Below are 57,671 nucleotides of genomic sequence, written 5' to 3' on the forward strand. Positions count from 1 at the left end.
CCTACTGCCCTACCAAAAATACCGCCGGCTGCTTGTGGATATCCGGTTTGGGGCGCTTGCGCCAGCCAGCTACTGTGTCGGTGACGATGAATTCGTTGGGGGCGGTGAGACTGGCCGCTACGCAGAGCCGGGTGCCGGAGTGCAGGCCGGCAAGCAAATCATCGAGCAGGGGCAGGTTGCGGTAGGGCGTTTCGATGAACAGCTGGGTCTGGTGCAGCTGTAGCGCCTGTTGCTCCAGTTTCTTGATGGCCGCCAGCCGCGGGCCCCGCTCAATGGGCAGGTAGCCGTGAAACGTGAAGCTCTGCCCGTTCATACCCGAAGCCATCAGGGCCAATAGCAGGCTGCTGGGCCCCACCAGGGGCACCACCGTAATGCCCAACTGATGAGCGCGGCGGGCCAGCTCGGCCCCCGGGTCAGCAATGCCGGGGCAGCCGGCCTCCGAAATTACGCCCGCATCCTGGCCCTGCAGCACGGGCTGCAACGCTGCCTGCACCTGGGCTTCGGTGCTGTCTTTGTCAATCACGCTGATGCGCAGCTGCTCGATAACGTGCTCCGGCGCCACACGCTTGATAAAGCGGCGGGCCGTACGGGCGTTTTCCACCAGAAAGCACGACAGCGCCGCTACCTGCGCCGGCACCTGTGGCGGCAGTACCTGCGCCTCCGTGTCGTCGGCCAGAATGGTTGGAATCAGGTAAAGCGTGCCGGGCATCTTGGGAGTGGATGAATGAGTAACTCGGTGAATAAGTGGGCAAAGGCTCTTGTCATCCTGAGCTTGCGAAGGACCTACGCAGAAGCTGACTCAATCAATAAAAAGCCTCTGTGCAAGTGCTTCGTTGCACTCAGGATGATAGTTATGCTCAGCTACATCCCCACAAAATCCTGCACCAGCCCGAACACTTCGTCGGGCTTTTCGGAGTGTACCCAGTGGCCGGCGTCGAGCACGGTGGCTACCTGCGAGTTAGGAAACAGGGCCGGGATGCCGTGCAGCTTGTCTTCGGCGTCGATATAATCGGACGTGCCGCCGTTGATGAACAGTGCGGGCTTGAGGAAGGGCTGATTACCCGTTATTTCGACCCCGATGCTGGTCATCTGCTCCGTGAGCACGGGCAAGTTCACGCGCCAGGCAAACGAGTTATCGTCCTGGCGGTAGAGGTTTTTGAGTAGGAACTGCCGTACGCCGAAGCTAGAAATATGGCGGGCCAGTGCGTCGTCGGCGGCTTGGCGGCCGGTGCACTGCGTAAAGTCGACCGAGTTCAGTCCGTCCAAAATGGCATCTTGGTGGCGCATATCGGAGGCGCGGGGGGCAATATCAACCACAATGAGCTTGCCCAGGCGGTCGGGGTAATCGAGGGCGAAGCGCATGGCCGCTTTACCGCCCATACTGTGGCCGAGCAGCGTCGTATCAGGGCTCAGGCCCAGCTGGTCGAACAAGCCCAGCACATCGGCAGCCATGGCGTTGTAGGTGTGCTCGGGCGAATGGGGCGAGCGGCCGTGGTTGCGCAAATCAACCGAAATGACGCGGTGGCCGGCCTCAGCCCAGCGCCGGGCCAGCGTCTGCCAGTTGTCGAGGGTGCCAAACAGGCCGTGCAGAATGACCAGCGGGGTGCCCTGCCCCGTTTCTCGGTAGTGAAGTTGCAGCATATCCGCAAAAATAGCGAAATGGGTTGGGCAGCGGCGACTTCCTTCTGTTAGCGCTCCACTTAACTCTCTTGGGCCGGTGCCTCGGGCAGGGCTGCGGGTAGGGTAACATATACCGTGGTGCCCTGGCCAGGCGTGCTTTCGATGCGCAATGAGCCGGCCTGCCGGCTGGAGAAAGCCCGGCACAACAGTAACCCCAGCCCTGTGCCCGAGCGCGGGCCCTGCAGGGGCGGAGCCAGGGCTTCGGAGCGGTGCAGCGCGGCCACCTGCTCGGTCGGCATCCCTGAACCTGTGTCCTCTACCCGCAGCGTTATCCGTCCGGGGCTGCTCTCCTGGGCTTCCAGCCTAATGTGCCCGCCCGAAGGTGTAAACTTTAGGGCATTGCCTACCAGGTTGCGCAGGATGGTCTGGGTCATGTGGGAATCGGCCCAGAGCAACAGGTCCGGTCCGGCATCGAGGTGCATAGTAAGCTGTTTGGCCACCAATGCGTTGGCATACAGACGGTGGATGTCTCCGAATAGATCGGCCACGCCCAATAACTGCGGCCGGAAGGCCAGTTCGCCCGTCTGACTAACGGCCCAGTTGAGCAGGTTATCGAGCAGGTGATTGAGTTGGTGGGCCGATTGGCGCACCAGCTCGGGCAGGCGGCGCAGGCCGGCCTCGTCGCCCTGACGCAGGTAAAAATCAATCAGTTCGGTAACGCTGGCAAACGACGTGACGGGGCCGCGCAGGTCGTGAGCCACAATGGCGTAAAGTCGGTCCTTGGAAGCCGCTACCTGGCGCAACTCGGCCGAAGTGCGCTCCAGTGCCTGATTATTGGCGGCCACTGCGGCGCGGCTACGGCGGAGCTTGGTATAGAGCAGCCCGGCCCCGCCCAGACCCAGCAGCAGCGTCACGATGGCAACAATCTGGGCCCGGTTGCGCTGTTGCATCACGTTTTCGCGGTCGGTGAGCTGCTGAATAATTCGCTCTTTATCGGCCGTTTCGTAGCGGGTTTGCAGGGCCAGCAGCGTTTGTAGGCGCGAGCGGCTGTTAAGGCTGTCGTTGAGGCTGCGAAACCGCAGCTGCCACTCGTAGGCTTGGTCGTACTCGCGGCGGGCAGCATTGATGTCGGCCAGCAGGCTGTAGGCATCGAGCACCCGCTCCTGATAGTCGAGGTTGCGGGCCAGCGTCAGGGCCCGGCGGGTGAGTTCCTCAGCCTCCTCCAACTCATTGTTGAGCAGTAACACCGTGGCCAGTAGCTCCAGGTGGCCGGCCTCGAAGCGCTGGCCGGGCAACGGCTCCAGCAGGCTCACGGCTTTGCGCAGCAGGCCTTCGGCCGTGCCCATCCGCTTCATCTGCAGGTAGTATGTGCCCAAGTTGGCCAAGTACAGCGACTCGCCGGCCTGGTCGCCGTGGCGGCGGGCCAGCTCCAGCGCCCGACGGGTAAACAGCATACCCCGCGAGCGGTAACGCATCGTGAAATACAGGTTGCCCAGGTTGCCAAACAGCATGAGCTGCGAGCTTACCTTCACTTCGGGCTCATAGGCAAAGCGCAGGGCCCGGCGGTAGTTGAGCAAGGCGGCAGCTGTGTCATTGCGCTCGTGGTACACGCTGCCCATGCCCGTAAAGCTGCGCACCAACCCATCGTTGGAGCGCAACTGCCGGGCCAGCAGCAGGGCTTCCTGCTGCAGCTCCAACGCGTGCGGGCCATCAGCCAGGTTGGCGTAGCAGCTGGCCAGCGCCAGCAGCCCGCGCATCAGGCCGGGGCGGTCGGCTAACTTGCGGGCCAGTACCACGGATTGTTCGCCGTAGCGCAGAGCCTGGGTCGGGCGGTTGTCGTGCAGTATATAGCACAACTCGTTCAGCAGTCGTACGCGGCCCGTATCGGCCGGCTGGGTCTGCAGTTGCTGCCGCAGCTCGGGTACAGAGGCTGCCTGTCCCCACAGGCTGCTGAGCAGCAAGGCAACGAGCAGCAAGGCAACGAGCAGAAGGCACCGCATTAGAAGCAGATAAGGGGAGAGTTTATATACTCTGGCGCAACGGGGCCCAAGTGCGGCACTGATGGCTAAATGTACTATTATTCTGCAGCTGCGAATCAACGCTTAATCTTGGTGTCTATTCTGATTACGGCTGATAACGCAGCCACCCGGGAGTGTGTTGGGGGCCTGATAACTGAAAAGCTACGCACAAAGCGCGAAGAAACCAGCATAAGTGGCCTGTATGTAATAACCGATATGCGGGCCTCTACAGCCAGCAAATCCAGGCCTGGCGCCGTTCCAGCGGTGTGTTGCGCAGGAACTCCGTCAGGGACTGCAGGTCAGTCAGCGCCGAAGTCAGGGTGATGCTTTGTCCGTTGCGCAGGTGCAGGCGCAGGTAGTCGTAGGGGCTCCAGAAGGGGCGGCGCGAGCGGCAAGTAACCCGCTCAACGCGCAACAGGTCGTGCTTCTCAAACGGAATCCGGGTAGCATCCTCGTACACTTCCAGCCGGTTCTGCTTGGGCTCGAAAACCAGCGTAGTGTGCAGGTTACTGATGCCGTACTGCCCATGTAGTAACAGCGCCGGCCCCGCAAAGCCCAGCACGACCACCGTCATCAGCAGCAGCAGAATCCATTCGTGCGGAGCCAGCGTGTCGGCGTAAAAAAACGCCCCCAGAAACGGCAGTCCCACGCCCAAACACAGCAGCGGCCAAAATAACAGCCGCAACTGCCGGGCATAGTTGAGCCGGTAGGTGTGGCTTTTGCGGCTGAACAGGCCACTGAACAGCCGCAGCCCCAGCACCAGCGCAGCCCCCAGCGCGGCCACCTCCAGCAACGGCCGCAGGAAAGAGAGGAGCTTCATCCGGTAGGCTTAGCTCACCAGAATCCAGGGTTCGTCGGCCTGGTGGGCGCGCAACGTACCAAACGGCTCCAGCGCCAAGCCGTGCTGTTCGAATACGGTCCGCACCGCCTCGCGGCCGGCGGGGTCAACGCACACAAGCAGGCCACCCGACGTCTGGGGGTCGCAGAGCCAAGCGCGCTGCTCGTCGGTTACGTCGCCCACCTTGTGGCCATACGAATCCCAGTTGCGCACTGTACCACCCGGAATCGACTTCTGGGCGTAGTAGGCGGCGGCCTCCGGAATCAGCGGCACTTTATCGAACTCGATTTCAGCGGTCAGGTTGCTGCCCTCGCACACCTCGGCCAGGTGGCCCAGCAGCCCAAAACCCGTTACGTCGGTCATGGCCCGCACGGCTTCCAGCGGCCCCAGCTCGGCCCCGATTTTATTCAGCATCATCATGCTCCTGGGTGCCAGCTGCTCGTCTTCGGGACGCAGAATGCCTTTTTTCTGGGCCGTAGTCAGCATACCTACACCCAGCGGCTTGGTTAGGTACAGCTCGCACCCAGCGGTGGCCGTGTCGTTTTGCTTGAGGTTTTTGATGTCGAGCAACCCCGTTACGGCCAAGCCGAAAATGGGCTCCGGCGAGTCGATGCTGTGGCCGCCGGCCAGCGGGATACCTGCCTCGGCGCAGATGCTGCGGCTGCCTTCAATCACGCGGCGGGCCACTTCGGGCGGCAGCTTGTCAATGGGCCAGCCCAAAACGGCAATGGCCATAATGGGCCGCCCGCCCATGGCGTACACATCCGAAATAGCGTTGGCCGAAGCAATTCGTCCGAAATCGTAGGCGTCATCCACAATCGGCATGAAGAAGTCGGTGGTGCTGATAACAGCCTGTCCGCCGCCGATGTCGTACACGGCCGCATCGTCGCGCGAGGCGTTGCCTACCAGTAGCTTGTCGTGGGTGGGCTGGGGCAGGCTGGTGTGCAGAATCTGGTCGAGCACCTTGGGCGCGATTTTGCAGCCGCAGCCCGCGCCGTGGCTGTATTGGGTCAGGCGGATTTTATCGGTTTCAGTCATGTCGATTGTTTCAGGTTAGGTTCCTACAGAGAGGCGCAGCGGGATGCGGGGATATTGGCAGAACTATTCAGCTTGCTTTCGTAGGGAAGGCCGCTTGCGCCGCCGCCAACACCAGCCCGGCGTTTATCACCGGGTCGCAGGTGTCGGAGGGCACGGTGATAAAAGGGCGGCCGTCGAGGCCGTGCGAGTAGGTTTTATCGTAGTAGTCGAGCACGAGGCTCACCATTTTAGGCATGTCGTTTTCGCCGATGGCCGATAGGGCTTCCTTGGTAGCCAGCCCGCCCAGGCGCTTACGGATGCGCAGTATCGAGGCAGCCAGCGCGGCCGGGTCCTGGCGGCCATACTCGTCGGCCAGCTTGGCCACGCGCACCTCGCGCGGAATCTCCAGCACCACCAGCGGAGCCATGCGCAACTGCTCGAACAGCCCGCCGGGCACTGCCACGCGCCCGATGCCGCGGCTTTCATCTTCCACCCAAAATGGGGCCTCGGCGGACAGCGCGGCCAGTTGGGAGGCTAAGTCATTTTCAAATTGCTCCTGGGTGGGCTGCTCGGGCTGGCCGATGCTACCGAACGCCGACCCCTTGTGAGATGCCAATCCTTCGAGGTCGAGCATGGGTTGGCCCTGGGCCGCCAGCGCGTGCAGCACATCGGTTTTACCCGAGCCCGTAAGGCCACCCAGCACCCACATAGTGCGAGGCTGCTCAAACTCGGCCAGCGCCCAGTGGCGGTAGTCCTTGTAGCCTTTATCCAGCAGCTGCACCTTAAAACCGGCCAGCTCCAGCAGCCACTGCACGGCTCCCGAGCGCATGCCGCCGCGCCAGCAATGCACCCGCACCTGCTTGTTCGAGGCCAGCTTGCCGGCCAACTTCACCATCTGGCTCATGCGGGGGCCGAACAAATCGAGCCCCAGCAGCACGGCTTTGTCTTGGCTTTGCTGCTTATAGGTAGTGCCAATGCGCGCCCGCTCCTCATCCGTAAACAGCGGGAAGCTCACGGCCCCCGGAATGTGCCCCTGCGTGTACTCGACCGGCGCCCGCACATCCAGAATAGGTCCGTTGGCTTCGGTTTGCAGAAAATCAGGCAGGGTAAGACGGGGCATTGATTGAATTAAAATGACTTTGCTGAATGAAACGGAGCTTGAAATCTACACTTTCGTTCTAATTCTTAACCGCTGAAAGACACCGCTTGTACAGCTGCACCGTGTTTTCTAGCCCCAGGTACAGCGCGTCGCATACCAGGGCGTGGCCGATACTGACTTCGGCCAGGCCGGTCAGATTCTGGGCCATGTAGGCGAGGTTGTCGAGGTCGAGGTCGTGGCCGGCATTGAGGCCCAGGCCGAGCTGCTGGGCCAACTGGGCGGCTTCACGGTAGGGCAGGAGAGCGGCTTCGCGGTCGGCGTGGTAGTGGCGGGCGTAGTCTTCGGTATAGAGCTCGATGCGGTCGGTGCCGGTGGCGGCGGCGGCGCGCACCAGTTCAGGCACGGGGTCGAGGAAGATGCTCACGCGGCAGCCCAGGCCTTTCAGTTCGGCCACAATGCCGTGCAGATAGTCTTGGTGCTCAATGGTATTCCAGCCGGCGTTGGAGGTGATGGCATCGGGTGCGTCGGGCACCAGCGTTACCTGCTCAGGCCGTACTTCGCGCACTAAATCCAGGAAATCGGGCGTCGGGTTGCCCTCTACGTTCAACTCGGTTTTTACCACGGCCTTTAGGTCGCGCACATCCTGGTAGCGGACGTGGCGCTCATCGGGGCGGGGGTGCACCGTAATACCTTCGGCGCCAAACCGCTCAATGTCGCGGGCGGCCTGCAGCAAATCGGGACGGTTGTGACCGCGCGCGTTCCGCAGGGTGGCTATTTTATTTATGTTTACGCTAAGCTTCGTCATACCGGGGGCGGGCTGAAAGAAAAGTACGGGGCCGTAAAGATACGTAGCCCCAACAGCCCGGGGTCTTTTAAAGTTGAAGTTCATGACTGCCGCGCCGTTTGCCCGTTACCGCTTTGCCGCCGGGTTTGCCCTGTTGCTGCTGGCCGTAGTCGGGGTTGAATTTCTCATCATCCAGCGGTCAGACTTTGCGTTTAGGCCCGCATTGCCTGCTGCCGTCAGCTTCGATTTGGTGGTGTTGCTGCCAACGCTGTTCTATCTGCTGGTGGTGCGGCCCTACCGCCTGCCGGTCGGTACGGTGGCTACCGCCTTCGCCGGCGCGGTGGCGCTGGCGTTCTGGCTGCTGCCGCCTGCCCAGCAAACCTATTTGGCCTGGACCAAATACGGCCTGGTGGCTGCCGAGGGGCTGGTGCTGATGCTGGGGCTACTGAATCTGCACCGTCTGCGCCAGGCTTTTCGCTTGGCTCATGTCCAAACCCCCGACGTGGTAGCCAGCCTGCAAGCCGCCTTTCAGAGTGTTTTCGAAAGGCCGCTTACGTTCGTGGTTACCGAAATCAGCCTGGTGTATTACGCTTTGCTGAGCTGGCGGGCCCGCGCCGAAGTCCGGCCTGCCGACCATGTTTTCACTGCCTACCGCAATTCGGCATTTACGGCTTCCTTGGCCACGGTGGGGCTGTTGTCGGTGGTGGAAATGGGGGTGGCGCATGTGCTATTGTTGCGCTGGAGTCCCACGGCGGCGCTGTGGGGAGGGCTGTTGCACGGTTATGGTTTGCTGCTGCTGCTGGCCCATCTGCGGGCTGTGCGCTTACGGCCGGTGCGCCTGACGGACAGCGGCGAGCTGGTGCTGCGGGTGGGCTTTCTGTGGGAATTACGCCTGCCCGCTACGCTCATTACCGCCTGCATTCCAATCAACGATGTGCCGTCTGCCACGCCGGGCCTCGTTAATGCGGCTCGCTTGCTGCTCACCCCGCCTAACCTGCTACTCACTCTGAACGAGCCTCACTATGCCAGTGGACCCTACGGCCGGCCGCAAAAAGTCAGCCAGCTGGCCCTTTACCTCGACGACCCGGCCAGCTTCCGCACGGCCCTGCTGTCATTGGTCGGGCCGGGGTGCTAACTGCGCTGCATCCGGGATTAAGCCGTAATTTTGCCTCTTCCTTATCCCCTGAACCATGTCCCTGAAAGAAACCATCGACGCCGACATCAAAAAAGCCATGCTGGCCAAAGACAAGCTGCGCCTGACCACGCTGCGCAGCATCAAGTCGCAGATACTGCTGGCCGAAACGGCCGAGGGTCAGCACGGCGCGGCCCTCACTTCTGATGCCGAAATGAAGCTGCTCACCAAGCAGGCCAAGCAGCGCCGCGAGGCCGCGCAAACCTACAACGAGCAGTTTCGCTCCGACCTCGAAGAAGTGGAGCTCAACGAGCTGGCCATCATCGAAGAGTATCTGCCCAAGCAGCTTTCCGAAGCCGAATTGGTGGAGAAACTTGTCCACATTATCCAGCGCGTAGGCGCCACCGGCCCCTCCGACCTGGGTAAAGTAATGGGCGTGGCCGCCCGCGAGCTGGCTGGCCTAGCCGACGGCCGCCTCATCTCCCAAACCGTCAGCAACCTGCTCAACAACACGAATTTCTAGCGAATATCTGCGCACGGTGTAGGGTGCGGGGCTTGTTCCCGCCCGCCGTTGAACGGCTCGGATTTGAATCGTCTAACAGCGGGCGGGGGCAAGCCTCGCACCCTACACCGTGCCATTAGCAGTGCCCTCAGTCCTCTAGGCTTTCCCGTTACATGTCCACCTTCGATATTTTCCTGCTGATTCCGCTGGGGATCGGGGCCGTGCAGGGCTACCGGCGCGGACTGGTGCTGGAGGTTGCCACGCTGCTGGCGCTGGTGCTGGGGCTGGTGGGCGGGTTGGCTCTGCTCAACGATGCCATTCCGCTGGTGCGGCACTATGTGGGCGAAGCCTTCGGGCTGCTGCCGCTGGTATCGTTCGTGCTGGTGTTTGCCGCCATTGGCTGGGGGGTACACCTACTCAGCGGCCTGCTTAAAACGGCCGTGCACCTCACGCCGCTAGGATTTCTCGACAACCTGGGCGGGGCCGTGGGCGGCATACTGAAATGGGTACTGGGCCTGAGTTTATTGCTCTACGGTGTCGAATCGGCCGGTGTGCCGCTTATTTCGCCCCAGCTGGCCGCCGATTCGCAGGTGCTGCCCTATGTGCGCGAGGCCACGCCTGCGGCCCTGCAAGTCGTTGGTTTCGCCATGCCTTTCGCCAGCACTCTGCTCACCCGCCTGCGGGAAGTATTCTAGGTTTAAGCTTGATGTTTGGGGGATAATACTTAAGCCGTTCAAGCGGAATTCAGCCTTTTTGGAGCGGCCAAATCTCTACTTGTCAAGCACTAAGCACTGATCAAAAAGATGCGCCTGTTGCTACTCGACAACTTCGACTCTTTCACCTACAACCTGCTCGACTATTTGCGGCAGCTGGGGTGCGAGGTACTGGTGCGCCGCAACGATGTGCCGCTGGCCGAGTTGGTGGCCCTAGCCCCCGAGGCCGTGGTGTTGTCGCCGGGGCCGGGTACACCGGCGGGGGCGGGCAATCTGCTGGCCGTTATCGAGGAGTTTCATCAGCGGCTGCCGATGCTGGGCGTATGCCTGGGTCATCAGGCGCTGGGCCAGTTTTTCGGGGCCGAAGTGGTGCGTGGTGCGCGGCCCATGCACGGCAAGGTGTCAGACGTTATTTGGACCGTGCCCGACATGCTCTGGGCAGGCTTGCCGGCCCGCATGGCCGTTACGCGCTACCACTCGCTGGCCGTGCGCGGGCTGCCGCCGGTGTTAGAGGCGTTGGCCGTTACCACTGATGCCAGTGCCGAAATCATGGCCCTGCGCCATCGTAGCTTACCTTTGCACGGCGTACAGTTCCATCCCGAGGCCCTGCTTACCACCCACGGGTTGGAAATGCTCGGCAATTGGGTGCAGAGTTGTATCATTGCAACTACCGCCCCGGCCCCGCCGGCCGGTTTATTAGGCTAGTGAAAGATGACGTTGCGGATTCAGGAGAAAAGCGAGTTTCGGTACGTAGATGAAGGCACCGGCGAGGTGCTGTTGCTGCTGCATGGCCTGTTTGGGGCGCTCAGCAACTGGGAAGATGTTATTACCGAGTTCAGGACCCGCTACCGTGTCGTTATTCCGCTACTGCCCATCTACGATATGCCCCTGCTGAAGGCCGGTGTGCCGGGACTGGTGAGCTTCGTAGAGGAGTTTCTGGCCGAAATTGGTTTGCAGGAACCCTGCACGGTGTTGGGCAACTCGCTGGGCGGCCACATTGCGCTGGTGTACGCGCTGCAGAACCCGACCCGCGTGGCCCGGCTGGTGCTCACCGGCAGCAGTGGCCTTTTCGAGGACGGCATGGGCGGCTCGTTCCCAAAGCGCGGTAATTATGCCTACGTGGAGGAAAAAGTGGCCTACACCTTCTACGACCCCACCGTGGCTACCCGCGAGTTGGTCGATGAGGTGTTCAGTGTCACCAACTCCAACGCAAAATGCCTGCGCATCATCAGCATTGCCCGCTCGGCTCAGCGGCATAATCTGTCCAAGGAGCTGAGCCGCATAAAAGCGCCCACACTGCTCGTTTGGGGCCTCAACGATACTATTACGCCTCCCGTAGTGGGGCACGAGTTCCACCGGCTATTGCCCAACTCCGAGCTGCGCTTTCTCGACCATTGCGGCCACGCCCCCATGATGGAGCGTCCCGCCGAGTTCAACAGGCTACTCATGGGCTTTTTGCAAACCACTGGCCGCCAAGCTTCGTAGCTTCTTAACTGGCCGCCAGGGTTTATGCAACCACTGGCCGGTTGGGTGGCTCTTTGTTTTTGATAAGAAGTGTCTTATCTAGCGTACATAGCGTAGGCCCCGGCGAGGCCGCGCAAACCTTCGGCCGGGCACCGGGCTTATACGGCCGGCGCCTGCCCTGCTTTACTGCTCTGCTCATGAACTCCATCCTCGCCGAAGAACTACTGAACCCGCTGGTGCCGCCGCTCAAGGTGACGGACACTACGGAGAAGGCCGCCCGCTGGCTGGAGGAATTCCACGTGGGCCAACTGCCGGTACTCGACGAACGTCTCTACCGGGGACTCGTCACCGAGTCGGATCTGCTAGACCAGGAAAGCGAGGGTGGTGAGGAACGCCTGCTCGGTAGCCTGCAGTTGCAGTACGCCGATGTGCACGTGCAGCACGACCAGCACTTCTACAACATCATCGAGCTGGCGGTGCAGAACAACATCCAGCTCGTGCCCGTGCTCGACGACCAGCGCGAATACTTGGGCGTGGTAACGGTGAGCGATACGCTGGCCGCTTTTGGTAAGGTGCCGGCTTCCAGCGGGCAGCTGGGTATTCTGGTGCTTTCGATGGAGGAGCGCGACTATTCGCTCACGCAAATCAGCCGCTACGTAGAGGAAAACGACGCTAAAATCCTCAGCGCCCATGTGGCCCAGGACGAGCACGACCCCTACCGCATCCGCCTCACACTCAAGATAAACACGCCTAACCTAGCCCGTATTATAGCTACGCTGGAGCGGTTCAACTACTCCATCACGGCCCAGTTCAGCGGGGCCGGGGAGCCCGATGAGGACGAACAGCAGCGCTACGATGCCCTGTTGCGCTACCTGAACGTCTGAGCCGGCTGATACGGGTGCTGATTACGCTGCTGTTGCTATGGTTGAGCGGGCTGCCCGGCTCGGCTGCCCCGCGCATTCCGGCGGGCCCTGCTCCGGCCGCTTCGCTGCTGGCCGCCCCGCTCTCCGACACGCTCCGCCGCGCAGGTCCCGATAGCCTTGTGCAGGCCCAATGCCCTGGCTACGACCGGCTGCGGGTGGGTCGGGTGCTGTTTGCCGGTAATCAGGTAACTAAAGAAGTGGTGCTGCGGGCCGAGCTCGACTTCACCGAGGGCGACACGCTGAGTGCTGCTACCCTGGCCCGCAGCCTCGAACTCAACCGTCGCCGCCTGTTCAATCTGCAGTTGTTTCACCAAGTATTGGTGAAGGCCGTGTGCCGCGAGGGCGAGCTAACCGTGCTCTACAGCTTTCAGGAGCGCTGGTACCTTTTCCCTGTTCCCATCTTCTCGCTGGCCGACCGCAACTTCGCATCGTGGCGCGAACGCCCCGACCGTTGGCAGCGGGTTGATTATGGTCTGCACGTAGTGCGCCGCAACTTTCGGGGGCGCAACGAGCAGCTGTTAACTAATCTGCAGCTGGGTTTCAACCGCAAGTATGAGCTGTTCTATGAGGCTCCTGGCTACGGACGCCGCCGCCGGGTGGGCTTCGGGGCCGGCTATTCCTACTACCGTGCCCGCGCCCTCGACTACGCTACCCTCAACGACCGCCTCCGCAACCTGCGCCAGGAGGAAGGGTTTCCCATCGAGCGCCAATATGCCACCGTGGGCCTGCGCTGGCGCCGCACTGTGCAGTTGCTGGCCGCCCTCGACGGCTCCTACCACCGCGAGCAGGTTTCCGATTCAGTCCTCTACTACAACCCGCGCTACTTTCTCAACGGCCCACGGCGCGAGTACTTCGAACTCAACCTGACCACCACAATCAACCGCCGCAACACCTTTGCCTATCCACTCACCGGCCAGTATGCCCAATTGCAGGTTGGCTACCGCTCCTTCCTAGATAGTTATACACCCGGCAGCCTCACACTACGGGGCCGCTACGCCCGCTATGTAGCTTTGGGCGGGCCGTTCTACTATTCTGTGGGTGCCACCGGGCAGCTGCGGGTGGCCCGCGCCCTGGCCTACCCCGACAACCGCGCTTTGGGCTATGACTTACTCGTGCGCGGCTATGATGCCTACGCCGTGGAAGGCCGCCGGCTCGGCTTACTGCAGCAGGGCCTTTCGCTCCGCCTGTTGGATTTGGGAAAGATCCGGCTCAATGGCGTACCCAGCAGCCGCTTCAATAGCATTCCGCTGGTGTTTTATTTAAATACCTTTGCCGATGTGGGCTACGTCGGGCAAAAGGCTGCGCCAGCTACCAACCAGTTACCCAACCGCCTGCTGGCATCGGCCGGTGTCGGCCTGCACCTAGTCACGTACTATGATTGGGTGTTTACGCTCGAGTACGCCCGTACCCGCGAGCAGCAGGGCGGCGTTTTCTTCCGCACCCAGTTTCCTATCTGATGCAACCGGTTAAAGCCGCTCACGCTATCTTGTCAACATGAAAATAGCTATTCTGGGCAAGCCGTTCGCCGAGCAGCAGGCTCCTGTACTGCAAGCGTTGCTCGACGATTTGCTGCGTCGACAGGCTGAGGTTTGCATCGAGCACAGCTTCCACGAGTACCTCAGTCAGTACGTAACCATCCCCGAAGGCATGAGTTGTTTCGGCCGTACCGACTCGCTCGCCGGCTGCCGCTTTGTGCTCAGCATCGGCGGCGACGGTACGCTGCTTGACACCGTTACTTATGTAGGGGCGCTGCAAATTCCGATTCTGGGCATCAACACCGGCCGGCTGGGTTTTTTGGCCACCATTTCGCCCGAAACTATTCTGCCAGCCATTGATGCTCTGTACAAGGGCCACTTCGTGCTCGAAGAGCGCAGCCTCATCCGGGTTGATACTGACCCCGACACGTTCGGTGACATCAATTTCGGCCTCAACGAGTTCAGCATTCTCAAGCGCGACAGCTCGTCGATGATTGTCGTGCACACCTATATTGATGGCGAATATTTGAACTCCTACTGGGCCGATGGCCTGATTGTGGCCACGCCTACCGGATCAACGGGCTACTCGCTTAGTTGCGGCGGCCCGGTAATGCTACCCCAAACGAACAATTTTGTTATCGCTCCCGTATGCCCTCACAATCTGAATGTACGACCTCTAATTGTGCCCGACCGGAGCGTAATTTCCTTCGAGATTGAAGGAAGAAGCAACAATTTCTTATTGTCGCTCGATTCCCGTTCCCGCACCGTCGAAGCTGGTATTCAGGTCGCTGTTCGTCGGGAAAACTTCAACGCTCAGCTAGTCAAACTCAATCAGGTCAACTTCCTTAGTACCTTGCGCAGCAAATTGAACTGGGGACTAGATCGGAGAAATCCTGCTGACGTGTCGATTTAATCCTTTTTTTGGACATTTCTTTTTTTAGTTCCTACGAAGCATTACTTTTGTCTTCGGCTGAAACTGTGGTTTTTACACTTTCAGCTCCCTCCCCGGAAACGATATTTTTAAATAACGCCAGAGTATGAAACAGTTTTTCGCCCTTACCGCCGCCCCGCTGTTGGCCCTCACGATGCTGGCATCGGAGGCCGATGCGCAGCAATTCAGCAAGCGCAAGCAGTATAACACGGTTGGTGTGTCGCTGAATGCCATGAACTACTTCGGCGACATTACGCCGAAGCCAAGCATTCCCAGCTTCCGTGCCGGTGCTACCCGCCCTAACATAGGGCTGAACCTTACCCACCGCTTTACGCCCCGGATATCGGCCCGCGCCTCGCTCTCGTATGGCCGTATTACAGGAGACGACGCCAAAGCCGCTGATCAGAACGATGGGGACGCCAAGTACCGTTACAATCGGAACATGAACTTCCGTAACGACATCTTTGAATTGGCCGGCGTAGGTATATTCGACTTAGTCGAAAACCGGAATAACTATATCAAGCGTCCTGACTTTGTTCCTTATCTGTTTGGTGGTGTAGGTGTTATCCGCCATAACCCCAAAGGTGAGAATCAGACAGGCAATATAGTCGCTCTGCAACCGTTGAGGACGGAAGGACAATCGAGTGGGTATAGCCTCACGCAGTTTGTCATTCCTTTCGGTGCTGGTGCCCGCTACAAGCTCAATAAGAGTTTTGATATCGGCTTAGAGTTGGGCTTCCGCAAGACATTCACTGATTACCTGGATGACGTAAGCACCAACTACGTTGCCGACCGTTCTTTGCTCGGTTCAGATGATGCTAAATATTTTGGCTGGGATGTCACCCGTGAACTAGCTGGCACTTATACCGAGGCTCAGCAGGCAAATGGTCAGCGAGGTAAGAGCAACGAAAAAGATTGGTACACCACGTTGGGTGTCTCGGTAAATTATATACTTGCACCGCGGGTTCGTAACCCTAAATTCCGGTAGCCATTCTTACTGGCTGTCGTATTACTCAACTGCCAGTCAGTCTAATGATGAAAGTAACTTCTCTTGAAACGCTCCTTATCGGCCTTGGGTCGGTAGGGAGTGTTTTTTTTGGCGGTATCGTAAAAGCGCAGGTTCCCGGAGCCCAGACGACCAGTGAAATTGGGCTGGGTGCAGGTGGGCTTGTGTATAAAGGTGAGCTTGCCCCACACTACCAGTTCCGTAACAACCGCCCTGCTATAACGGCCTTTTACCGTCGCGACCTTTCGGGTGCGGTAACTGCCCGGGCTGCAATAATGGGTGGTATGCTACGTGCCGATGACCGCAATGTGCGTGGGCTCAACGGAAATCAGCTGCCACTATCGGCCTACCGCGACGCCCACCTGAAGGGTAATTTGCTGGAACTCTCGGGTGGCATCGAATATAATTTCTTCGATTTCCATGACCGGCTTGATAAGGTCCACTTTACGCCCTATGTATTTATAGGTTTGGCGGGCTTCTACGCTAATACGGAGGTAGAGAGCAACGCTTTTCCAGAATTGGATAAGAAAGGAAGCACGCTCAGTCTGGCCGTGCCGGTGGGGGTTGGGTTCAAGTATGCGCTTTCGAGGCACTGGAACTTAGGATTGGAAGTGGGTGCCCGCAAGACCTTTACCGATAACTTGGACCATATCGACGGCAAAAGTCGTGGGCAGACCGATAGGATAGGCAACCCGAATGACCAGGACTGGTATTTCTACAATGGGTTGAGTATTTCGTATACTTTCTATAAAATCCACTGCCCTGACAAACGTGACGACAAGGTGAAGATGAAGTAGCCCTGAAGGGCTATTAAGCCTATCGGTCTGCTCGGCCTCCGCTACATATCGTGGTGGGGGCCGTTGGTTGTTGGGGGGAAGGGGTGACAGTCAGTATTCCGGGACAAGTAATGCAACCATTTACGTAACTTGCGACCTCTTTACGCAAAAAGCGCCAATGGCCGTCCGGTCCGAAATTGATTCTCAAAATATTCCCGCGCACGTTGCCATAATTATGGATGGCAACGGCCGTTGGGCTAAGCAGAAGGGTGGCTTACGCATCTTCGGCCACCAGAGTGCCATTACGGCAGTTCGGGAAACGGTGGAAGGTGCGGCCGAAGCCGGCGTGCGCTACCTGACGCTTTATGCTTTTTCGACCGAAAATTGGGCGCGCCCGGCCATCGAAGTGACGGCCCTGATGCAACTGCTGGTACATACCATCCGCAAGGAAACGCCTACACTGCTTAAAAATAGCATCCGGTTGCAAGCCATTGGTCAGATTGACAACCTGCCGGCTTCGTGCCAGAAAGAACTGGCTGAGGCGATGGAGTTGACCAAGGACGGTAACCGCATGACGTTGGTGCTAGCCCTCAGCTACAGCGGCCGCTGGGACCTGGCTCAGGCCAGCCGCCGTATTGCTACGGAGGTAGCGGCCGGGCGGCTCCAACCTGAGCAGGTAACCGAGTCAACCGTAGCTGGTTATCTTTCCACGGCTGGCATTCCCGACCCCGAACTGCTCATCCGCACCAGTGGCGAGCAGCGCATAAGTAATTTCCTGTTGTGGCAACTGGCCTATACGGAACTGTTCATTACCGATTTGCTCTGGCCCGATTTCCGGCGCCAGCACCTTTATGATGCCCTGCGGGCCTACCAACAGCGGGAGCGTCGGTTCGGTAAAACCAGTGAGCAGCTAACCGTTTCGTAATCGAAGATGAGTTCTCCCTACCACAAAATCCTTCCGGTAGCCGCCCTGGCCTTTACGCTGGGCACGGCACCGCTTACTACCGCCCTCGGCCAGGTAGCCGCTCCAGCCGCTGCCGCCAGCACGGCCGATGAGCCCCAGCGCTACACGTTGGGCGGCATCACCATCAGCGGCGCCCGCTACCTCGATCCTAATACCCTTATCGGCCTTTCGGGGTTGAAAGTGGGTGACCCCATCACAATTCCGGGTGAGGAAATCGGTCGGGCTATCCGCAAGCTCTGGGACCAGGGAATTCTGGGCGACGTAAGTGTGAGCATTGCCCGCGTGGAAAGCGGGCGTGTGTTTCTGGATTTTAACCTCAAGGAGCGCCCCCGCCTGTCGAAATTTGTATTCGAGGGCATTAGCAAAGGCCAGGGAGAAGAACTGAGAAACAAGATCAAGCTCATCCGCGGTAAGGTGGTCACTGATGCGCTGCTGAGCAATACTCGTGCTCAAGTGCGCAAGTTTTACACCAACAAGGGGTTTCTCGACGCCAAGGTGAATATTGTGCAGCGGCCCGACTCGTCGCTGTCGAACAGCGTGGTGCTGGCCATTAACGTGGAAAAGGGCTCCAAAGTCAAAATTGAAGAAATTGATTTCTTGGGTAACACGGCTTTCACTGATGGCAAGCTGAAAGGGAAGTTCAAGAAAACCAAGGAGAAGAAATTTCCCAAGTTCTTTAACTCGGGCAAGTATCAGGCAAAGGAATTTGCGGACGATAAACAGCTGCTGCTCGATTTCTACAACGCGCAGGGCTACCGCGACGCAACTATCGTGTCGGACTCGCTGACCCGGGTAGATGACGGGCTAAAGCTGACCGTAAGGGTAGATGAGGGGCCGAAGTATTACTTCCGCAACATCAGCTGGAACGGCAACTACCTCTACGACGACAAGACGCTGGCCTCGGTGTTGGGCATTAAGGAGGGCAGCGTGTACAGCAAGGAAACGCTTGATAAGCGCCTCAACTACAACCCTACCGGCCAGGATGTAACGTCGCTTTATATGAACGACGGCTACCTGTTCTTTAACATCGAGCCGGTTGAAACACGCGTGGATGGCGACTCTATCGACATCGAGATGCGCGTCTCGGAAGGCGTGCAGGCGCGGGTGAAAGAGGTGCGGATTGCGGGTAACACCAAAACCTCCGACCACGTGGTGCGCCGGACGCTTTACACCCTACCCGGCGACAAGTTCAGCCGCGAAAACCTGATTCGTAGCCAGCGCGAGTTGGCTACGCTGGGCTACTTCGACCCCGAGAAAATTGGTCTCAACCCGGTGCCTAACCAAGCCGACGGTACCGTGGACATCAATTATACAGTGGAGGAAAAGCCTTCCGACCAGATTACACTTTCGGGTGGCTGGGGCGGTTACGCGGGCTTTATCGGTACAGTGGGCCTGGTATTTAACAACTTCTCACTACGCAAGGCTGCTACCTTGAAAAACTGGACGCCTGTGCCATCGGGCGACGGCCAGCGCCTGTCGTTGAACGTGCAGGCCAACGGCCCCCAGTACCAGGCCTACTCGTTCTCGTTTACCGAGCCCTGGCTGGGTGGGCGTAAGCCTAACTCGCTGTCGGTAAGCCTGACTAAAACGATTCTGCGCAACGGCAGCAGCTTCGATGCCAATGCGGGGTCGCTCAAGACTAACGGTGCCAGTTTGGCACTGGGGCGCCGCCTACGCTGGCCCGACGACTACTTTACGCTCACCAACGGACTGTCGATAACGCAATATAAGCTTGACCGCTACGGCGATATTGGTGGAGGCTTTTTCCCAACTGGTTCGGGCAACGCTACCAATATTACGCTCAACACTACGCTCTCGCGCAACAGCATCGATAACCCGACCTTTACGCGGCGTGGCTCCTCGCTGTCTTTGAGCCTGAGCCTGACGCCGCCATATTCGGTGTTTCCAGGGTCGCACCCAGACGTAATCGAGTGGGTGGAGTTCCATAAGTGGATGTTCGATGCCTCGTGGTTTACGCCTATTGTGGGTAAGCTGGTGCTTAATACCCGGGCGCACTTTGGCTTTATCGGGACGTATAATTCGGGCCGGCAAATCGGGCCTTTTGAGCGGTTTAAGATGGGTGGCGCTGGTCTGGGCTTTGGTGGACAGGCCAATTTTATTGCCGGTACTGAGTTTATTGGTTTGCGAGGCTACGCCGACCCCAACGAGGCAAGTGCCATCCCAACAGCTCGCTCTAACTCGGCGGGCGGGGTTGTGTACAATAAGTTCGTAATGGAAATGCGTTATCCGGTCAGCCTAAACCCAGCGGCCACGGTATACGTGCTTGGCTTCGCCGAAGCGGGCAACTCGTTCGATAACTACACCAACTACAACCCCTACAAGCTGTATCGCTCGGCAGGCGTGGGGGCCCGCGTTTTCATGTCGGCATTCGGTTTGCTAGGCTTTGATTACGGCTGGGGCTTCGACCAGGTGCCGCGTGTAGCCGGCGGTTCGGCGCAGAAGAGCGGTATTTTCCACTTCATCATCGGCCAGCAGATTCGGTAGCGCCAATGGTGAGCGGGCCGGGGCCACCATTTTTTCAACAACATGAACCACTTAATTTTCCGCGTTTCGGCCGCTTTGGCCCTGTTGTTGGTACTGTTGGGTGCTTCTAGGGCGCAGGCCCAGAAGTTTGGCTACGTCGATTCCGAGTTTGTTCTGGGTAAGCTGCCGGCGTATGCGCAGGCGCAACAGGAACTGAATACCCAGGCCGCTAACTGGCAGAAAGACTTAGAGAATCAGAAAGCGGAACTAGATAAGCTGCTTCGGAATTATCAGGCCGAAGAAGTCGTTCTGACGGAGTCCATGAAGAAAAAGCGCCAAGACGAAATTCTGGCGAAAGAGCAGGACATCAAAACCAACACCAACAAAATATTTGGCTTTGAAGGCCAGTTGTTCCGCAAACGGCAGGAACTAACCAAACCGGTACAGGATGTAGTATTTGAGGCTATTGAGAAGGTGGCCAAGAAGAAGCAGTTGGCTATCGTTTTCGATAAATCCGGCGACCTTACCATGCTCTACACCAATCCCGTTCACGATTACACTGAATTCGTGATCGAGGAGTTGGGTTTGGCTTCGCCCGATGCCAACCAGCCGGGCCAGAAGGGTCCGGTGAAATCCATTACGCCGCCCACCACCCCAGCCGGCGAGGCCCCTACGGCCGACACCGACGAACCGGCTCCGCGCCAGCCTGCTGCCCGCTCTGTGCGGCCAGCCAGCCGAAAAAAGTAACTTTGTATATTCAACTTTCTGACTTTTTCCTTTTTTGATGACGACTACCATGAACAAAATCCGCGTTGCTCTGGCTATTGCCGCTCTTACCCTCACTACTGCTACTGCCTCAATGGCCCAAGCGCCGCTGAAAATCGGCTACACCAGCGTGGAGTATGTGCTGAGCCAGATGCCCGAAAGCAAGCAGATTGAGTCGCAGCTGAAAGACTATAGCACCCAGCTCAAAAACCAGCTCGACACCAAATACGCCGAGTACCAAACTAAGGGCGAAGCCTTCCAGAAAGGCGCTGCTACCATGCCTGACCCCGTGCGGGCCGACAAGCAGAAGGAGTTGCAGAACCTACAGCAATCGATTCAGGAGTTCCAGCAGAGCGCCGAAACGTCGTTGCAGCAGAAGCAGCAGGCCTTGCTTAAGCCTGCTCTCGACAAGCTCCAGCAGACTATTGATGCCGTAGCGAATGAAAACGGCTTCACGTACGTGCTCAACTCCGATGGTGCCAGCCCAGTACTGCTGCATGGCCCTAAGGAGGGTGACATTTCGGACTTGGTACTGAAGAAAATGGGTATTACGCCCGGTGCTGCCAGTGCTGCCAAGGTAACCACGCCAGCTGCTCCAGCCGCTTCGGCCGTGCCCGCCGCCGCTACCAAAACCAAAACTAAAACCAAGAAGTAAGCGCCCCAGCGCGTTACCTTACGGCTTTACCGGCGCAGCCGGGGCTTCCGCCCCGGCTGCTGCTGTTTGTTAATACGTCGCGCCCACGTTACGGGCGCACTCCAGACCACCGATTTTTCCGTTATATGGCAGAACTGGATCAAGAATTCCCTTCACCTCACACGCATGGGGCTGCGTCCGATGAACTCCATGCTGGGGAATTAGCCGATGATGAGGGTGACGATAGTGAAGGGGGCGACGAACTATACGAGCATCACCGCATCCAGGCTAATCGCAAGCAGGAGCTACTGCGGCTGGATAAGTTCCTGCTCCTGCGCATCCCCAAAACCTCGCGCACCCGCATTCAGAATGCTATTCTGGCTGGCGCGGTGCAGGTCAATAGCCAAGCGGTGAAGTCCAACTACCGCGTTAAGCCCCTCGATATTATCACGGTAACGCTGCCGGAGCCTCCCCGTGAGTTCAAGGTGATGCCCGAGCCCATGGACCTCGATATTCGTTATGAGGACCCAGAACTGCTGCTGGTGAATAAGCCGGCCGGACTGGTAGTACATCCAGCTTTTGGCCACTGGCAGGGTACACTGGTAAACGGACTGGCGCACCACTTAGCTAATCTGCCTACCGGCCGCAATGGCGAAGTACGCCCTGGCCTTGTGCACCGTATCGATAAAGACACGTCGGGGCTGCTGGTTATCGGCAAGTCGGAGTACGCCATGACTTACCTATCAAACCAGTTTTTCCACCATACCATCGAGCGTACCTATCTGGCCTTGGTGTGGGGCGTGCCCGCCGAGGCGCAGGGTACCATCAGCACCAACATCGGCCGCAGCATCAAGGACCGCAAGGTGCAAGCTGTATTTCCGTTTGAGGGGGAGTACGGCCGCACGGCGGTTACGCACTACAAAGTGCTGCAAGCCTTTGGGCAGGTGGCGCTGGTGCAGTGCAACCTTGAAACCGGCCGCACCCACCAAATTCGGGTACACATGAAGCACATTGGCCATCCGCTGTTCGGCGACGCTACTTATGGCGGCGACCGGGTGGTATATGGGCAGCGTACGGGGGCCTACAAGGCCTTTGCCGAGAAGGCGCTTGCCTTGCTTCCCCGGCAGGCCCTGCACGCCAAATCTCTGGGTTTCGAGCATCCCATCAGCCGCGAGTTCATGCAATTCGAAGCCGAGCTACCAGCCGATTTTGCAGATGTGCTGAAAATGTGGGAGGAGCACGCCGCCGCACCGGCCCCCAGCTAACGGAGTTTTCAGCAAAGCACAAAAAAAGCCCACTACCGAAGTAGCGGGCTTTTTTGTGCTTGATAGGACAGCCTGTTGCTAGCCCTACTTCCGGCGAGCCGGAGCCTTAGCGGGCTTAGTGATGGCATCAATAGCCGTCTGGGCCTGCTCATCGGCGGGGTTCAGCGTCAGGGCCTGCTGCCAGTAGGGCAGGGAGGCAGTCTTATCTCCCTTCTGGTAGTAGTAGTAGCCCAGATACTTGTTGGCTTCTACGAGGCCCGACTTGTAGCTTTCGGGTTTGTCAGAGGCAGTAGCCATCTTGATGTACTCCTCATAGTAAGGCTTGGCTAAGCCCTTCTTCGAGTCTGGGTCAAGGTTGGCATTAGCGCGGGCGCGCATCTGGTATCCGGGTACGTACTCGGGGCGCTCTTTCAGCAAGGCACCGTAGAGGCTGTCGGCGGGCATGTACTGCTCGTTCTGCTCGTAAGCCCGGGCAAGATAAACTTTGTCAGTCAGCTCTCCACCGTTGTTCTCCTGCATCATCTTTCGGTAGGTCGAGATGGCCTTGGGATAGTCTTTAGCAGAGAGGTAGGCCTTGGCCAACTCCTTGCGCAGCTCGGTTGCCTTTTTGGGGTCGGCCTTGATAGCGGCATCAACCAGCGCAGCACCTTCGGCTGTTTTACCGCTCTTGATCAGCATCTTGCCGTAGTACACGTTGTCGTCGGCAATCAGCTTATCCTGCGCCTTGGCTACAGTCATATACTGCTGCATGGCGGTCATCGCCTCATCGTTCTTTCCCATCTCGTACAACGAGTATGCTCTGATGCGGTTCATGGCGAGGTTGTCCGGGTCGGCGGCCAACACCTTGTCAATTTCCACCATGGCCTCAGGATACTTCTGGGTCAGGTACAGGAAGGCCGCGTTCTTAGCCGTAGTTTCGGTCGAATTCTCGGCCAGGGCGGTGTATTTCTGGAACTGAGCCAGTGCGTCGTCGTAGCGGCCGGCGAAGTAATAGGTTTCGGCCAGCGCGTTGTAGGCCGGCGCATAGTTTGCATCGATGCTGATGGCCTTCTCGAAGTTCTCCTTGGCGCGGTTGTAGTCGCGGGAGCGTAACGCCAGCTGTCCGCGTCGTACGTAAGCCTGCACGTTGTTCGGCTCGCCGGTGTTGGCGCGCTCGTAGCTATTCATGGCCTCGCCGCCACCCGTCTCGATCTTCTGGTACAAGTCGCCGCGGGCAATCATGAGGGCCGCATCGTCTTTGCCGGTCTTGGCAGCGAATTTCTCGCCTTCTTTCACGTACTCCAGCGCCTTGCTGACATCCTTGGTACCCGATTCGGCATATGCCTGGGCAATCATGGTGAATACGCTCAGGTCTTTGCCCTTCGAGGCCTTTACGGCTTCGTCGAACTTGGACTGCGCCTCGGTGGCGTTGCCTTTAGCCAGCGCGGCACGGCCGGCGGCTATCATCGTCATCGGTTCCTTTTTGTCGTAGCTGACACGGCTGAAGTAGTACGCAGCCGAATCGGGCATTTCACGCATCTGGTACAGGCGGCCCAACTGGAACGAGGTTTCATTGGACTGGCCCTGCCGAAGAAGCGTAGACCGGGCTTCATTGTAGCGCTCCATTTGCAGCGCCTTGTCCACGGCCGTGTTCTGGGCCAGGGCGGCAGTGCCGGAAACAGATAAAGCAGCGAGGAGTGTGAGCTTCCAGGGCTTAATGTTCATAAGAGAAAGGTTTGGTGTAGAGTAAGGAAAAAATCAGTTCGATTTCACGTCAATGATACGAACCTGGCCGGTGGCGGGCATCAAACCGGACTTGAGCATGATGAGCTGGCCCTTATTGCCTGCCACAAACGATGCAAAACCGGTGCCAAGACCGGCCCGGGCCTCGCGGCTGATGACATACAGCTCACGCCGAAGCGGATACGTTTTCTGAGCCAGGTAGGCCTGGTAGGGCTGCACGTAGTCGTCGGGGCTGTTATTACTGGCTTTAGCGCTGATGCCCGCTACACGCACGCGTCCAAGTAGCTTTTGCACCCCCTTATCATCACGGTCCGAAATCCAGTTCACGCCAATTACGCCAATAGCATTCGGATGACTCGCAACGTAATCCAGTAGGGCCGGGTTCGACTCGGAGGCAAAAATACCTTTGGCCAATGCCGTTCCGCGGGTGATGGAATCCTGCACAAAGCGGGCGGTGCTGGAGTTATTGTTGTCGAAAACAGCTGTAATCTCGCCCTTTTTGTTGCCGGGGCTCAACTGGTTCCACTGCGTAAGCTGGCCCGTAAAAATACCGCGCAACTGGGCCGTCGTCAACAACGAATCGGGGTTACTGGGGTGCAGGATGATGGCGACGCCATCAACTCCAATCCGGATGGCGCGGGGCTCTATCTGAATGCTTTTGAAGCGGGCTAACTCGGCTTCCGTCAATTGGCGCGATACTACGGCCAGCCGCACGCTGTCGTCCAGAAAAGCCTGCATTACGTCGCGCTCGGGTTGGTAAACGGCCTGTAGGCGAGCATCCGGATACAGTTTCTGAAAGGTATCGACCTCCGACTTAATGATGGGGGCAAACGTCTCATCTACCCCGATGCGGATGGTTCCGCTGGTAGGCGTGTCGAGCACTGCCGTCGACTTGGTGTCGCCATTGCAGCCTGCCAGGCCCATTACCCCGAGCAAACCGGCCGTCAGGCCCGTAAGAATGCTATGCTTCATGCCGGTTCTTTTTGAAGTACTGTTGGTAGGTGCGAACAAATCTAATGATTCCGTAAAATACGAAGACACCAGCCAACAGTTTGCGGGCCGTTTCATCGAGGCGAAGCATACCGGCTGGCACCAGCCACAAGCTTACCCCCAACGCCATATACAGCACGGCCATAAACAGGGTAAAGTAACGGATTAAGCCGGGCGACTGGCTAGGACGGCCCAGGCGCTCGTGGGTGTGCGGCAGGTTGGACATGATAACTGAGTGAGGCAAAGCAAAAAGACCCGAATAAGGAGTAAACGTAAAAATAAGCGCTTTTTGTTCGGCTGCCAGCTGCTGATGCACGCCGGTAAGCAGAAACGCAGACACCCAACCGGTTATTTCACCAGTTGGGTGCCAACGATAAAAAAGGCAATAGCGCAAGCTGTCAGCAGCCGGCTACCATGACTATTGGTAAGTAAAGGTAATAGGCAGATTGTAGCGCACCGGCACAGCGCGGTTGTTCTGGTAGCCGGGCTTCCAGACGGGCATCTGCCGGATAACCCGGATGGCTTCCTCATCGGTTCCATAGCCCAAGCCCTTGAGCACTTCCACATCGGCAATGGAGCCATCGGTGTTCACGGTGAAAGCAATGTATACCCGGCCGCCAACGCCTGCTCTCAGGGCCGAGGTAGGGTAGCGCAGGTTGCGCTGCAGATACTTCGCCAGCGCTGCCTGGCCACCGGCAAACTCGGGCATCACTTCCACCGAAACAAAGGGCTTGGTAACGGCCGGAGCCGCCGAATTAGCTGCCGAGTCGTTGCCCGGTGTGCCGGGGTCGGCTGTGTCGGCAAAACCACCAGTACCGTCGCGGTTGATGTTGCCCAGCGCCACCGGCCCGTTTATGTTTGGAGCGGCCACATCGGGCTGCTGGGGCTTTTGTGGCTGCGTGTCGTCAACTACAGTGGGCGGCAGGTTTTCGCTGATTTCCGTGCGCAGCGTGATGGTGGCCTGCGAGCTGGGTGGAGGCGTAACTACCGGCGGTTGCTCGATGGTAGGCGGGGGCAGAATATCGATTACCGGCCCAGTTGCTACAATGGGCGGCACCACAACCACCGCTGGCCATAGGTAGCTGATACCAAGCGGTAGGGCAATAAGCAGCGCTGCCAACGCCACAGCCAGTGCGACAGCCCGGAAAAGGTGGCGGCCATAGAGTTGACGTAGCGCGTAGGCCCCGTAGGCTTTGTTGCGGCCCTCGAACACGATGTCGTCGAGAGAGGGTAGAGAAATAGGTGCGTTGGTGGTCATGGCATATAGGGATTAAGTGAACGAAACACGTTAAACTTCCCAAGCCATGCCTACCATCAGTTGCTTCCCACGCGCTGGCTTTCAGATAGTAAACGCCAGTGCTACTACGGGTAGTATGCGTGCCTACTATATTTTTCGGAACCGATACTTGCAGATCCGACTGGACATAACCGCAAAAGCAAAACCCCGAACCAGACAGGTGTCTGATTCGGGGTTTAAGAAGTTGATTGACGCAAGCGGTCAGCCAGAATTACTTGATCGAGAAGGTAATCGGTACAGTGTAGTAAACCGATACAGCCCGGCCATTCTGTCGGCCCGGCGTGAAGCGCGGCAGGCTTTTTACAACCCGTGTAGCCTCTTCGTCGCAACCAGCACCAATGCCTTTTTGCACCTCTACGTTCGAAACAGATCCATCAGGACCTACTACGAACTTAACGAATACGCGGCCTTCTACCTGATTACGTAGAGCCATGGCCGGGTACTTGGTGTTCTTGCCAATGTAAGCTAGTAACGCCTCCTGTCCGCCGGGGAATACCGGCATCTGCTCTACGTAAGTGTACGGCTTGGTCACCACTACTTCCTCAATGGCCTTGTCGCCCTCACCGGGCTCCAGCCCTTTCAGGTCGGCAGGGTTGTCGGTGTTACCCTTTATCGTCACAGCGGCCACCGTTTTCTCCTTTAGCTCTTCCTGGTCCGGAATTTCTTCCTTGCGCACCTCCTCGTCTTTTTTCACGACGGGCGGGGTGAACTTAATGGTGGAGAGCTTGGGTGGTGGCGGTGGTGGCGCCTCCGGTGGTGGTGGCGGTGGTGGCGGGGGAATGTTTTTGTCCAGCGGGGGCGCTTCCATCAGCTCGTTCACCTTGAGCATCTTGTCCTCCACAACCACCTCGTCCTTCTTCAGCATCCGCGCAACAAGCGGGAAAGCAATCAGAAGAGCCACAATGGCCACGGAAATCAAGACAGCCCGGGTTACGTGCTTGCCATACACCCGCCGGATTATGTAAGCCCCGTAGGCCTTATTGCGTCCCTCAAAAACGATGTCGTCGAGGGAGGCGTTGGCCAACTGCGTGTTGTCCATCATAATCCAGAAGATTTTATCAGTTCGTTATCGGCCTTCGAAATGTCCACCAGCGCATACTTTTTCTGGTCGGTAATGTTCATTTCGTCGAGGATATCGACCATGTTTTTGTAGTTCGAGTCGTCGGCCGGCTTGATCAACACCACGAGGTTGGGGTTGGTGTGGCGGGAGAGCAACTCTTTCCGGATGCCATCGGCTCCGTAGCTCGACTCCTTCAACTCTGGCTTAACGTCACCGCTAAGTAGTCCGTCGTAGTAGTAAATCTTGTTATCGGCGCTGAGCAGAACGGTAAAGGCGTTGGACGCCTTAATCTCCGATTTCTCCTCTTCGTTCTTGGGCTTAACCGGCATGTTGATTTCCATGACGGTAGGCTTGCTGAACGTGGTCGTCAGCATGAAGAAGGTCAGCAACAGAAAAGCTAGGTCAACCATCGGGGTCATGTCGATTTTGGTCGACATTTTCTTCGCCCGCTTCTTGCCGCCTTTTCCGCCGCCGCCGCCACTTTGTGGGATTTCTGCCATAGTTTCTGTGCGGATTATTTACCGGCCACCGGTTTGGTTTCGAGGTCGGTAATGAGATTGAACCGGTTAATGTTCTTCTCCTGCATCAGTTTGATGACTTTCTTCACTGTCGGCACATCGGCCTGTCCATCACCCTTAATGGCGATATAAGGGGCCGTGTTGAACTGCTTCTGGCTAAGCGAGCGGGCAGCAATTACCCACTCAATCAGCTGGTTGTTCAGCGAGTCGGCCGGAATACCGTCCTGGGTAACCTCTTTCCGCTGCTCAGGGTCGAGGCTGAGCAAGGCTGGCAGCTTTTCGATAGGAGTGCCAAAGCTGGCACCGGCCCCACGGAAAGCCTTCGACTGAGCGGCCGTGAAGCTGATACCATACTTAGCACCCATCTGCTTTAGCAACTCTTCCTTGATTTCGTCGTCGCCGACGCCAAAGAAGATGCGCTTGTCCTTGTCGATGGCTACGGTGAGCACATGCGACTCGGGCAGCCGGATTTCAGAAGTAGAGGAAGGCGTGTCCACCACCACGGCCTCTTCCGGGGCAAACTTGGTGGTGAGCATGAAGAAAGTCACCAGCAGGAAGGCCAGATCCACCATCGGCGTCATATCGAGCGACGGGGATGTTCTGTGAGGCTTTACTTTAGGCATTGCTGGAGTTATTAAACGCGTGATTCAGAAACGAACAACTCGCGGTTTTAGTGCACAAAGGCGCTAAAACTAAACGGTGGTCGTGGTAACCGGGGCCGAGTGGTCGGTAGCGCCGTGCTGGGCCGAGAAGGTCTGAATGATGCTGAAGCCAGCCTCGTCGATGCTGTATGTCAGCTCGTCAATTTTGCTGGTGAAGAAGTTGTAGGCAACGATAGCCAGGGCCGAACCGGTAATACCGAGGGCCGTGTTGATGAGAGCTTCCGAGATACCGTTGGCGAGGCCTACTGCATCGGGGGCACCACCCTGGGCCAGAGCCGAGAAGGCCTTGATCATACCCAGTACCGTACCGATCAGACCTACCAGTGTAGCGATAGAAGCCAAGGTCGAGATGATAACGAGGTTTTTTTCCAGCATGGGCAGCTCCAGAGCAGTCGATTCCTCGATTTCCTTCTGGATAGCCAGTACTTTCTGGTCTTTCTCGAGGTAACGGTCACGCGACATCTCCTGGTATTTCACCAGACCGGCGCGTACTACGTTGGCTACCGAGCCTTTCTGCTGGTCGCAGGCGGCAATGGCACCAGTGATGTCGTTTACGTTCAGTTTCTGACGGATGGTGCGTACGAACGACTCAATGCTCTTCGAGCCTTTAGCACGGCTCAGCGTCAGAGCCCGCTCAATCGAGAAGATGATTACCAACAGGAACATGGTCATCAGTACCGGTACTACCGGGCCACCCTTGTACACTACGCCGAAGTAGTCACCGGCAATAGGGTTGTTGGCGTTGTCGCCGCCTTGGAAGTGGCTGCCGTTACCGAAAATGAAGATGTAGACCAGCACGCTTACAATGAATGCCGCGATGATGGCAATAATGGCAAATGCGGACGAACCACTGCCTCTCGAGTCGCCTTTTGGCGTAGCAGCAGCGGCAGGCCGGGCCGCGGGCTTATTCATAGCATTCTTTTGTTCCATTGGTCCGGAGAATTAGGGGGTTGTTGGTGAAAGGTTGAGGTGCTTGTTGAAAAATGGTAAAAAAGTGGGTGGACTGCCTGCCGCCCGACCCATTTAGTTACGTTAGGGTTACTGACCGTTTAGAAAGAAACAGACAACGACTTTGGCGGCGAAATGGGTGAGGAAGCGAAGTTAGCCTTGGCAAACCTACTTAAAAAAGCTGACTGCTACCAAAAGAAAATCGTGTTTAAACGCGCTAAACCGACATAATCCGCAAAAAAAAGCGCTTTGTCCTAAAAAATTAGACGCTTTGCCGGCCTGTCAAACGCTTCGCTTCTTCCCAATACACGTCCATCTGCGCAAGTGTTAGGTCGGTTAACTGATGACCTTGGCTGGCTGATTGCGTTTCAAGATACTGAAAACGCTGAATGAATTTTCGGTTGGTTCGTTCCAGCGCTTCCTCCGGATTGATGCCGGCATGGCGGGCAAAGTTGATAAGCGAAAACAGCAGGTCGCCAAATTCAGCGGCTGCCCGTTCGGTGCGCGCTGCATCAGCAGGGGTGGCATCATCGACGTATTTGTCGGCAAACTCCTCCCCGAACTCGGCCAACTCTTCTTGCACTTTCTGCCACACTTGCTCGGGCTGCTCCCAGTCGAAACCCGCACCGCGGGCTTTTTCCTGGATACGCATCGCCTTAACGAGGGCCGGCAGAGAAGCGGGTACGCCACCCAGCACCGAAGTGTTGCCTTTCTCGCGCAATTTCAGTTGCTCCCAGTTTCGCTTTACCTCTTCTTCAGTTTCGGCCTGCACATCGCCATAGATGTGAGGATGACGGAAAATAAGCTTTTCGCACTGGGCATTTAGTACGTCGGCAACATCGAAAGCACCCTGCTCGCCGGCAATTTTAGCATAAAAAAGTAGGTGCAGCATCACGTCGCCGAGTTCTTTTTTCAGGTCGGGAAGATCGTGGCGGATGATGGCGTCGCTGAGCTCGTAGGTTTCCTCAATAGTGAGGTGGCGCAGGCTCTCGAGGGTTTGTTTTCGGTCCCAGGGGCACTCGGCACGCAGGCGGTCGAGCACATCGAGCAGGCGGCCAAAAGCGGCCAACTGTTCAGTTCGGCGGTTGGGGGTGGCGTTTTGCATCAGGCCAAATATACAAAGCGGGTGGGCATTGGGCCGAAGTGGCCGGGCTAGTATGCCAGTTGCTTCAACCGAAGAGGTAGCCGCTTACGTAGGGAAAGCAGCGGCGGCTAGTTACTTTTGCGGCCGCTTACGGGTCATTTTGCCCCTTCTACCTTCAGCAGCACCTTCCGTGGCTCTTATTAAATCTATTTCCGGCATCCGGGGCACTATCGGCGGCGCGGCCGGCGAGGGCCTCACCCCCATCGACGTTGTGAAGTACGCGGCGGCCTTCGGCACCTGGGTCCTCCAGCAGACGCAGAACAATACCATCGTTATCGGCCGCGACGCCCGTATCTCGGGCGATATGGTGAGCCGGCTGGTAGCGGCCACGCTGCAGGGCCTGGGCATCCACGTCATCGATCTGGGCCTGAGCACTACGCCTACCGTCGAAATGGCTGTGCCCGCTAAAAAGGCCGGTGGCGGTATCATCCTCACGGCCTCGCACAACCCCAAGCAGTGGAATGCGCTGAAGCTGCTCAACGATAAAGGCGAGTTTATTTCGGAAGCCGATGGCCAGCAGGTGCTGGCACTGGGCGACTCGGAGGCCTTCGACTTTGCGCCCGTTACCAAGCTAGGCACCTACGTAACCGACGACACTTTTCTGCAAACCCACATCGACGCTATTCTGGCTTTGCCACTGGTTGATAAAGCCGCCATTCAGGCCAAAAACTTCCGGGTAGTGGTAGATGCGGTGAACTCCTGCGGGGGCTTTGCCGTGCCAATGCTGCTGGAGCAGCTGGGCGTAACAACTATTGAAAAGCTGTTCTGCGAGCCTACTGGCGACTTCGCCCACAACCCCGAGCCGCTACCCGAAAACCTGCGCGACATTGCCCGGCTGATGGAAAAAGGCTCCTTCGACCTGGGCATTGTGGTGGACCCCGACGTGGACCGGCTGGCGCTAGTGAACGAGGATGGCAGCATGTTCGGTGAGGAGTACACGCTGGTAGCAGTGGCCGATTACGTGCTGGGCCAACTCGGCGGGGGTAATACCGTGAGCAACTTAAGCAGCACCCGTGCCCTGCGCGACGTGACTGAGAAGCACGGCGGCCAGTACGCGGCTTCGGCCGTGGGGGAGGTGAACGTGGTAAACAAAATGAAGGAAACGCAGGCCGTTATCGGCGGCGAGGGCAACGGCGGCATCATCTACCCCGAGCTGCACTACGGCCGCGATTCGCTGGTGGGCATTGCGCTGTTTCTAAGTCATTTGGCCAAAGTTGGCCTGCCGATGACGCACCTGCGGGCCTCGTACCCCAACTACTTCATCTCGAAGAACAAGATTGAGTTGACCCCCGAAATCGATACCGACCAGGTGCTGACCCAAATGGAGCAGCGCTACGCCGGCCAGCCGGTAAATACCATCGATGGGGTGAAAATTGAGTTTGATAAGGAATGGGTGCACCTGCGCAAGTCGAACACCGAGCCGATTATCCGCATCTATGCCGAGTCGGAGTCCAACGCCACGGCCGACCATTTGGCCAATAAAATTATCGGCGACATCAGGGAGATTATCAGCCACTAGTTTGCGGCCTAGCGGCGACGCTAAAAAAACCGGCCGACACCAACCCCAATAAGTGGGTTGATGTCGGCCGGTTTTTTGTGCCCATTTGTCTGGGCTCAGCGTCAGGCACCGGGCCGGGTCATTCGGTAGCCGCCGCGAATCCGCTATTTTTGTAGCTGACTTCGGCTGGCCGTCCTTCCCGGCTGGTTTTCACTGCCTTTTCGCTTCGCCCATGAATGTGTATTTCGATAACGCCGCCACTACCCCGCTGGACCCCGAAGTGCTGGATGCCATGTTGCCGTTTCTGCAAACCCATTACGGCAACCCCAATAGCATTCATGGTCCTGGCCGGCAGGTTCGTGCCGCCATCGAAAATGCCCGCAAAATGGTAGCCCACCTCATCAATGCCTCCCCGGCCGAAATCGTGTTTACCTCGGGCGGCACCGAGGCAGACAACTACGCTGCCTGCGGGACAGTGCGCGCACTGGGGCTTAAGCACGGCATTACCTCGAAGCTGGAGCACCATGCGGTGTTGCATACTATGCAGGCGCTGGAAAAAAGTGGGGAGATGCAACTCAGCTACCTGCGCCACGATGCCCACGGCCGCCTCGATCTGGGCCACCTGGAAGAGTTGCTGGCTGCCAACCCGCGCACGTTTGTGAGCCTGATGCACGCCAACAACGAAATCGGTAACCTCAACAACCTGACTGCCATTGGGGAAGCCTGCGCTCGTCATCAGGCTGTGTTTCATACCGATACGGTACAGACCATGGGCCACTACCGGCATGACCTGCAGCAGCTGCCAGTGAATTTCCTGGTGGGTTCGGCCCACAAATTCCATGGCCCAAAAGGGGTGGGCTTCCTGTACCGCCGCGCGGGCCAGATGGTCGACGCGCTGATTCAGGGCGGCTCGCAGGAGCGCAACCAGCGCGCCGGGACTGAAAACGTGTATGGCATCGTGGGCCTGGCCAAAGCACTGGAAATAGCCTACCGCGACATGGCTGAGCACCAGCGCCACATTCAGGGCCTCAAAAACCGGCTTATTGAAAAGCTGCGGACCGAAATAGAAGGAGTACAGTTCAACGGAACTTCAGCCGACACCGACCAGAGCCTGTACACGGTACTGAGTGTGAGTTTGCCGCCCTCCGAATTCAACGAAATGTTGCTCTTCAACCTAGATATTAACCGGGTAGCCGTATCGGGAGGCTCGGCCTGTACCAGTGGGGCCAATGCCGGCTCCCATGTGCTCAGTGCATTGGGCTGCGACCCCGACCGCGGCACTGTCCGCTTCTCCATGAGCAAATACAACACCGAAGAGGAGGTGGACTACGCCGTGGAGCAGCTGGCCAAGATGTACCGTAAAAACGAGGTGATGAGTTAACGGCAGAGCACTCCAAGGATAGTAGAGTTACTTCAGCTTCCAATCAGGGTGACTTCTATCAAGCGCAAAGCCCCTAATGTCTGTGGTGACGTCAGGGGCTTCGTATTTGATGGGAACTACTTCTGCGTGCAAGCAGCAAATTTGGCTAGGCCTCGCAGTGGGGGGCGGGCAATCATCCATTCACAGCCTCATCGGGTCTTGGCTGGCCCTCCGTGCTGCTACTGCCGCGCTAGCCATACGTGCTCCGACCGAATCATAATTAGGCCGGAGCGCGTATGGCTAGCGCACGCTTTACTTCTCTCGTTATGGCCGACATCAATATTCAACGCAAGAAAAACACGCCCAGCCCCTGGCTGCTGCTGCTAGTAGTGCTGGCCGTAGTGGGCTTGGGTGCTTGGTTTCTGTTCAGGGCCGAAATAAATGCCACCCGCGATACGCCGCCTCCACCGCCGCCGCCGCCCGCCGAAACGCCGCTCGTGCCCGCCGATACGCTTGTTGGTGCCGAAACCGGCCCCCAACCCGCCACCGACGTAGCCAACGAAATGGCCGCTACTGCCCCGGTAACACCCGATGTGCTGGCTGCTTTCGTAGCCAGCGACGCGGCCCGGCCCGGTTACGGCCACGAGGCCCTGCGCCTGCTCACGTCGTCGTTGGTAGGCCTCGTGGACCGCGACGACCTGCGCACACCCGAAATCCAGACCCGCCGCGACGACCTGACCAGTGCCACCGCCCGGCTCGACGAGCCCGCCGCCCGCCTGCGCCCCGGGCTGGTGGCTGCTTCCAACCTGATGCAGGCCATCCAGCAGCAGGGGTATCCGGAGCTGCAGGAGGAAGCCCAACGCCTCAATGCCCAGGCCACCGACCTGAGTGGCCAGACCGCCACGCCCGAGGAGCAGCAGGCGCTGCGCAGCTATTTAGAGCGGGCCACCAAATTGCTGCGGGCCTTCAACGCCCCGCCCGCGGGCCGCTAGGCTTCGCCGGCTTTTTTCTTCCCGATTTCAACCCCGCTTTCTTCTATGGAAACACCTTCCGACCCAATACCCTCTGCTCAGGGCCTGCACCTGCGCCGCTTGCGCGACCTGACCGAGTTTGAAGTGGCCGATGACAACCCCGATGTGCGCGGCTGGGCCGTGCGTGGGGCCGACGGCCGCCAATTCGGCCAAGTGTTCGAGCTGATTGTGGACGTGGACGCGCTAAAAGTGCGTTACCTCGACCTGCAGCTCGACGAGAGCCTGGGCCTCGATGCGCGCGACAACCACATCCTGCTACCCATTGGGGTGGCCGCCCTCGATGAGGAGGCCGACAACGTATTCGTGCCGTCGCTCACCTACGAATCGGTGGCCCTGTACCCGCCCTACAACGAAATCCAGATAACCCGCGAGTACGAACAGTCCATGCTCCGCGCCCTCAACCTGGGCCTTCCCGAAGCCTCCACCGAACCCGACTTCTACAACCAGCCCAGCTACGACGCCGCCACGTTCTACCAGCGCCGCCGGTTGAAGTAGCAGGGGAGGACTTAATGCAGAACGTCATTCAGAGCAAAGCGAAGAATCTCGCCTGCCACGGTAATCCTTACGTGAGGAATTACTGTGGCAGGCGAGATTCTTCACTTTGCTCTGAATGACGTTTTACTTATCCGAAAACCAACCTTAATTCCGCCGAATCATGCCGGCTACGGCTTCTACCCACATGGGTTGGGAGTTTAGGCTGGGTACAAGCTGCCAGTGCTTGCCGCCGGCTTCCTCGAACAGCTCCTTGAATTCCTCGCCCACTTCAATGGTGGTTTCGAGGCAGTCGGCCACGAAGGCGGGGGAGAAGGCCAGCACATTGTGAATGCCTTTGGCCGGATACTCCTTAATTACCTCGTCGGTGTAAGGTTGCAGCCACGGGTCACGGAGGCGGCTTTGCAGTCGGCTCTGGAAAGTGGTCGTGTACTGCTCGGGTGTGAGGCCCATGGCTTTGCCCAGCTGGCGCGAAGTTTCGTAGCACTGCGCGCGGTAGCAGTAGCGGTTGTTTTTGTTGTAGGATTTGCAGCAGTCGGCCAGTTTGCAATAGCCTTTGTGGCTGCCTTTCAGCACGTGCCGCTCCGGAATGCCGTGGTAGCTGAACACCATGTGGTCGTAGTTGTGCTTGGCCATTTCGGCCTTGCCCAGCATAGCGAATGTTTCGATGAAGCCCGGCTCATCCACGAAGTTGCTAATGAAGCTGATGTTGGGTACAATCCACCACTTGCTCACGATATCCATCACCTTCTCCTGCACCGAGCCGGTGCTGGCCGATGCATACTGCGGAAACAGCGGCAGCACAATAATCCGGCTCACGGCTGCATCACGCAACTCCTGCAAGGCGCTTTCGACACTCGGGTTTTGGTAGCGCATCCCGAAGGCCACCAGATAGTCGGAACCCAACTGCTCCTGCACTTTTTTCTGTAGGTCGAGGCCGTGAAAGAGTAGGGGAGAGCCGCGCTCGGTCCAGAGTTGCTGGTAGATTTTAGCCGATTTAGGTGCCCGCAACGGTACCACCAGCCCCCGAAACAGCGGGTAACGAATGGCCGCCGGCATGTCCACCACGCGGCCATCGGTCAGGAATTCGTTGAGGTACCGACGCACATCGGGCGTCTTGGGTGAGTCGGGCGTGCCGAGGTTGACGAGCAACACGCCAATGCGGCCTTGGTTGGAAGCAGACATTTGTTTGAGCTGATAGCTGACTTTTTAGCTATTGGCTGACAGCTGTTAGCCAATAGCTTTTTTCGATCGGGATGGCAACTTGCACCGTCGCCGTCAGATGCAACGCCGGATGTTTTGTAGTAACCGCAAAGTTGGCCGGTTATCCCTAAATCAAACCACAAAAAAGCGAACCGCGAACCGCTAATAGCTAACGGCCTAGAAAAGAGTTACCTTTGCACCCCAAATTTCAGCTACTGAAATGAATACCGAATCAACCCCGCACCGCGCTGGCTTTGTGAGCATTATCGGCAAACCCAATGTGGGCAAGTCAACGCTCATGAACGCCCTGATGGGTGAGCGGCTGAGCATTGTAACCAGCAAAGCTCAGACCACGCGCCACCGCATCCTAGGCATCCTCAACGGCGACGACTTCCAGTTGGTGTACTCCGATACGCCGGGCATTATTCAGCCCAAATACGAGCTGCACAACGCCATGATGTCGTTTGTGTACTCTTCTTTGGAGGATGCCGACGTGGTGCTGTTCGTGACTGATATTTACGAGAAGCACGACGAGGAGCCGGTAGTGGAGCGCCTGCGCAAAATGGTGGATACGCCTATTTTGCTGCTGGTAAACAAGATAGACCAAGCTGATCAAGCGGAAGTGGAAGCCAAGGTGGATTACTGGCGCGAACACCTGCCCAACGCGGCCCGGGTGCTGCCCATTTCGGCCCTCGAAAAGTTCGGCACCGGCGAGCTGCTTGACCTGGTGCTGGGCTACCTGCCCGTACACCCGCCGTATTACCCCAAAGACGAGCTAACCGACAAACCCGAGCGGTTTTTCGCGGCCGAAATGATTCGGGAGAAAATCTTCAAACTCTACAAGAAAGAAGTGCCCTACAGCTGCGAAGTAGGGATCGAGGAGTTCAAGGAAGACGAAACCATCATCCGAATCCGCGCCGTGATTTATGTGGAGCGCAACTCCCAGAAAGGCATCATTATCGGCCAGCAGGGCGCGGCTCTCAAAAAGGTAGGCACCTGGGCCCGCGAGGAAATGGAGAAGTTCTTCCAGAAGAAAGTCTTCCTCGAAACCTATGTTAAAGTCGATGAAAACTGGCGCACCGACCCAAAGGCCCTGAATCGGTTTGGGTACAGCCAGTAGGGCCATGTGGAATTTTCAGGTATTGCGCATCTGAAAAAAACACGCACTGCCTGCTTCGACGATGAAACTACTTATCACTCTTCTCTTGCTAACCTTCAGTTTAATCGCTCGGGCACAAACCAGTAAGGTTCCGAGTGACCTCAGAATACTGGTAGAAGCAATGCAAACAGTCGTGGTACCGCACCAAACGCCCGTTTGCTATATGCCAGTGCAAGGGAAAATAGCAGTAGCGAAAGACTCGGTTGTTCTACAATCTGTAAGAGAAAAGAGAGCCTATTTACCCCTCACGCTGAACGGAAGGAACTTCCGCGCTGATAGTTTGGATTACTACACGCTACAGGATGTAGCGTCTGTTTCGCTTAACCGGGATAAGCTGCTGCCAGCGCTATACGGGGAGAGTGCCTCGCAAGGAATAATCGAAATCAAGCTGAAGAATTACAGTACTCAGCCACCCAAAAAACGGCTTCGCCGATAGTATTACCGACCACTCAACAACTCACTTAACTACTCCGGGCACTGCCGAACTTGGTCGGGCCGGCGGCTGGAGTCAGACATATGAAGAATACCATTGCCATTGTCGGGCGCCCCAATGTGGGCAAATCGACGCTTTTCAACCGCCTCGTCGGTCAGCGCAAAGCCATCATGGACGACGAGAGCGGCGTAACCCGCGACCGGCACTACGGCTACGGCGACTGGATCGGGAAGTACTACACCGTGATTGACACCGGTGGCTACGTGCACAACTCCGACGACATCTTCGAGGGCGAAATCAACAAGCAGGTAAAGCTGGCTATTGATGAGGCCGACGTCGTGCTGTTTATGGTAGACACCATCGCTGGAGTACACAGCCTCGACGAGGAATTTGCCAGTGTATTGCGCCGTTACCAGGGCAAAAAGCCCATCTACATCGTCGCCAACAAGGCCGACACCAACAACCGCATCCACGCGGCCGGCGAGTTCTACGCCTTGGGCGTGGGCGACGGCGAAATCTACCCTATCTCCTCGGCCAGCGGCTCGGGCACCGGCGACTTGCTGGATGCCGTAGTAAGCCACTTCGAGGACGAGGGCGTAGAGGAGCCCGATCTGGGTATCCCCAAAATTGCCATCGTGGGCCGCCCCAACGTGGGCAAGTCGTCGTTTGTGAACCTGCTGCTGGGCACCGACCGCAGCATTGTAACCGATATTGCCGGTACCACCCGCGACTCCATCCAAGCCCGCTACAACGCTTTCGGCAACGAGTTCATGCTGGTGGATACGGCCGGACTGCGCCGCAAGACCAAGGTGCACGAAGACGTGGAATTCTACTCGGTGCTTCGCTCGCTGCGGGCCCTAGAAGAAGCCGACGTGTGCGTAGTGATGCTGGACGCCACCCGCGGCATCGAGTCGCAGGATGTGAACATCATCGGTCTGGCCGACAAGAACCGCAAGGGCATCGTGATTCTGGTGAACAAGTGGGACCTGATCGAGAACAAGGAAACTAACACGGCCAAGGAGTTCGAGGCGAAAATCATGGAGAAGATTGCGCCTATCGCGTATCCGCCTGTTATTTTTACCTCAGTGCTTACCAAGCAGCGGGTGCACAAAGCCATCGAAACGGCGGTGGAAGTGTACAACAACAAGCGTCGTAAAATCCCGACTTCGGAACTGAACGAGGTGATGCTGAAGGAAATTGAGAAGTACCCGCCGCCCATCCAGAAGGGCAAGCTGGTACGCATCAAGTACGTTACCCAGTTGCCGACGCACAACCCGGTATTCGCCTTCTTCTGCAACTTGCCGCAGTATGTGAAGGAGAGCTACTCGCGTTACCTCGAAAACCGGATGCGCGAGCATTTCGACTTCACTGGCGTGCCCATCGGTATCGTGTTCCGTAAAAAGTAAGCAACCCTACCGGCAGGTTATCAATAGGTTAGGCCAGTAGCTGAAAAAATAATAGTTTTTTTTAAAACCTGCGGGTTACCTGCCGGCAGTTCGGGTATAAAGACCCAAATCAGCCAGGATTTCCGGGCTGGTTTATCCAAATCGACTTTTCAAATTCCAACAACCCCCCATCATGAAAAAAGTACTGTTCCTCGCCCTGGCTGCTGTTTCGTTCTCGTTCGCTTCGTGCGACAGCAAGACTGAAGACAACATGGAAAACTCGGCTGACAACGTAGAAGAGGCCGGCGAAATGAAGGCTGACGCTATGGAAGAGAAGGCTGACATGGTACGTGACTCGGCTGATGCCAAGGCTGACGCTATGGAGAACTCGGCTGACGGCATGGATGCTACGGCTCCTGCTACCGTTCCAGCTCAGTAATTACTGACGCATCCTTCACCGGATGCAAAAAAGAGGTCTCCCGCTTGCGGGAGGCCTCTTTTTTTGTGCTGGTTGCGTAGGGACGGGGCTTGTCGCCGCCCGCCGTCGGAACGAAATCGTTGAAACGGTACCAAAGGCGGGCGGGGGCAAGCCCCGCCCCTACCCCAATACTGTCAGCCCAGCCGGCGTTGCAGCAAGCCATCTACTACTTCGAACAGCTTGGTGGGCGGGTAGGTACGCCAGGGTAGGTCGTCGAGTTGACCGCCGAAGTTGAGGTAGGAGTCGATGTTGTACTGGCGCATTTCGCGGCTCACGTGCTCCTGGAAGTTCACGGCCGCAATCCAGCCGTCCTCCACGTCCTCAAACCACTCCTCGTAGTAGTCGTCTTCCGAACCGTGGAAGTTGAATACGTTTTCACCGATCAGAATGAATTTGCGGATGCCCTCGTGCGTCATCAGGTCGATAATGTTGCGCTTGAGCTCCATGATGTCGTTTTCAATGGCGTCGTTCCACTCCCCGATAAACTCGATGATGGCCGCGCCCAGCTCGTAATCCACGAACAGAATCTTCAGAAATAGCGTCTCGGAGCCCAAGCTGTCCCACTGCGGATGAATGTAGTAACCGTAGATGGTATTAACGTAAGAATCGAGGCTGTTTTCGGCTTCATGCAACGGCGAGAGCGGGTCGTCGGAGGCCGAATAATGGTCCAGCCAGGCGTAGTGCGGCTCAATAGTATGCATAGGGAAGTGGATTCAGCTTGCGGAGTCGTTAGAACAGCACTTAATGCCGGCTACGTTCTAGGTACGACACTTTTGCAATACCGACTGTCAGGATAGTATTTACACTCTTGATTGACTCAGTGCCGCCATTATCCAAGCCATTGAGTAAAGAAGACCGGGTGCGCCGCATAATGCTGTCACCAGCCCAAGCCAAATTCGACCTCGGTTAAAGGCTGCAACAGCTGTTACAACCAACAATGCGCTTAATAAGCATAACACCAGTAAATAGATTGTAACCAGCCAATCATAGTTGATTAAACTCAGTGAATAGAGTCCGAGCAACAAGCCGCACTGCACCAAACAAAGTATTAGCGTTCGGCTGCCAAAATTCATGCGATTCAAGGGGAATGATAGAGTCTAGTGATTGACTAATGCCCGCTGTAGGCCGCCAACGCCGCCCGCACCGAGCCGTGCAGCTCCAGCAATTCGGCCGCTTTGGATTGCTCCAGACCCAACTCGTCCATCAGCATCTTTTCGCCCCGATCTACCAGTTTGGCGTTGCTGAGCTGCATATCCACCATTTTATTGCCCTTCACGCGGCCCAACCGGATAAAGGTGGCTGTGGTGAGCATATTGAGCGCCAGCTTCTGGCCAGTGCCGGCCTTGAGGCGCGTACTGCCGGTTACGAACTCGGAGCCGGTTACCACTTCCACCGGAAACTCGGCCGCCGCCGCCACTGCCGAATCGGCGTTGCACACAATGCAGCCCGTAGCCAGCCCATGCTGGCGGGCTTGCTCCAGCCCGCCAATCACGTAGGGCGTGCGGCCCGAAGCAGCAATGCCCACCACGATATCCTTATCGGTAATGTCGTAGGCCTGCAAATCCTGCCAGGCCTGCTGGGCGTCGTCCTCCGCGTTTTCCACGGCCCTGCGGATGGCCGTGTCGCCGCCCGCAATGATGCCGACAACCACACCATGGGGCACGCCGAAGGTCGGCGGACACTCCGAGGCATCGAGCACCCCAAGCCGGCCGCTGGTGCCCGCTCCGATGTAGAACAGCCGGCCGCCCGCGCCCAGCCGCGCCACGGTGGCTTCTACCAACGCCTCCAGCTGTGGTAGCGCCCGGGCCACGGCTTGCGGCACGGTTTGGTCGAGCTGGTTCATGCCGGCTAGCAGCGCGGCGGTGGGTAGCGTTTCGAGGTTGTTGTATTCGGAGGCGCTTTCGGTAGTCATCGGGGAGAGATAAGGGGGAATAAGCAATACTGCACAAACGGCGCGAAGTTGCCTTTCCGCGCCATCAACTGGTTTATGCCAACCGGCCAATCACCGGAAACCGGTCGAATACAGTGGGTAGGTGAGGGGCCTGGGCCATTTCGGGCGTCAGGTCTTGGCCAGCCCAGTGTTCGTAGTGGTTGCCGCGCTTCCACAGGCGCGACCGGCTTACGTCGTAAATAAGCCCCCGGAAGGCCACCCATATTTCGTCGCGGTCCTGCCCGTTGCGCAGGGCTAGCTGCCCGCGCGTATAAAAGGGCTGTTCCGCTACCGGCCGCCCATCGCCCGTAATCGGCTCAAAATCGGCTTCTGGGCTATCCATTTTTAGTTTTTTCTGTTGATTTCCGACTTCGGCTTACCCCAGCAGGGCCTGCGTGAGAATCCAGCGGTGGGGCACGTCGCCTTGGGCGGCGCGCAGGTAGTCTTGGTAACTGCAGGGTACAATGCGGCGGGCGTTGCCAGTCAGATTCACCACTTCCATCCACCAGCGGTCCGTCTGGCGCGACTTATAGAACACAATACGGTCGGGGCCATCTTCCTCCTCCTCATCGGTGGGCCCGCCGGGGTGCGACTGCGTGTAGCGAACCGGGCCGTGCAGACCCGCGGCGTATCGCAGGAAGGTGGGTCCGCGGAAGTCGATTTCGCGACGACGGTAATAATAGCCTTCCACAAAATACCACAGCATAGTGGCCTGCACCATGGCGGCCAGCCCGTGCGGGTCGTGGTTGGGGCGGTAGCCGTAGAGGCCGAAAGAGGTGAGCTGGTCGTTGCAGCCGGCGTACCAGGCCAGCTTGGCCGCTTCCTCGTTGGTGAGGCCGAACGGGTTGGCCGGCTGGTAGCCCGGCGCGTCCTGCCAGCGTACGGCCGCTACATCGAAGCTCACGAAGTCGGCTTGCCGCAGCAGCGGCTCGGCCTGTCGGATGTCGTCGCGAATCTGGCCTACGCGCAGGGTTTCAAAGTGCAGCTTTTCGAGGGCCGCCAGCACGTCGGGAGCCACCAGATACTGCTGGTGGGCCAGCTGCGAGAAGTTGAACAGGAAGCTGGGCGCGTGGAGCAACATGCGGCGCAGGTGCGTGTCTTCGGGCGCCGCCCCGCTGCCATCGGGCTCGGCCATATCCACGCGGGCATCCACAGTAGCGAAGCTAATGGCCCGCTCCAGGGTTTCGTAGGCCAGAAACTGCCCGTAGTCGAGGTCGTGGGAGCCGCCCAGCAGGATGGCCACGGTACCCTGCTCTAGCAGGGCAGCAATAATTTCGCGCAGCCGCTGGTAGGTGTCTTCCAGCGTGAGGCCGGGGCGCAAGTTGCCCAAATCGGCGAGGCGGCAGGGGCTGCTGCTTTTCTGAAGCTGGTAGAGCTGGCCGCGCACGGCGTTGGCCCCATGGCCGGCCGGTTCGCCGGCTGCACTACCGCGCCACTCGTCCAGGCCAATCAGGGCCAGGTCGGCGGCGCGCCAATCGGGGAAAGTGCCGCCGGTAAAAGCCGAGATGGCCCCAGCCAGCACGGTAGCCGGAGCACCGGCCGGAACAAGTTCTTCAGGCAGCGGATCGAAAAAGATAGCCAGATTCATCGGGCGCGGAAGGGGCGTTGGACAAAGCTACGCAAAAGCCTGCCACGCGGCCGGTGGTTTTTAGGGCCGTATGACTGAGGTTTACAGAAAAAAGCAGTTATTTAAGGTGCCTTATACCCTGGTCGGGACCAATGCGCTGCCGCTTTGCGCCTGTCTTTATCTTCTCCACTCCCATCCTCGCATAGTTTGTTGCCCATGGAAATCCGCCGCACGTTCGATATTCTGCCCCTACTGCAGCAGAAATACAATAAAGCCGACTGCCTAGCTGCCAAAATAGACGGCCGTTACCAGCCCATGAGCACCGACGAAGTAGTGCGGCAGGTGAACGAGGCCAGCTTGGGCCTGCGCGCGCTCGGCATCGGCAAAGACGACAAGGTGGCCCTGATTTCGTTGAACCGGCCTGAGTGGATGATTGCCGACTTCGCCATTGCCCAACTTGGGGCCGTGAGTGTACCCATGTACCCTACCATCACTACCGAAGACTACAAATTCATTTTCGCAGATGCCGGAGTGAAGGCCGTGCTGGTATCCGACCAGAAGCTGCTTGAGAAGGTAACTGAGGCCATCGAGAGCCTCGACATCCCGACCGAAAATGTGTTCAGCTTCGATAAGCTCGACGGGGCCCGCTACTTCGGCGAGTTGCTGGATATGGGAAAGAAAGGCAACTTGGCCGATCTGGAGCCGCTTAAAGCCGCCGTGCAGCCCGACGATTTGCTTACGCTCATCTACACTTCGGGTACCACCGGCAAACCCAAGGGGGTGATGCTCACGCATAACAACCTGCTCAGTAACTGCCGCAATGCCCAGCGGTTTGTGCCGGTTACCAAAGACGATAAGGCCCTGAGCTTCCTGCCGCTCTGCCACATCTTCGAGCGCATGGTTACCCACCTCTACCTCATCAACGGCGTAAGCATCTACTATGCCGAGAGCATGGAAACCATTGCCGACAACCTGCGTGAGGTGCAGCCCGAAATCTTCACCACCGTGCCGCGCCTGCTCGAAAAAGTGTACGACAAGATTGTGGCCAAGGGCCACGCGCTGGAAGGCGTGAAGAAAAACATGTTCTTCTGGGCGCTCAACCTGGGTCTCAAATACGACAACCAGCAAGACCACGGCTTCCTGTACAACACCCAGCTGAAGCTTGCTAATAAGCTTATTTTCAATAAGTGGCGTGAGGCGCTGGGCGGTAAGCTTCGCTGCATCGTGAGTGGGGGCGGGGCCCTGCAGCCCCGGTTGGCCCGAGTGTTCTGGTCGGCTGGCATTCCGGTAATGGAAGGCTACGGCCTCACCGAAACCTCGCCCGTAATTGCCGTGGGCGGCTACGACCCCGAAAACAACATGATTGGCACCGTAGGTCCAATCATCGATAACACCGAAGTGAAAATTGCCGCCGACGGCGAAATTCTGACCAAGTCGGAATCGGTGATGAAGGGCTACTACAACCAGCCCGAGCTCACGGCCAAGGAATTCGATGCCGACGGCTGGTTCCATACCGGCGACATCGGCGAGATGGTGGACGGTAAGTTCCTCAAAATCACCGACCGCAAAAAGGAGATGTTCAAGACTTCGGGCGGTAAATACATTGCCCCGCAGGTGCTGGAAGGCAAGATGAAAGAGTCGCCGCTGATTGAGCAATGCATGGTGGTTGGTGACGGCCAGAAGTTCGCTTCGGCCCTCGTGGTGCCCTCCTTCGACGACCTGAAAGGCTGGTGCAAGCGCAACAACGTATCCTCGGACGGTGGGCCGGCCGAGTTGGTGAAGAACGAGAAGGTGGTGAAGATGTACGAGGACCTCGTGCACAAGTACAACGAGAGCTTTGCCAAGTGGGAGCAGGTGAAGAAAATCGTACTGCTGCCCGAGCACTGGACCGTAGAGTCAGGCGAGATGACGCCTACCATGAAAGTGAAGCGCAAGGCTATTACTGCCAACAACAAAGACATCATCGAGGGCCTGTATCAATAGGCTTTTCGCGATACCAACCGGTATATGTCAGCAGCGTGCTGCTAGCTATTAGTGGTCTAGTATAGATGTAACCGTTTGAACAGTAACGATGTGTGAAGTTGGTCCGGCTTTCAGCGCGTATGCGGGCTGTAAGCCGGACCTAAACTTTTTTTGACGAACATAGTATGCAAGCATAACATATTATCCGTATGTTTACCGGACTTGCGATACTCTCCCATGACCCCCGAAGAAACCGTCGATTACAATATTAAGGTTGCCTGGCACGCCATTTCGCGCATGTATAATACGCAGGCGGCCAAGCACGATATTACCACCAGCATCGGTTTCGTGCTGCTGAACATCGACCAGGAAAACGGCACGCCCGCGACCAAAATCGCGCCCCTGCTAGGCCTCGAAACCCGCTCCCTGACCCGCATTTTGCGCTCGATGGAAGACAAGGGCCTCATCTATAAGCAGGCCGACACCCACGACAAACGTTCAGTGCGCATCTTCCTGACTGAGGATGGGCTGCGCAACAAGGAAATCTCGCGTCAGACTGTGCGTCACTTCAACCTGAAGGTGCGCGAGGAAATCCCGCAGAGCGAGCTGGACGTGTTCTTCCGCGTGGTGAGCCAGATTACGGGGATGATTGAGGGCAAAACGCTCTACGACAATTTCAAGCTTAAGCCCCTGCGCCCCGCCGAATCATCGGCTGCGTAACGGGCTTTTTGTCTGTATGAGAACAGTCATGCTGAATAATGGCTGTCATGCTTCGGCAAGCTCAGCATGACGTGCTTTTACGCATGCCTCCACAACTGACTACTAACCACTACCCACCAATATGAATCGTACCATCAAGAAAGTAGCCGTACTGGGCTCCGGGGTGATGGGCTCGCGCATTGCGTGCCACTTCGCCAACATCGGTGTACAGGTGCTGCTGCTCGACATTGCGCCGAAGGAGCTGCTGCCCGCCGAGGAGGCCAAGGGCCTGAAACTCGACTCGCTGGCAGTGAAGAACCGCCTCGTCAACAGTGCCTTAGAGGCCACGGTGAAGGCCAACCCTTCGCCGCTGTACCGCAAGGCCGATGTGAGCCGCATCAAAACCGGCAACTTCGATGATAACCTCAAGGATATTGCCGGCTGCGACTGGACGATTGAGGTAGTGGTGGAACGGCTCGATATCAAGCAGAGTCTGTTCGAGCGCGTGGAGCAGTTCCGCAAGCCCGGCACCCTGATTACGAGCAACACCTCGGGCATCCCGATTCATATGATGACCGAAGGCCGCTCGGAGGACTTCAAAAAGCACTTCTGCGGCACGCACTTCTTCAACCCACCGCGCTACCTGAAGCTGCTCGAAATTATCCCGACTCCGGACACGGACCAGGCAGTGGTGGATTTCCTGATGCACTACGGCGACCTGTACTTGGGCAAAACCACCGTGCTGGCCAAGGATACACCTGCGTTCATCGCCAACCGCGTGGGCGTGTTTGCCATCATGGATGTAATCCAGGTGATGCAGCAACTCGGCCTTTCGGTGGAGGAAGTCGACAAGCTGACCGGCCCGGTTATCGGCCACGCCAAGTCGGCCACCTTCCGCACGTCGGATGTGGTGGGGCTGGATACGCTGATGAATGTGGCCAACGGCCTCGCCCAGAACCTGCCCAACGACGAAGCCAAAGCCGTTTTTGCCTTGCCCGGCTATCTGAAAAAGATGGGCGAGAACAAGTGGCTGGGCGACAAAACCGGCCAGGGCTTCTACAAGAAAACCAAGGACGAAAAGGGCAGAACTGCCATTCTGGCCCTCGACCTGAATACGCTGGAGTACAAAGCTAGCCAGAAAATCAAGTTTGCCACCCTCGAAAGCACCAAGCCCATCGAGAAGCTGGCCGACCGCTTTAAGGTGCTGGTGGCCGGCAAAGACAAAGCCGGAGACTTCTACCGCAAGACCTTCGCGGGCCTGTTTGCCTACGTGAGCAACCGGATTCCCGAAATCACCGATTCGCTCTACAAGATTGATGACGCCCTGCGCGCCGGCTTCGGCTGGGACATGGGCCCCTTTGAAACCTGGGATGCCTTGGGTGTAAAGAAGGGCTTGGAGCTGGCCAAGGCTGAAGGCAAAACGGTAGCGCCGTGGGTAGAGGAAATGCTGAGTGCCGGCCACGAAACCTTCTATAAGGTGACTGAGGCGGGCGTAAAGCAGTTCTACGACCTCGAAAGCAAAGCCTACCAGGCAATTCCGGGCGTCGAGAACTTCATCATCCTCGATAACGTGCGCGCCACTGGCAAGGTGCTCTGGAAAAACGCGGGCGCTTCGGTTCTCGACCTTGGCGACGGTATCCTGAACGTGGAGTTCCACAGCAAGATGAACGCGCTGGGTTCTGATGTAATCCAGGGCCTGCTGAAAGGCGTGGAGTTGGCCGAAAAGGACTTCCGCGGCCTCGTGGTGGGCAACGACGCGCCGAACTTCTCGGCCGGAGCCAACCTGGGCCTCGTGTACATGTTCGCCCTCGACCAGGAGTACGACGAGTTGAACCTGATGATTGCCCAGTTTCAGCAGGCCATGATGCGGATGCGCTACAGCAGCATTCCAGTGGTAAGCGCGCCCCACGGCCTGGCCCTGGGCGGCGGCTGTGAGCTGAACCTGCACGCCGATAAGGTAGTGGCCGCGGCCGAAACATACATGGGCCTCGTGGAATTCGGCGTGGGCCTGATTCCGGCCGGTGGCGGCACCAAGGAAATGACGCTGCGCACCGCCCTCAAATACGAGGAAGGTGAGCCCGAGTACAACATGCTCCGCAACACCTTTATGACTGTGAGCACGGCCAAGGTTTCCACCTCGGCCGCCGAAGCCTTCGACTTAGGCTTCATGCGCCCCGGCGACGAAGTGGTGGTGAATTCCAACCGTGTAATTGCGCAGGCCAAGGCTGCTGCCATTGAGTTGGCTGATGCCGGCTACACCCAGCCGGTGCAGAAAACCAACATCAAGGTGCACGGCAAAGGGGCGCTGGGTATGTTCATGACCGGCGTGCACGCCATGCGGCAGGGCAACTACATCTCCGACCACGACGTGAAAATCGCCAACAAGCTGGCCTTCATCATGTGCGGCGGCGACCTGAGTGCGCCCACCGAAGTATCGGAGCAGTACCTGCTGGACCTGGAGCGCGAAGCCTTCCTGAGCCTCACCGGCGAGCGGAAAACGCTGGAGCGCATCCAGAGCATCCTCACGACTGGTAAGCCGCTGCGGAATTAATCGTTGAAAAGTCGTTGTCATGCTGAGCTTGTCGAAGCATCTCTGCCGCTTCGTTGAGTCACTACTCATCCGTCGGCACGCGAGATTCCTCGGCTTCGCTCGGAATGACAGACGGATTTTAACATTCCACCTTCTCTAAGACTCCATCATATGAACGCATATATCGTAGCTGGTTACCGCACGGCCGTGGGCAAAGCCACCCGCGGCGGTTTCCGCTTCACCCGCCCCGACGACCTGGCCGCCGACGTTATCAAGCACCTCGTAGCTTCGGTACCCGCCCTCGACCCCACCCGCATCGACGACGTAATCGTGGGCAACGCCGTGCCGGAAGCCGAGCAGGGCCTGCAAATGGGCCGCCTGATTTCGCTGTTGGCCCTGCCAATGAACGTATCGGGCCTCATCGTGAACCGCTACTGCGGCTCGGGTGTGGAAACCATTGCCATGGCCACCGGTAAAATTGCGGCTGGCATGGCCGACTGCATCGTGGCCGGCGGCACCGAAAGCATGAGCATGGTGCCCACCGTAGGCTGGAAAACTGTGCCCAACTACAACCTGGCCCAGAAGCATCCCGACTACTACCTCGGTATGGGACTGACCGCCGAAGCTGTAGCGCAGGACTACAAGGTGTCGCGTGAAGATCAGGACCAGTTCTCCTACAACTCCCACCAGAAGGCCATCAAGGCTATTCAGGAGGGCAAGTTCAAGGAGCAGATCGTGCCCATCACGGTCAACGAAACTTACCTCGACCAGGCCACCGGTAAGAAGAAAACCCGCTCTTACGTAGTGGATACCGACGAAGGCCCGCGCGCCGATACGTCGTTAGAAGTTCTGGGTAAGCTACGGCCGGTTTTCGCCGCCAACGGTAGCGTAACGGCCGGCAACTCCTCGCAGACTTCTGATGGTGCGGCCTTCGTTATTGTGATGTCGGAGCGGATGGTGAAAGAGCTGAACCTGGAGCCAATTGCCCGCATGGTAACCTACGCTACCGAGGGCATCGACCCGCGCATTATGGGTATGGGCCCCGTGAAGGCTATTCCGAAGGCCCTGAAGCAGGCCGGCATGAAGCTGCAGGACATTGACCTGTTCGAGTTGAACGAGGCCTTCGCTTCGCAGAGCCTAGCCGTAATGCGCGAGCTGGAGATGGACCAGAGCAAAGTGAACGTGAACGGCGGCGCTATTGCCCTCGGTCATCCGCTAGGCTGCTCCGGCGCCAAGCTCAGCATCCAGCTATTCCACGAAATGCGCGCCCGGGGCCAGAAGTACGGCATGGTAACCGCCTGCGTAGGCGGCGGCCAGGGCGTAGCCGGCATCTACGAGTTGCTGAAGTAGCGGCTGCGGATTGTTCTTCATTCGCGAAGGATAACCGGTGATTTTGAAAACCCCGGAAGGCATTTCGGGGTTTTCTTTTAACAAAGTACTCGGCAAGCATAACAAATTTTGCTATCTTGCGCTACGAGTAACGGCCCGCCGCCTTACCCTAAGTAGTAGGCAAGCCGAACAGTTTTTTCCTCGATTTCCCACTTCAAATCTCACACTATCATGGAAGTAGCTAACCAACTTGTAAAAGGCGGCGAGTTTATCATCAAGGAGACCGACGCCCAAGACGTATTCACACCCGCCGATTTTTCGGAGGAGCAGAACATGATGCACCAGACGGCCCTCGACTTCGTGGAGAAGGAAGTATCGCCGTTGCTCGACCGCCTCGACAACCACGAGGAAGGCCTTATGCGCGGCCTGATGGAAAAGGCCGGCGAGCTGGGCTTGTTCGGCGTGAGCGTACCCGAGCAGTTCGGTGGCCTTGACATGGACTTTCCTACCTCGCTACGGGTAACCGAAGGTGTGGGCGGTGGCCATTCGTTCCCGGTAGCTTTTGCGGCCCACACGGGTATTGCCATGCTGCCTATTCTGTACTTCGGTAACGAAGAGCAGAAGGCCAAGTACCTGCCCGGCCTCACCAATGGCGAGCTGATGGGTGCGTACTGCCTGACCGAGCCCGGCTCGGGCTCCGATGCGCTGGGTGCTAAAACCAAGGCCATGCCGACGGAAGACGGCGAGCATTATGTGCTGAACGGCCAGAAAATGTGGATTACGAACGGTGGTTTTGCCGACGTATTCATTGTGTTTGCTCAGGTTGACGGCGACAAGTTCACCGGCTTTATTGTCGACAAGGAAACCCCCGGACTGACCCTCGGCAACGAGGAGCACAAGATGGGCATCAAGGGTTCTTCGACCCGTCAGGTGTTCCTGTCGGATGCCAAAGTGCCGAAATCGGCCGTGCTGGGCGAGATTGGCAAAGGCCACCTCATTGCTTTTAACATCCTCAACATCGGCCGTATCAAGCTGGCTGCTGCCTGCTTGGGTGCCACCAAAATGTGCGCCACCCAGAGCGTACGCTACGCCAACGAGCGGGTGCAGTTCAAGCTGCCCATCAGCAAGTTCGGCGCTATCAAGTTCAAGCTGGCTCAGCAGGCTATCCGTATCTACGCCGTCGAGTCGGCTATTTACCGGGCCGGCATGGACATCTTCCGCATGGAGCAGGAGCTGCTGGCCAAGGGCCAGAGCCACAACGAAGCCCTGCTGGGTGCCGCCCGCGAGTTTGCCGTGGAGTGCGCCATCCTGAAAGTGGAAGGTTCGGAAGTGCTCGATTACGTGGTGGACGAAGGCGTGCAGATTTACGGCGGCTACGGCTTCTCGGCCGACTACCCTATGGACCGCGCTTACCGGGATTCGCGCATCAACCGCATCTTCGAGGGTACGAACGAAATCAACCGCATGCTGGCCGTTGATATGATTCTGAAGAAGGCTATGAAAGGCGAGCTGGACTTGATGGGCCCTGCCCAGGCTGTTCAGCAGGAGCTGATGGCCATTCCGGATTTCAACCTGGAAGAGGAAACCGGCCTGTTCGCGGCCGAGAAAAAGACCATTGCCAAGCTCAAGAAGGCTATTCTGATGGTAGCCGGCACGGCTGTGCAGAAGTACATGAACTCGCTCGCCAAGGAGCAGGAGGTACTGATGAACATTGCCGATATGGCTATCAAAGTATACACGGCCGAGAGTACCCTGCTGCGCGTGGAGAAGGAAGCCGCCGCCAAAGGCGAAGACGAGCTTTCGACTCAGATTGACATTGCCCGCGTGTACCTCTACGACACTGTGGACCAGGTAAACAAAGCCGGCAAGGATGCCATTGGTACCATGACCGAGGGCGATGAGCAGCGTTTGCTGGCCATGGGCCTCAAGCGCTTCACCAAGTCCGACCTGTTCAACGCCAAGGAAGCCCGTCGTCGTATTGCCGACAAGCTGATTGCCGCCAACGAGTACGCCTACTAGGACTACAGATAAAGGCTGCTTTTTCACTTACTAGGCAGTGTAAGCTCCATTTCGTGGAGTTCTGCCGACGTCGGTGGGAAGAAGCATAGAAAGAGCCGCTCCCGGATTGGGGGCGGCTCTTTCTTTTGAGTAGCTTAACGGCCTTGCACAACGCAGCGGCGGCATCTGCCGTTTGCTGAGGTTACTATCCCACCCATTTCTTCCATAATATGGCCGACGAACAAGCGAAGGGCAAGGCGTTTTACGACAGCGTCCTGCATTTCTATGACCACGCGGCCAGCTTCTCGAAGCTGGCTCCCGGCATTATTGCTCAAATCCGGACCTGCAACAGCATCTACAAGGTCAACTTTCCAGTTGAAGTAGATGGGCAGGTACAGGTGTTTGAGGGCATTCGAGTGCAGCACAGCCACCACAAGCTGCCCAGCAAAGGCGGCATCCGGTACAGTATGCACGTCGATGAGGATGAAGTAATGGCCCTGGCCACGCTCATGACCTTTAAGTGCGCCCTCGTGGACGTACCCTTTGGCGGGGCCAAGGGCGGCGTGAAAATCAACCCGCGTACAACTCCGGTGCAAACCCTGGAGCGCGTTACGCGCCGCTACGCCAGCGAGTTGATCAAAAAGAACCTGATTGGCCCCGGTATGGATGTGCCCGCGCCCGACTACGGCACCAGCGGCCGCGAAATGGCTTGGATTGCTGATACGTACATGACTTTCAAGTACGGCGACACCAACGCGCTGGGCTGCGTTACCGGTAAACCTGTAGGTCAAGGCGGCATCCGGGGCCGGACTGAGGCTACTGGCCTGGGCGTATTCTTCGGCCTGCGCGAAATGCTGCTGGATGAGGCAATGACCAAAAAGGCGGGCCTCTTGCCGGGCATTGAGGGCAAGCGAATTATTGTGCAGGGCATGGGCAACGTGGGTTACCATGCTGCCAATTTCTGCCAGAAAGCCGGCGCACTAATCACCGGTATTGCCGAGCGCGAAGGCGGCATCTACAACGAAAAGGGCCTGGATGTGGCCGCCGTATTCAAGCACCGCGAGGAAACGGGTTCCATCTTAGATTTCGCAGGGGCCACGGACATTGCAAATTCGCTGGAACTGCTGGAGTACGAGTGCGACGTGCTGCTGCCCGCGGCGCTGGAAAATCAGATTCATGAGGGCAACGCGACCAAAATAAAGGCTAAGATTATAGCCGAGGGTGCCAACGGACCTACCACCCAGCCAGCCGAGAAAATCCTGCTGGAGCGCGGCATCCTGATTCTGCCCGACCTCTACCTGAATGCCGGTGGCGTTACCGTTTCCTACTTCGAGTGGCTTAAAAACCTGTCGAATGTGCGCTTTGGGCGCATGGGCAAGCGGGCCGAGGAAGGGGCCATGCGCCGCCTAGTAGCTACCATCGAGCGTACCACTGGCCGCACCGTTTCGGAAGAGGAACGGCAGTCCATCATTCATGGTGCCGACGAAATCGACCTCGTCCACTCGGGCCTCGAAGATACCATGATTACCGCCTACCAGTCTATCCGCAAGGTGATGGACGAGGTGCCCGGCATCACCGACATGCGTACGGCTGCCTTCTATACCGCCATCGAGAAAATCGGCGTCAGCTACCAGTCGCTCGGCATCTTCCCGTAACGGTTAGCTGTTAGCTGTTAGCTGTTAGCGAAAAGCGCCCCTTCCCAATATATATGGGAAGGGGCGCTTTTCGCTAAGGCAGTTAAGTAAAGCAGTGATTTAAACGGTGCCGGCCATAAAATCCGTGCAATCCGAAAAAATCAGTGCTAATCCGTGGTCCTTATTTGAGCACGATTTTATTGAGCATCAGGGCCGCCGACTTCTTGCTGGGTCGGCTGACGCCGATGATGGTTTTGGGGTCGAGCCAGGCCGTGAAGTCCTTCACGTAGGCCAGGTTCTGGTCGGCGGCCACGTTCAGGCCCAGGCCTTTTGGTTCGCTTACCACGCCCGCCGGCACGTTCAGGCGGCGCAGGTAAAGGTCCGATTTACCCTTGAGCGTCTCCCAGGTGAGCAGCTGCACTTCGGAACCAAATACGGCGGCGCGGTAGCCGATGCTGCTGTAGCCGTCGGCGGCGGGAGCTACTTGGTCTTTGGCTACAATACTGCGCCAGCTGGGCGTCAGGAACTCGTTGTAGCCGAACAGGTGCAGCTCGCGGGTGTGGCCGGGCGAGCCTTCGCCGCTCTCCTCGTACTTCTTCTCGGCCAGCACTACCACCTGCTTGTCGTCGGTAAGCAGCACATCGGTCAGGTAAACATCTTCGAGGCGCTTGGCGGGCGTTCCACCCACAGCCTTATTTACCTCGGCCAAGTAATCGGCCGCCAGCAACACTTCGGGGGCAAACTTCATGTCGTTTTCGACCGCGAAATCGAATTTCACCAGCTTCAGGCTGTGGTAGAGGCCAGTGGCTCGCTCGTTGCAGATGGCCGCAGCGTACAGCGTGTTATCGGGCCGCAACACGAAACGCGAATCGAAGATGTTTACCACTTTACCGCTAAACGTACCACCCACCGACACCGACATCACCTTCACATCGGGCGAATCGTTGCGGTAGCGGCGCACGCTGAGCTTCTTCATCTGGTCGCCGGCCAGCGTTACAAACTGGGTACCATCGTTGCCGACATGCACCGTCACCGAGAAAAAGTCGCCCTGGTCGTGGAAGTCGTAGCTGCGGTCTTTTAGCTTCTGGAGCTTTTCATCGTACACGCTGGCACTGATGGCCTTGATCTGGTTGCTCTGGGTGAGGTAACGCCAGGCCACCAGCCGGCTGCCATCGGGCGAGAAGGCTACGCCGGGCCGCCGGTCGCGGGTATTCGCCTCCACCAGCTTCTGGGCCGGATTCTTGCGGCCATCCGCTAGGCCCAGGGTGTAGGCTACTAAGCGTTGGGTTCCGGCTGTGTTCTGGTAAATTACTACCGTCGCCTGTTCAGTGCTTTGGCTGAAGCCATCCACCACTTCGCCCGCACCCAGCGGTAGGGCCGTGCTCCAGCGGCGCTTCAGGTCGGCATCGTAGCGCTCCACTGCGTACTGGTCGGCAGTTTGGTGGGCCAGAATGAGAAAACCGCCATCGGGTAGCGGCAACGCTTTGCGGCTCACGCGCTGGTTGTAGCGGTCGGTACGGGTTTCGGGCAGATAGCTGAAAGCGGCTGATTTCACGCGCTGGGCCGAGGCCGGCTGGTAGGCCAGGGAAGCCAGCACAAGGCTGGCGACGAGCAGGAAAGTAAAACGCACGGGCAGAAAAGGCTTTATGACGCAACGGGCTAAATCCCGCAAATTTGTACTCTTCAAAGGTACCTAACTTTTTTTTGAACAAAAGTCAGGTTGCTATCTGCGCGATAGTCAATGCGTTAGATGGTCAATGGTCAGGCAGAAGACTGCTTTTGCGGGCCGAAAGGCAACCCGGTCGAAAGTCTTTCGTTTGAACGGGCGTTGGTAAAGTAAGCTACCCTAATCGAGGTGGCGTTACTGCCAAGTTTCTAATAGTGAGCCAGCCGTATATAGTGGAACTCATTACCGAAAATATGAAAGCGCCAAATCTTTTACCTGTTGCGGCGCAGTTCTTGCTACCTGACTTTTAATCTTAAGTTCACCTACTATATGAAATCTTTACTTCGCTTTGTTTTGATGATTTCCCTGGTTGTCATCGGGAAGCTTAACACTACCCCAGCCGATTCGCAGCTAGCTTCAAACGACGAACCTCTATGGATAATTCCGGTGCATAGCACCACGTTGCACAGGATGTCGGCTGATACGGAAACACAGCTGTTATCCGAAAGCGGCAAGTTTCGCTCGTGGCAACTGATCCGCAACGCTTCCGCTGAGAACGAGTAAACGGCATAATTTTTCCTTAACGGCTCTTCAGGAGCCGTTTTTTGTGCAGCTATAGTTCGGCTAACTTAGCTGATGCGGCTCCAGTTGACAGCCGTAGCGGGTAGGCTCTCGATATGGTGACGAATGGCCTGGTTGGCGGGCAATGCCAGGTTGGGGTCAGCCTCCAGCAGGGCTAGGGCCGCGGCCCGGCTTTCGCTCAGAATGCGTCCATCCTTGGCCAGATCGGCAATCAGCAGGTCGAGTACGCCGCTTTGCTGGGTGCCCATCAGGTCGCCGGGCCCACGCAGTTTCAGGTCGATGTCGGCAATTTCGAAGCCGTTGTTGGTGCGCACCATGGTTTCGATGCGGGTGCGCGAGTCCTTGCTGAGCTTGTAGCCGCTCATCAGAATGCAGTAGCTCTGGTCGGCGCCCCGGCCTACCCGGCCCCGCAGCTGGTGTAGCTGTGAGAGGCCAAACCGCTCGGTACTCTCAATAACCATTACGGACGCATTAGGCACGTTCACGCCCACTTCAATTACGGTGGTGGCTACCATAATCTGGGTTTGATTCTCCACAAAGCGCTGCATTTCGGCGTCCTTCTCGCCGGCCGTCATGCGGCCGTGCACGATGCTTATCTGCAGTTCCGGAAAGGCCCGCGCCACGCTTTCGTAGCCATCCATCAGGTCCTTATAGTCGGCCATAGCCTCGCTTTCCTCAATCAGCGGGTACACAATGTACACCTGCCGGCCAAGCTTCACCTGGTCGCGCAAAAACTGGAACACCTTCAGCCGGTTCGAGTCGAAGCGGTGGACCGTGACGATGGGCTTACGGCCAGCCGGCAACTCATCAATCACGCTCACATCGAGGTCGCCATAAAGCGTCATGGCCAGCGTGCGCGGAATGGGCGTCGCCGTCATTACCAGCACGTGAGGGATAACATGGGGGTTTTTCTGCCAGAGCTTGGACCGTTGCGCCACCCCAAACCGGTGCTGCTCATCCATGATGGTGAGGCCCAGGTTCTTGAACTGTACCACGTCTTCGAGCAGGGCGTGGGTGCCCGTGAGGATGTGCATCTCGCCCGAGCGTAACTGCTCGTGCAGCACCCGGCGGGCAGCCGTGCGGGTGCTGCCTGTCAACAACCCGATTTTCAGGCCCAGTAGGTCGGCAAACTCTTTGAGGCCGGAGTAGTGCTGGTTAGCCAGGATTTCGGTGGGGGCCATCAGGCAGCTCTGGGCTCCGTTGTCGGCGGCCATCAGCATGGCGATAAAGGCTACGATGGTTTTGCCCGAGCCCACGTCCCCCTGCAACAGCCGGTTCATCTGCTGGCCGGCGCAGAAATCCTTGTATATATCGTGAATAACGCGTTTCTGGGCCCCGGTAAGGTCGAAGGGCAGCACGTTTTTGTAGAAGTGGACCAACGTGGGCACCTCCTTGAAAATCTGCCCGGCCAGGCTCACTTTGCGCTGGTCGCGTTGGCGCAGTAGCTTGAGCTGGATGTAAAATAGCTCCTCAAACTTAAGCCGGAAACGGGCTGTCTGGAGCAAATCTGGCGTTTGCGGGAAGTGAATCTGCTGGAGCGCCGTGGCCTTGCTCATCAGCCCATACTGCTCAATGAGGGCCGGCGAGAGAGTTTCCTGCACGTGGGGCAGGGCCAGTTTCAGCAGGTCGGCCACCATGCGGGCAATTGCCTTGCTGTCTACCCGGTGGTAGTTCTTGAGCTTCTCCGACGTGTTGTATACCGGCTGCAAAAAGCTCTGGCCGGGCTTCTGCTCGGTCACTTCCTCCAGTTCGGGATGGGCCATCTGGGGCCGCCCGTTAAACATCGTGGGCTTACCGAATACGATGTACTCCTGATGGTTTTTAATGATTTTCTCCAGGTAGTTCACTCCCTTGAACCATACGAGCTCCAACTCGCCGCTGGCGTCGGCCAACTTGGCCACCATACGTTTTTTGTGACCCTCACCAATCACCTCCCGATTCCGCAAAATGCCCTTTATCTGCACGTAAGGCAGGTCGTCGTGCA

The 57,671-nt window shown here is 57.8% G+C and carries 51 protein-coding genes (1 of these 51 running past the window's edge); 28 read left to right on the forward strand and 23 right to left on the reverse strand.

The window, feature by feature from the left end:
* Position 1 precedes the first annotated feature (1 nt).
* The 7 genes from HW556_RS08015 to HW556_RS08045 all read right to left on the reverse strand — a co-directional run bounded on the left by HW556_RS08015 (position 2) and on the right by HW556_RS08045 (position 7,397).
* The gene (locus HW556_RS08015) at positions 2-709 is read right to left on the reverse strand and encodes an SAM-dependent methyltransferase (protein ID WP_176899508.1); all 708 of its coding nucleotides are present in this window, start codon (positions 707-709) and stop codon (positions 2-4) included.
* A 152-nt stretch (positions 710-861) separates the two neighbouring features.
* The gene (locus tag HW556_RS08020; RefSeq protein ID WP_176899509.1) at positions 862-1,641 is read right to left on the reverse strand and encodes an alpha/beta fold hydrolase; all 780 of its coding nucleotides are present in this window, start codon (positions 1,639-1,641) and stop codon (positions 862-864) included.
* 59 nt (positions 1,642-1,700) lie between these two features.
* Positions 1,701-3,620: a sensor histidine kinase gene (locus tag HW556_RS08025; RefSeq protein ID WP_176899510.1), complete on the reverse strand. Its 1,920-nt coding sequence runs from the start codon at positions 3,618-3,620 to the stop codon at positions 1,701-1,703.
* A gap of 244 nt (positions 3,621-3,864) precedes the next feature.
* Positions 3,865-4,458 (reverse strand): hypothetical protein, encoded by a 594-nt coding sequence (locus HW556_RS08030; protein WP_176899511.1) that lies wholly within the window; start codon positions 4,456-4,458, stop codon positions 3,865-3,867.
* Between the two features lie 9 nt (positions 4,459-4,467).
* Complete coding sequence (selD, locus tag HW556_RS08035) at positions 4,468-5,514, reverse strand: selenide, water dikinase SelD (protein ID WP_176899512.1); 1,047 nt, start codon at positions 5,512-5,514, stop codon at positions 4,468-4,470.
* A 67-nt stretch (positions 5,515-5,581) separates the two neighbouring features.
* A complete protein-coding gene (gene mnmH, locus HW556_RS08040) occupies positions 5,582-6,613 on the reverse strand; it encodes a tRNA 2-selenouridine(34) synthase MnmH (RefSeq protein WP_176899513.1) in 1,032 nt (343 codons plus the stop codon).
* 58 nt (positions 6,614-6,671) lie between these two features.
* The gene (locus tag HW556_RS08045; RefSeq protein WP_176899514.1) at positions 6,672-7,397 is read right to left on the reverse strand and encodes a pyridoxine 5'-phosphate synthase; all 726 of its coding nucleotides are present in this window, start codon (positions 7,395-7,397) and stop codon (positions 6,672-6,674) included.
* An 82-nt stretch (positions 7,398-7,479) separates the two neighbouring features.
* Between HW556_RS08045 and HW556_RS08050 the strand changes: the two genes are divergently transcribed.
* The 15 genes from HW556_RS08050 to HW556_RS08120 all read left to right on the forward strand — a co-directional run bounded on the left by HW556_RS08050 (position 7,480) and on the right by HW556_RS08120 (position 22,410).
* Complete coding sequence (locus HW556_RS08050; RefSeq protein WP_176899515.1) at positions 7,480-8,511, forward strand: hypothetical protein; 1,032 nt, start codon at positions 7,480-7,482, stop codon at positions 8,509-8,511.
* Positions 8,512-8,566: 55 nt separating this feature from the next.
* On the forward strand, positions 8,567-9,031 hold the full coding sequence (locus HW556_RS08055; protein WP_176899516.1) for a GatB/YqeY domain-containing protein: 465 nt from the start codon (positions 8,567-8,569) through the stop codon (positions 9,029-9,031).
* Positions 9,032-9,183: 152 nt separating this feature from the next.
* Positions 9,184-9,705, forward strand: a complete 522-nt coding sequence (locus HW556_RS08060) for a CvpA family protein (RefSeq protein ID WP_176899517.1) — start codon at positions 9,184-9,186, stop codon at positions 9,703-9,705.
* Between the two features lie 108 nt (positions 9,706-9,813).
* Positions 9,814-10,428, forward strand: a complete 615-nt coding sequence (locus tag HW556_RS08065; RefSeq protein ID WP_176899518.1) for an anthranilate synthase component II — start codon at positions 9,814-9,816, stop codon at positions 10,426-10,428.
* Between the two features lie 6 nt (positions 10,429-10,434).
* A complete protein-coding gene (locus tag HW556_RS08070; RefSeq protein WP_176899519.1) occupies positions 10,435-11,208 on the forward strand; it encodes an alpha/beta fold hydrolase in 774 nt (257 codons plus the stop codon).
* 176 nt (positions 11,209-11,384) lie between these two features.
* Complete coding sequence (locus tag HW556_RS08075) at positions 11,385-12,071, forward strand: CBS domain-containing protein (RefSeq protein ID WP_176899520.1); 687 nt, start codon at positions 11,385-11,387, stop codon at positions 12,069-12,071.
* Between the two features lie 14 nt (positions 12,072-12,085).
* Positions 12,086-13,567 (forward strand): POTRA domain-containing protein, encoded by a 1,482-nt coding sequence (locus tag HW556_RS08080; RefSeq protein ID WP_176899521.1) that lies wholly within the window; start codon positions 12,086-12,088, stop codon positions 13,565-13,567.
* Between the two features lie 37 nt (positions 13,568-13,604).
* Positions 13,605-14,498 (forward strand): NAD kinase, encoded by an 894-nt coding sequence (locus HW556_RS08085; RefSeq protein ID WP_176899522.1) that lies wholly within the window; start codon positions 13,605-13,607, stop codon positions 14,496-14,498.
* Positions 14,499-14,622: 124 nt separating this feature from the next.
* Positions 14,623-15,504, forward strand: coding sequence for a DUF6089 family protein (locus HW556_RS08090; RefSeq protein WP_176899523.1), 882 nt, complete (start codon positions 14,623-14,625; stop codon positions 15,502-15,504).
* Between the two features lie 44 nt (positions 15,505-15,548).
* On the forward strand, positions 15,549-16,319 hold the full coding sequence (gene porG / locus HW556_RS08095) for a type IX secretion system protein PorG (RefSeq protein WP_176899524.1): 771 nt from the start codon (positions 15,549-15,551) through the stop codon (positions 16,317-16,319).
* A 157-nt stretch (positions 16,320-16,476) separates the two neighbouring features.
* Positions 16,477-17,223: an isoprenyl transferase gene (locus tag HW556_RS08100; RefSeq protein ID WP_176899525.1), complete on the forward strand. Its 747-nt coding sequence runs from the start codon at positions 16,477-16,479 to the stop codon at positions 17,221-17,223.
* Positions 17,224-17,229: 6 nt separating this feature from the next.
* Entirely contained in the window at positions 17,230-19,767 is a 2,538-nt protein-coding gene (bamA, locus tag HW556_RS08105) for an outer membrane protein assembly factor BamA (protein WP_176899526.1), read from the forward strand.
* Between the two features lie 42 nt (positions 19,768-19,809).
* Positions 19,810-20,493 (forward strand): OmpH family outer membrane protein, encoded by a 684-nt coding sequence (locus HW556_RS08110; protein WP_176899527.1) that lies wholly within the window; start codon positions 19,810-19,812, stop codon positions 20,491-20,493.
* A 37-nt stretch (positions 20,494-20,530) separates the two neighbouring features.
* Entirely contained in the window at positions 20,531-21,166 is a 636-nt protein-coding gene (locus HW556_RS08115) for an OmpH family outer membrane protein (RefSeq protein ID WP_176899528.1), read from the forward strand.
* Positions 21,167-21,291: 125 nt separating this feature from the next.
* Entirely contained in the window at positions 21,292-22,410 is a 1,119-nt protein-coding gene (locus HW556_RS08120) for an RluA family pseudouridine synthase (RefSeq protein WP_176899529.1), read from the forward strand.
* An 84-nt stretch (positions 22,411-22,494) separates the two neighbouring features.
* Here HW556_RS08120 and HW556_RS08125 read toward each other — a convergent pair whose 3' ends face one another.
* From HW556_RS08125 to mazG, 9 genes are all read right to left on the reverse strand, one after another.
* On the reverse strand, positions 22,495-24,114 hold the full coding sequence (locus HW556_RS08125) for a tetratricopeptide repeat protein (protein ID WP_176899530.1): 1,620 nt from the start codon (positions 24,112-24,114) through the stop codon (positions 22,495-22,497).
* Between the two features lie 33 nt (positions 24,115-24,147).
* Positions 24,148-25,104, reverse strand: coding sequence for a PstS family phosphate ABC transporter substrate-binding protein (locus tag HW556_RS08130; RefSeq protein WP_176899531.1), 957 nt, complete (start codon positions 25,102-25,104; stop codon positions 24,148-24,150).
* A complete protein-coding gene (locus tag HW556_RS08135) occupies positions 25,094-25,516 on the reverse strand; it encodes a hypothetical protein (RefSeq protein ID WP_176899532.1) in 423 nt (140 codons plus the stop codon). Before HW556_RS08135 ends, HW556_RS08130 begins: the two co-directional genes overlap by 11 nt.
* Positions 25,517-25,540: 24 nt before the next feature.
* The gene (locus HW556_RS08140) at positions 25,541-26,380 is read right to left on the reverse strand and encodes an energy transducer TonB (protein ID WP_176899533.1); all 840 of its coding nucleotides are present in this window, start codon (positions 26,378-26,380) and stop codon (positions 25,541-25,543) included.
* A gap of 250 nt (positions 26,381-26,630) precedes the next feature.
* Entirely contained in the window at positions 26,631-27,461 is an 831-nt protein-coding gene (locus tag HW556_RS08145) for an energy transducer TonB (protein ID WP_246289568.1), read from the reverse strand.
* Entirely contained in the window at positions 27,458-27,979 is a 522-nt protein-coding gene (locus HW556_RS08150) for an ExbD/TolR family protein (protein ID WP_176899534.1), read from the reverse strand. The genes HW556_RS08145 and HW556_RS08150 overlap by 4 nt, the downstream gene beginning before the upstream one ends.
* 14 nt (positions 27,980-27,993) lie before the next feature.
* Positions 27,994-28,620 carry an ExbD/TolR family protein gene (locus tag HW556_RS08155; protein WP_176899535.1) on the reverse strand — a complete coding sequence of 209 codons (627 nt, stop codon included), beginning with the start codon at positions 28,618-28,620 and terminating at the stop codon, positions 27,994-27,996.
* Positions 28,621-28,689: 69 nt separating this feature from the next.
* Positions 28,690-29,571: a MotA/TolQ/ExbB proton channel family protein gene (locus HW556_RS08160; protein WP_176899536.1), complete on the reverse strand. Its 882-nt coding sequence runs from the start codon at positions 29,569-29,571 to the stop codon at positions 28,690-28,692.
* Between the two features lie 298 nt (positions 29,572-29,869).
* Entirely contained in the window at positions 29,870-30,712 is an 843-nt protein-coding gene (mazG, locus tag HW556_RS08165) for a nucleoside triphosphate pyrophosphohydrolase (RefSeq protein WP_176899537.1), read from the reverse strand.
* Positions 30,713-30,881: 169 nt separating this feature from the next.
* Here mazG and glmM point away from each other — a divergent pair, with 169 nt between their 5' ends.
* The 4 genes from glmM (at position 30,882) to HW556_RS08185 (ending at position 35,135) form a co-directional block, all read left to right on the forward strand.
* Positions 30,882-32,270: a phosphoglucosamine mutase gene (gene glmM, locus HW556_RS08170; RefSeq protein ID WP_176899538.1), complete on the forward strand. Its 1,389-nt coding sequence runs from the start codon at positions 30,882-30,884 to the stop codon at positions 32,268-32,270.
* Between the two features lie 211 nt (positions 32,271-32,481).
* Entirely contained in the window at positions 32,482-33,630 is a 1,149-nt protein-coding gene (locus HW556_RS08175) for a cysteine desulfurase family protein (protein WP_176899539.1), read from the forward strand.
* Between the two features lie 305 nt (positions 33,631-33,935).
* Positions 33,936-34,601 carry a hypothetical protein gene (locus HW556_RS08180; RefSeq protein ID WP_176899540.1) on the forward strand — a complete coding sequence of 222 codons (666 nt, stop codon included), beginning with the start codon at positions 33,936-33,938 and terminating at the stop codon, positions 34,599-34,601.
* 45 nt (positions 34,602-34,646) lie between these two features.
* Positions 34,647-35,135 (forward strand): PRC-barrel domain-containing protein, encoded by a 489-nt coding sequence (locus HW556_RS08185; protein WP_176899541.1) that lies wholly within the window; start codon positions 34,647-34,649, stop codon positions 35,133-35,135.
* A gap of 144 nt (positions 35,136-35,279) precedes the next feature.
* On the opposite strand, the gene hemH is transcribed toward HW556_RS08185, so the two are convergent.
* Positions 35,280-36,317, reverse strand: a complete 1,038-nt coding sequence (gene hemH, locus HW556_RS08190) for a ferrochelatase (protein ID WP_176899542.1) — start codon at positions 36,315-36,317, stop codon at positions 35,280-35,282.
* Between the two features lie 238 nt (positions 36,318-36,555).
* Here hemH and era point away from each other — a divergent pair, with 238 nt between their 5' ends.
* The 3 genes from era (at position 36,556) to HW556_RS08205 (ending at position 39,751) form a co-directional block, all read left to right on the forward strand.
* A complete protein-coding gene (era, locus tag HW556_RS08195; protein ID WP_176899543.1) occupies positions 36,556-37,455 on the forward strand; it encodes a GTPase Era in 900 nt (299 codons plus the stop codon).
* A gap of 555 nt (positions 37,456-38,010) precedes the next feature.
* A complete protein-coding gene (gene der / locus HW556_RS08200; RefSeq protein ID WP_176899544.1) occupies positions 38,011-39,333 on the forward strand; it encodes a ribosome biogenesis GTPase Der in 1,323 nt (440 codons plus the stop codon).
* A 172-nt stretch (positions 39,334-39,505) separates the two neighbouring features.
* The gene (locus HW556_RS08205) at positions 39,506-39,751 is read left to right on the forward strand and encodes a hypothetical protein (RefSeq protein ID WP_176899545.1); all 246 of its coding nucleotides are present in this window, start codon (positions 39,506-39,508) and stop codon (positions 39,749-39,751) included.
* A gap of 173 nt (positions 39,752-39,924) precedes the next feature.
* Here HW556_RS08205 and HW556_RS08210 read toward each other — a convergent pair whose 3' ends face one another.
* The 4 genes from HW556_RS08210 to HW556_RS08225 form a co-directional block, all read right to left on the reverse strand.
* A complete protein-coding gene (locus HW556_RS08210) occupies positions 39,925-40,491 on the reverse strand; it encodes a hypothetical protein (protein WP_176899546.1) in 567 nt (188 codons plus the stop codon).
* A gap of 407 nt (positions 40,492-40,898) precedes the next feature.
* Positions 40,899-41,702: an N-acetylmuramic acid 6-phosphate etherase gene (gene murQ / locus HW556_RS08215; protein WP_176899547.1), complete on the reverse strand. Its 804-nt coding sequence runs from the start codon at positions 41,700-41,702 to the stop codon at positions 40,899-40,901.
* Between the two features lie 73 nt (positions 41,703-41,775).
* Positions 41,776-42,063, reverse strand: coding sequence for a cytochrome b5 domain-containing protein (locus HW556_RS08220; RefSeq protein ID WP_246289569.1), 288 nt, complete (start codon positions 42,061-42,063; stop codon positions 41,776-41,778).
* Between the two features lie 33 nt (positions 42,064-42,096).
* Positions 42,097-43,308 (reverse strand): formimidoylglutamase, encoded by a 1,212-nt coding sequence (locus HW556_RS08225; RefSeq protein ID WP_176899548.1) that lies wholly within the window; start codon positions 43,306-43,308, stop codon positions 42,097-42,099.
* Between the two features lie 195 nt (positions 43,309-43,503).
* Here HW556_RS08225 and HW556_RS08230 point away from each other — a divergent pair, with 195 nt between their 5' ends.
* The 6 genes from HW556_RS08230 to HW556_RS08255 all read left to right on the forward strand — a co-directional run bounded on the left by HW556_RS08230 (position 43,504) and on the right by HW556_RS08255 (position 53,460).
* A complete protein-coding gene (locus HW556_RS08230; protein WP_176899549.1) occupies positions 43,504-45,270 on the forward strand; it encodes an AMP-dependent synthetase/ligase in 1,767 nt (588 codons plus the stop codon).
* 216 nt (positions 45,271-45,486) lie between these two features.
* Positions 45,487-45,969, forward strand: coding sequence for a MarR family winged helix-turn-helix transcriptional regulator (locus HW556_RS08235; protein ID WP_176899550.1), 483 nt, complete (start codon positions 45,487-45,489; stop codon positions 45,967-45,969).
* A 121-nt stretch (positions 45,970-46,090) separates the two neighbouring features.
* Complete coding sequence (locus HW556_RS08240; RefSeq protein ID WP_176899551.1) at positions 46,091-48,499, forward strand: 3-hydroxyacyl-CoA dehydrogenase/enoyl-CoA hydratase family protein; 2,409 nt, start codon at positions 46,091-46,093, stop codon at positions 48,497-48,499.
* 150 nt (positions 48,500-48,649) lie between these two features.
* Positions 48,650-49,828 carry an acetyl-CoA C-acyltransferase gene (locus HW556_RS08245; RefSeq protein ID WP_176899552.1) on the forward strand — a complete coding sequence of 393 codons (1,179 nt, stop codon included), beginning with the start codon at positions 48,650-48,652 and terminating at the stop codon, positions 49,826-49,828.
* Positions 49,829-50,038: 210 nt separating this feature from the next.
* Positions 50,039-51,826 carry an acyl-CoA dehydrogenase family protein gene (locus HW556_RS08250; protein WP_176899553.1) on the forward strand — a complete coding sequence of 596 codons (1,788 nt, stop codon included), beginning with the start codon at positions 50,039-50,041 and terminating at the stop codon, positions 51,824-51,826.
* A gap of 209 nt (positions 51,827-52,035) precedes the next feature.
* A complete protein-coding gene (locus tag HW556_RS08255) occupies positions 52,036-53,460 on the forward strand; it encodes a Glu/Leu/Phe/Val family dehydrogenase (protein ID WP_176899554.1) in 1,425 nt (474 codons plus the stop codon).
* Between the two features lie 160 nt (positions 53,461-53,620).
* Here HW556_RS08255 and HW556_RS08260 read toward each other — a convergent pair whose 3' ends face one another.
* Both HW556_RS08260 and recG read right to left on the reverse strand, forming a co-directional pair.
* Entirely contained in the window at positions 53,621-55,069 is a 1,449-nt protein-coding gene (locus HW556_RS08260) for a hypothetical protein (RefSeq protein ID WP_176899555.1), read from the reverse strand.
* Between the two features lie 665 nt (positions 55,070-55,734).
* On the reverse strand, positions 55,735-57,671 hold the 3' portion of the coding sequence (gene recG / locus HW556_RS08265; RefSeq protein ID WP_176899556.1) for an ATP-dependent DNA helicase RecG. It continues 160 nt past the right edge of the window; 1,937 of the gene's 2,097 nt are visible here — the last part of the coding sequence; its start codon lies beyond the right edge, outside the window; the stop codon is at positions 55,735-55,737.

It is taken from the genome of Hymenobacter terrestris (assembly GCF_013377905.1).
Classification (GTDB): Bacteria; Bacteroidota; Bacteroidia; order Cytophagales; family Hymenobacteraceae; genus Hymenobacter; species Hymenobacter terrestris.

What these genes read in the sequence shown, in the direction of transcription:
- HW556_RS08015 (WP_176899508.1), bottom strand. Translation starts at nt 709, where the DNA reads ATGCCCGGCACGCTTTACCTGATTCCAACCATTCTGGCCGACGACACG.
- HW556_RS08020 (WP_176899509.1), bottom strand. Translation starts at nt 1,641, where the DNA reads ATGCTGCAACTTCACTACCGAGAAACGGGGCAGGGCACCCCGCTGGTC.
- HW556_RS08025 (WP_176899510.1), bottom strand. Translation starts at nt 3,620, where the DNA reads ATGCGGTGCCTTCTGCTCGTTGCCTTGCTGCTCGTTGCCTTGCTGCTC.
- HW556_RS08030 (WP_176899511.1), bottom strand. Translation starts at nt 4,458, where the DNA reads ATGAAGCTCCTCTCTTTCCTGCGGCCGTTGCTGGAGGTGGCCGCGCTG.
- selD (WP_176899512.1), bottom strand. Translation starts at nt 5,514, where the DNA reads ATGACTGAAACCGATAAAATCCGCCTGACCCAATACAGCCACGGCGCG.
- mnmH (WP_176899513.1), bottom strand. Translation starts at nt 6,613, where the DNA reads ATGCCCCGTCTTACCCTGCCTGATTTTCTGCAAACCGAAGCCAACGGA.
- HW556_RS08045 (WP_176899514.1), bottom strand. Translation starts at nt 7,397, where the DNA reads ATGACGAAGCTTAGCGTAAACATAAATAAAATAGCCACCCTGCGGAAC.
- HW556_RS08050 (WP_176899515.1), top strand. Translation starts at nt 7,480, where the DNA reads ATGACTGCCGCGCCGTTTGCCCGTTACCGCTTTGCCGCCGGGTTTGCC.
- HW556_RS08055 (WP_176899516.1), top strand. Translation starts at nt 8,567, where the DNA reads ATGTCCCTGAAAGAAACCATCGACGCCGACATCAAAAAAGCCATGCTG.
- HW556_RS08060 (WP_176899517.1), top strand. Translation starts at nt 9,184, where the DNA reads ATGTCCACCTTCGATATTTTCCTGCTGATTCCGCTGGGGATCGGGGCC.
- HW556_RS08065 (WP_176899518.1), top strand. Translation starts at nt 9,814, where the DNA reads ATGCGCCTGTTGCTACTCGACAACTTCGACTCTTTCACCTACAACCTG.
- HW556_RS08070 (WP_176899519.1), top strand. Translation starts at nt 10,435, where the DNA reads ATGACGTTGCGGATTCAGGAGAAAAGCGAGTTTCGGTACGTAGATGAA.
- HW556_RS08075 (WP_176899520.1), top strand. Translation starts at nt 11,385, where the DNA reads ATGAACTCCATCCTCGCCGAAGAACTACTGAACCCGCTGGTGCCGCCG.
- HW556_RS08085 (WP_176899522.1), top strand. Translation starts at nt 13,605, where the DNA reads ATGAAAATAGCTATTCTGGGCAAGCCGTTCGCCGAGCAGCAGGCTCCT.
- HW556_RS08090 (WP_176899523.1), top strand. Translation starts at nt 14,623, where the DNA reads ATGAAACAGTTTTTCGCCCTTACCGCCGCCCCGCTGTTGGCCCTCACG.
- porG (WP_176899524.1), top strand. Translation starts at nt 15,549, where the DNA reads ATGATGAAAGTAACTTCTCTTGAAACGCTCCTTATCGGCCTTGGGTCG.
- HW556_RS08100 (WP_176899525.1), top strand. Translation starts at nt 16,477, where the DNA reads ATGGCCGTCCGGTCCGAAATTGATTCTCAAAATATTCCCGCGCACGTT.
- bamA (WP_176899526.1), top strand. Translation starts at nt 17,230, where the DNA reads ATGAGTTCTCCCTACCACAAAATCCTTCCGGTAGCCGCCCTGGCCTTT.
- HW556_RS08110 (WP_176899527.1), top strand. Translation starts at nt 19,810, where the DNA reads ATGAACCACTTAATTTTCCGCGTTTCGGCCGCTTTGGCCCTGTTGTTG.
- HW556_RS08115 (WP_176899528.1), top strand. Translation starts at nt 20,531, where the DNA reads ATGACGACTACCATGAACAAAATCCGCGTTGCTCTGGCTATTGCCGCT.
- HW556_RS08120 (WP_176899529.1), top strand. Translation starts at nt 21,292, where the DNA reads ATGGCAGAACTGGATCAAGAATTCCCTTCACCTCACACGCATGGGGCT.
- HW556_RS08125 (WP_176899530.1), bottom strand. Translation starts at nt 24,114, where the DNA reads ATGAACATTAAGCCCTGGAAGCTCACACTCCTCGCTGCTTTATCTGTT.
- HW556_RS08130 (WP_176899531.1), bottom strand. Translation starts at nt 25,104, where the DNA reads ATGAAGCATAGCATTCTTACGGGCCTGACGGCCGGTTTGCTCGGGGTA.
- HW556_RS08140 (WP_176899533.1), bottom strand. Translation starts at nt 26,380, where the DNA reads ATGACCACCAACGCACCTATTTCTCTACCCTCTCTCGACGACATCGTG.
- HW556_RS08145 (WP_246289568.1), bottom strand. Translation starts at nt 27,461, where the DNA reads ATGATGGACAACACGCAGTTGGCCAACGCCTCCCTCGACGACATCGTT.
- HW556_RS08150 (WP_176899534.1), bottom strand. Translation starts at nt 27,979, where the DNA reads ATGGCAGAAATCCCACAAAGTGGCGGCGGCGGCGGAAAAGGCGGCAAG.
- HW556_RS08155 (WP_176899535.1), bottom strand. Translation starts at nt 28,620, where the DNA reads ATGCCTAAAGTAAAGCCTCACAGAACATCCCCGTCGCTCGATATGACG.
- HW556_RS08160 (WP_176899536.1), bottom strand. Translation starts at nt 29,571, where the DNA reads ATGAATAAGCCCGCGGCCCGGCCTGCCGCTGCTGCTACGCCAAAAGGC.
- mazG (WP_176899537.1), bottom strand. Translation starts at nt 30,712, where the DNA reads ATGCAAAACGCCACCCCCAACCGCCGAACTGAACAGTTGGCCGCTTTT.
- HW556_RS08175 (WP_176899539.1), top strand. Translation starts at nt 32,482, where the DNA reads ATGAATGTGTATTTCGATAACGCCGCCACTACCCCGCTGGACCCCGAA.
- HW556_RS08180 (WP_176899540.1), top strand. Translation starts at nt 33,936, where the DNA reads ATGGCCGACATCAATATTCAACGCAAGAAAAACACGCCCAGCCCCTGG.
- HW556_RS08185 (WP_176899541.1), top strand. Translation starts at nt 34,647, where the DNA reads ATGGAAACACCTTCCGACCCAATACCCTCTGCTCAGGGCCTGCACCTG.
- hemH (WP_176899542.1), bottom strand. Translation starts at nt 36,317, where the DNA reads ATGTCTGCTTCCAACCAAGGCCGCATTGGCGTGTTGCTCGTCAACCTC.
- era (WP_176899543.1), top strand. Translation starts at nt 36,556, where the DNA reads ATGAATACCGAATCAACCCCGCACCGCGCTGGCTTTGTGAGCATTATC.
- der (WP_176899544.1), top strand. Translation starts at nt 38,011, where the DNA reads ATGAAGAATACCATTGCCATTGTCGGGCGCCCCAATGTGGGCAAATCG.
- HW556_RS08205 (WP_176899545.1), top strand. Translation starts at nt 39,506, where the DNA reads ATGAAAAAAGTACTGTTCCTCGCCCTGGCTGCTGTTTCGTTCTCGTTC.
- HW556_RS08210 (WP_176899546.1), bottom strand. Translation starts at nt 40,491, where the DNA reads ATGCATACTATTGAGCCGCACTACGCCTGGCTGGACCATTATTCGGCC.
- murQ (WP_176899547.1), bottom strand. Translation starts at nt 41,702, where the DNA reads ATGACTACCGAAAGCGCCTCCGAATACAACAACCTCGAAACGCTACCC.
- HW556_RS08220 (WP_246289569.1), bottom strand. Translation starts at nt 42,063, where the DNA reads ATGGATAGCCCAGAAGCCGATTTTGAGCCGATTACGGGCGATGGGCGG.
- HW556_RS08225 (WP_176899548.1), bottom strand. Translation starts at nt 43,308, where the DNA reads ATGAATCTGGCTATCTTTTTCGATCCGCTGCCTGAAGAACTTGTTCCG.
- HW556_RS08230 (WP_176899549.1), top strand. Translation starts at nt 43,504, where the DNA reads ATGGAAATCCGCCGCACGTTCGATATTCTGCCCCTACTGCAGCAGAAA.
- HW556_RS08235 (WP_176899550.1), top strand. Translation starts at nt 45,487, where the DNA reads ATGACCCCCGAAGAAACCGTCGATTACAATATTAAGGTTGCCTGGCAC.
- HW556_RS08240 (WP_176899551.1), top strand. Translation starts at nt 46,091, where the DNA reads ATGAATCGTACCATCAAGAAAGTAGCCGTACTGGGCTCCGGGGTGATG.
- HW556_RS08245 (WP_176899552.1), top strand. Translation starts at nt 48,650, where the DNA reads ATGAACGCATATATCGTAGCTGGTTACCGCACGGCCGTGGGCAAAGCC.
- HW556_RS08250 (WP_176899553.1), top strand. Translation starts at nt 50,039, where the DNA reads ATGGAAGTAGCTAACCAACTTGTAAAAGGCGGCGAGTTTATCATCAAG.
- HW556_RS08255 (WP_176899554.1), top strand. Translation starts at nt 52,036, where the DNA reads ATGGCCGACGAACAAGCGAAGGGCAAGGCGTTTTACGACAGCGTCCTG.